The sequence below is a fragment of the Komagataeibacter europaeus genome (genome assembly GCF_002173515.1).
Taxonomy (GTDB): domain Bacteria; phylum Pseudomonadota; class Alphaproteobacteria; order Acetobacterales; family Acetobacteraceae; genus Komagataeibacter; species Komagataeibacter europaeus.
Genome location: NZ_CP021467.1, coordinates 3,390,172 through 3,447,842 on the forward strand (window position 1 = coordinate 3,390,172; position 57,671 = coordinate 3,447,842).

The following is a 57,671-nucleotide window of genomic DNA, read 5'->3' on the forward strand; positions in this document are numbered from 1 at the left end:
AACTGCGCCGTTTTCCCGATGCCGTATCACGGCGGCAACTGTACCGTGCCGCCATGCTGCGTGCGGCCGAGCGGCTGCGACAGATATGCGGTAATCCGTAAGGGAAGGGTCATGCCGCCTGTGACAGTAATTTTTCCACAACGCGTTCGACTTCAGGTTCCCACGGACCGGGTGCACAACCGAACATCTGCCGCAGGCGTGTGCAGTCAAGTCGCGCATCCGGCGGCCGCCTTGCGGGTGTGGGCCAGTCGGCGGTGGCAATGGCTTCCATGACGGGTTGCGGATTGCCCCGCCTGGCTGCGGCATTGACCGCCATGCACGCCAGATCGTACCAGCTTGCCTGACCCTGTCCTGCTGCATGATAGATTCCGGCGTAATCCGGTTTCCATCCGGTATCGCGAATCTGTCCTATGATATGCATGATGACATTCGCCAGCGCATCGGCGCTGGTCGGGTTGCCAATCTGGTCACTGACAACCCGCAGGGTCGGCCGTCGGGCCGCAGCTTCGACCATGGTGCGGACGAAATTGCGGTTATAGGGCGAATAGACCCACGCCGTGCGCAGGATGATGCTGTCAGGTTGCGCCTGCAGCACTGCCTGTTCACCGTCCGCCTTGGTCCGTCCATAGACCGATCGGGGATCAACCGGATCCGTTTCCACGTAGGGACTGCCTTTATCTCCACTGAAAACATAATCGGTGGAAATATGGATCAGCGGAATATCCAGTTCGCGACAGACCGCGGCGATGCGCGCGGGGCCGGCATGATTGGCGCGCCGTGCCCCGTCCACGTCCGTTTCCGCGGCATCCACGGCGGTCCATGCCGCGGCATTTACGACTATGGACGGGTCATGCGTCTTGATGACGGCATCAATCGTATCGGGTCGGTCAAAATCGAAATCCGGTCGCCCGACCCGTATCACACCGTCATGGCTGGATAACGCCGTGGCAAGCTGTCCATGTCCCCCGGTTACCAGGATTGATTGCGTATGCATCACGTGCTGCTTCTTCTTTCATATGAAACGGGACAGGAGATTGTTTGAAAACAAATTATTGATGGGAAAAACAAACGTTTTGGGTGCCAGAATTTTTCAAACAGGCGCATTTCCTAGACCTGTTTGAAGAAAACTTTGCCAAAAACGTCCTTCTGATCCCCTTTTATATATGAAACCAGTCATCAACATTGGAAAAGGGAAGGGCGGCAGCGTCCTTTTCCGACAGGATCACGTCCTTTTCCGAAACGGGCCAGTCGATTGCCAGCAGCGGGTCGTCCCAGCGCACGGACCGTTCGCAGTCACGGTCCCAGAAATCGGTGCATTTGTATTGCACCTCGGCATTTTCGCTCAATGTGCAGAAACCATGCAGAAACCCGGTCGGGATCCATAACTGCGATCCGTTTTCCGCTGACAGGGTCGCGCCCACCCATTGACCGAAGGTGGGTGATCCCGCGCGGATATCCACGCCTACATCCCATATGCTGCCACGGGTGCAGCGGACCAGCTTGCCCTGTGCATGGGGCGCAAGCTGGCAATGCAGCCCGCGCACCACGCCGCGCTGGCATGACAGGCTGTGATTATCCTGCACGAAGGGGCCGGAAATGCCGATTTCCTTCATGCGGGCCGCATTGAATGTTTCTGAAAAATAGCCGCGTTCATCACCAAAACGCGGCGGAGTGAGCAGAATCATGCCCGCGATGTTAAATGTCTGTATGTCCATGGGATTCCCTGTTCTTCTGTCCGGGCGGTGGCGGTCCTGTCCGCGTTATTGCTTGGTGTGGTTTAGGAAAGGCTTAATGGCCGTCATCTGGGGGCGGTCCTGGCCATGGTCGGGTTCAAGCGTAAACATGTAATTGCCCCATAGCGGCCCCGCCGCCCAATAGGTCCATCCATCCCACACATCCGCATTGTCCCGCAGGTGGGACAGGATGGGCCCGAGCAGGGCGACGCATTCCGGTTGGCGGCTGACGCCGAATTCCCCCAGAAAACCGTGTGCCTTGTGGGCATGTAGCCAGTCGGTAAAGGGCTGGAGGCGTGCAAGGGCCTGGTCTTGTGAAATACATGCCGGCTTGGTGCCCGATGCATCGGGATCAAAATATTCATGCACTTCATAAACCAGACGGTTGTCAGGGTCGTGCAACTGTCCCAGCGCGTCACCATTCAGCTTCGGGAAACCCTGCGCACTGTCCCAGCCGATGCCGGGCACAAGGATGGCATTGTGGCTGCCAGCCCTGCGGATGGCGTCAATCGCGGCCTGCACCGAATTTTTCCATGCCTCGGCCGAATGCTGCTGCGGTTCGTTCATCAGGCCGAACAGGACATGTGGATTGTTGCCCAACGCCTGCGCCAGCCGCGACCATAAATCGGCAAAGGCTGAATCCGGCACGCCAGCAGACCCGACTTCCTGCCCGCGATAGCGCCCGTAATCATGGATATCCAGCACGGTTGTGGCACCCTTGCCCTGCGCATAGGCAATGAACTGCTGCACACGCTGCAGTTCCTTTTCATCCAGCGGGCCATTCAGGGTTGGCTGGAGACGTTCCCACAATACCGACAGGCGGAATGTGTTCATGCCCTGCGCCGTAAAATAATCCACTTCCGCAGGTTTGGGATAAAGGTAGTCATACCCGTAACGGCCCGGCAGCTTGGAGGAGGAATAGGCAGCCCCCGCAAGGTTTACGCCGCGATATGTCTGCGCATCAGCGTGCGGGACCGGGGAAAGTGTCAGGGCGGCCGCGATCATGCCGCCACATGGCCAGATACATAAGCGGGAAGATGGGGATAATGTCATGCGATATGCTCCGCTGTGGGCATAAGCCGGTTGAAACGGAATGATTTCAGGCGTTCAGGCGCCTTTTCCCTGGCTTCGGGTTCCGATGGCGCAACGACGCTGTTGGTCGTGCCATACAGGAACCACAGCAACGCCGCCGTCTTGATGGTAAAGACCGATGCGCCGATGCACAGGGATGTTGAAAAATAAAGCGAAATCATCGCTTTCATCGACACGGCGGCTTCGGTTCGCGCCGGATGCAGGGTGAACAGCGCCAGCAGGAACAGTGTCAGCGGCAGGCCAAGGTTGTTGATGATATAGGCATAACCCGTATCGGCCGTGTAAACCTGCGACGGGGCCATGGCGAACCATTGCGACAGGTTCCAGTAATCCAGCAGCCGGCCGGAAAACAGCAGTCGGCCGGAAAAGTTGTCCCCGATGATGGAGGGCAGGATTCCGGGCATTTCATGGTTGGCGCCCTGCAGCATCAGGCCCATCATCACCGTGACCGGCATGGCGAACACCACGAAGCGTGAACGGTAAAGCGGTGTCATGCGTAACAGGATCATGCCCAGCGCGCAGCCCGAGGCAAAGCGCGAATCCGCCAGCACGAAACACAGCGCGGACAGGAAGAACAGGAACGCATGCCGCAGCCGGGAGCCAAGGTTTGTACTGAGGCACCACGCAAACCCGATGGCCGAGAAATTGCCCAGTGAATCCGGCTCCAGGAACAGCGATGACACGCGGTGGGATCCGAATACGGACTGGAAAAACGTACGGGATGCGGCCGCCCCCCGGTTCCCGCTGATAAACAGGTTCGTATTGCTGTAATTGACCGTGCTGCTGCTGATGACGCCCTTGTTCACGTAATAGGTCCAGACATCGAATATCGTGCCGAACAGGTTGGTGAACAGCAGTTCGAAAAAGCCGACGAACATGATCATGGCCATCATGACCCACATGGTGCGCTCACCCGATCGCAGGGTGGACCGGGTGCCCAGTTGGTAAAAGACATAGGCAATGGCCAGGTCATGCAGGATCTTCATGTCCAGCCGGGGATTGATCAGCTTGGCCCCGATCTCGAAACAGATCATCACGCCCGTAATGCGCACCACGGCAGGGGAAATCGTGTTGCGTACCTCGATAAACGCCAGAAAGATGATGACCAGTTCGCACAGCACGATTTCCGAACTGCGGACCGTGATGACATGGCGTGTGTTGATGAAACACAGGACAAGGTTGAAGATTGCCCCGGCCACCACCAGCCACGAAACGCCATCCACCCGTGACAGGGCGGGTGCGCCGGCTACGGACCGGTGGGGCAGGTGGGCGTGCGCTGTAGCAGACATGGCAATTCCCGTATCAGACGCGTGACGCATGTGTATCCGCACCCTGTCGCGGGGAAACCGGACGGGCGGGGGACGACTGGACAAGCAGTGCGTTGCCCAGCCGCCGGCCAAGGTTATGCAGGGGCAGTTCCAGTATGTTATAGGTCATGGCCGCAAGTGCCGTGGTCAGCACGACGGTCATGATCCCCAGCCCCGCCTGGGTGAGTGAGGGATGCGCCAGCAGGGCGGCGGTCCCCACGACATGGCCCGCCACGCTGAACACCATAAGCATGATGGGCAGGTGCAGCAGGTAAATGCCATAGGACAGTTCCCCGATGGCAATGACCGGCCTGCTGAGCAGTACGCGGTACTGCCGTCCCGATGCATACAGGTCACGGATCAGTATGAAGGCCGCGACCGTTTCAATCATGTCAGGGATACGTTCGGGCAGGCCCGACCCGGCAAGGGCATAACGGTCATACAGCAGCACAACCAGCGCCAGCAGCGCATAAAGTCCGTGGCGGGGGGAAAGTGTTGTCGGCAGCAGGGGGATCAGGGCGCCGACGCCAAAGGACAGGGCAAAGACCGTGCCCACCTCATGCGGCAGGGGCAGCAGGGCGATGGCTGCAAGGCCCGTCAGCGTAACTACCCGCAGCCGTGGCGCGCGCACCAGCCAGAACAGGAACGGAAAGGCCACGGAATACATGAGTTCCACCCGCAATGACCACATCGGCCCGTTATAACGGGTGAAAACGCCCGCGACCGACATGACGGTGTTGCGGACGGATACGGGTGTCTGCAGATTACGCGACAGCCAGCCGACAAAGACCCCGTCGCCAACCCATCCGCGCGCGACGACCATGCTGGCGATGGCCAGTCCGATGGAAAACCACAGCAGCGGATAGATCCTGAACACACGCTTGATATAGAAACTGCCAACAATCCGGCCCGTCAGGTGCGTGTATTTGCGCAATGACAGCGACAGGACGCATCCACTGAGTACAAAGAACAGCACCACCGCCGCTTCCGCGTTGAATGCGTAGGTCACGATGTCATGCACTGCTGCCCGTGCCCCCGTGCGTTGCGGGTTCTGGTACCGAAAAACCTGTATGGCATGGCCGAACAGCACCACGAGGCATGCAACACCGCGCAGGGATGTCAACTGGTGCAGATAATTTCGTTCCGTTCCCGAAGTTTCCGTCACAGACGACATCGTCGGTTCCCCCGGTGCATGAATGGCATGGCGTGGTGAAGGCAATACAGTGATTCTGTTATGGCCGGCAGAGCGTATCAGAATATAAATGTAGAAAACATGCAAAATGTGCCCACACAATTCTTTGTGCCGCCGCCTTTATCACGGCACGATCATGTCATGATCCTGCCGCAATCACACTGTGGATTTGGCGCAACGCAAATGGGGTCGCGCGCTGGTCCGGCCATAATTGCAAGATCGACATGAACCCCCGGGGCCGCGCGCCATGCGCATGCGGTCTGCCGCCACTGTGGCGCACGGCAGGAGACTATAGTTCCATGACGCGCTCCCTGTTTATTTCCGTCCATGATTTCAGGAGTCTGCGCAAGGCAAGTGTCCATTTCATCGCAGCGGAGATGGCGCGCCGTGGCCCGACCGCCTTCCTGTCCATCGGGTTGAGCGCGCTGTCGCTGCGACGTGGCGATACGCGCGCCAGCCTTGCGGACCGCGCCAACCGGGTGGAAACGGTGGATGGCGTGGAATGTTACCTGTGGCGTATGAAATGGCACCCGTTCAACATGCGCCGCGCGGCGCTGGCGCCGGTGGAACGCGGACTGTTCTGGCTTTATCGCCAGATGCTGCCCGCCATTGCGCGAAAATGGATACGGCGTGCCGATACTGTTTTTATTGAATCGGGCATGGCGCCGATATTTATCGCCGATGTCAGGAAACTTAATCCGTCCGCCCGCATTATTTACCTGATGTCCGACGATCTGGAAGTCGTAGGCTGTGCGGATACCATCAAGAATGATTTCGTTCGAAATTTCGACATGATCGACACGGTACGCATGCCCTCGCGCTACCTGCTTGACCGTCTGCCCCACGCGCGTTCGGCGGTTTTCGCGCCGCATGGCATTGATCGCGGCATTGCCGAAAAAATCTATCCCAATCCCTATACGCCCGGTCGGACCAGTTGCGTCTCGATCGGGTCGATGCTGTTTGACCGGACCTTTTTCCAGATCGCGGCGTCACTTCGGCCGGACATCGATTTCCATATTATCGGTGCGGGGCGTGCGGCGGACGGCCTGGTGGCGGACAATATCATCATCCATCCCGAAATGGCGTTTGAACGCACGCTGTCCTATCTCCAGCACGCCAGTTTTGGCGTCGCGCCCTATCGTGACGCCAATACGCCGCGTTACCTGCTGGATACGTCACTGAAGCTGCGGCAGTTCGCGCTGTTTGGCATTCCCGCCGTCTGCCCCGATTTTGCACTGAATGACACGGCCGGGCGGTATGGGTACCGGCCGGGGGATGCACAATCCATCGGGCGCGCGATTGATGCGGCACTGCATGCATCGGACGTGATCGAGCTTGACGCCCATAGCTGGCCCGAAATCGTGCAGCGTATCCTGACCCCCGAAGCCTATCCCGACACGCATGTCTGAATGCAGGCCTGTCCCTGCGTAACGTATTAGGAAAGAGCGAACAACATGACTGAGGCAGGTGATAACGGACCGCGCATTTCGGTTGTCATGGCAACCTATAACGGGGCCGCCCATATCCGCGAACAGCTGGACAGTCTGGCGGCACAGACGTGCCTGCCCGCCGAACTGGTCGTGACGGATGACGGTTCGACCGATGCCACGCTGGACATCGTGGCCGATTTTGCCCGCACCGCGCCCTTTCCGGTGCAGATCCACCGCAATGCGAAACGCTTTGGCTACAAGGGCAATTTCATGCATGCGGTCACCCTGAGTTCAGGCGACCTGATTTCCTTCTGCGACCAGGATGATTTCTGGAAAAGCGACAATCTGGAACGTGTGCGTCAGGCGTTCATGAACGACCCGGATGTGCTGATGGTCTTCCATAACGCGCATCTGGTGAATGAACGGCGCGCGCCCATATCACCCTTTTATGCGACCCCGCCCGTTCCCCCCGTTTCGCGTCCGCTGACGTTGCAGCCATGGTGTTTTTCCTATGGTTTCATGCAGACATTCCGCGCGGACCTGAAGCCCGCCGGCGCCCTGTGGGCCCGCATGGGCGACCATTACAACCCGGGCAAGGAAATGGGGCATGACCTGTTCTTCTTCCTTGTCGCATCGGGTGTGGGCACCATTGTCTATCTGGATGACGAACTGACGGAATACCGGCTGCATGGTGGCAATACGGTGGGGTCGGGCAAGCGCACCAGACCGACATTCGTGGATCGCTGGCGTTACCGGCTGGAAGACCGGGCCGATACCTATCGCTACCTTGCCCGCATGACAGCGCAGGACAGCAGGATGTTTGCCGATCTGGCCCAGACGTCATCATGGTCAGAAACCATGCGTAACCGCGCCCGTGTCGCCGCCGAGGCATGGCGCGGGCTGGAACCGCTTTATATCCTGCGCGCCGAAGTCTGTTCGGGCACCCTGCCACGCCGTATCGCGGCCTTTGTCCAGCTGGTGCGGGAAGGGGGATATAGCGAACGTTCGTTCTGGACCTTCGGCAACCGCGCCATGTACAAGGATTTCGTGCTGGGCGTCCTGCTGGCGCCATTGGTGCGCCGGTTCGGCCGGGAATCATCGCGCACCGATCGTGCCTGCCATCGCGGCAGCGCCCATGACGCGCCCATGTCCCAGGCCGCCCCCGTGCAGGCCGTCGCGGCATGAAAATGCTGCCACAGGCAGGGACAGCCGTTCCCGGGGCATCCAGGCCCTGTGTCGCAATCTACCGAACGCAGATCCTGCCATGGTCGGAAACATTCGTGCGTGATCAGGCCCGTGCCCTGACGCGCTGGCGGCCAGTCCTGATCGGGGAGCGTACGGTGGGCCAGTTGCCGCTGGATGGCATGGCCGTCCGGGCATTGCATGATGGGCCGCCCACGTTCTTCCAGCGCCTGATTGGCATGGGGTCGCGTTATCTGGAACGTCCCGTGCCCGGCATGATGAAACTGGCGCGTGCCGTAAACCCCGCACTGGTGCATGCCCATTTCGGTTTTGACGGGGTGGAGGCATGGCCCGTGGCGCGCGCGCTGCATGTGCCGTTGCTGGTTACCCTGCACGGATCGGACATCACCACGCATATGCACTGGTTTGCATCAGGTGGCGGGGGACGGCGATGGCGTGCCTATCCGCGCAGGCTGAAACTGCTGGCCGCCCGGCCGCAGGTCAGTTTTGTCGCCGTATCCCACAGCATACGCGAGGCGGCACTGCGTGCGGGCCTGCCGGAACAGCGTATCCATGTCTGTCCCATCGGGATTGATGTCCATCGCTTCCACCCGACCGGCCAGCCGGTCGCCCGGCGTGCGCCGGTTATCCTGTTTGCGGGCAGGCTGGTTGAAAAAAAGGGTTGCCGCTACCTGATCGAGGCCTTTCGCACCGTGCGCGCGCAACTGCCTGATGCACAACTGGTCATTGCCGGTGATGGCCCTGAACGTGCGATGCTGACCAGCCTTGCCGCGGGGATGGAGGGCGTATCGTTTTACGGCCGGTATTCAGCAGCCGAAATGCAGCCGCTGCTGGCACAGGCCCGTGTTTTCTGCCTGCCCAGTGTCACCGCCGCCAATGGCGATGCGGAAGGCATGGGCCTGGTCCTGCTGGAGGCCCAGGCCTGCGGCGTCCCGGTCGTGACATCGGCGCGGGGCGGGGCGACGGAGGGCATTATCGACGGCAAGACAGGCTTTGCCTTTGCTGAAGGGGATGTCACGACGCTGGCCGCGCGCCTGCTGGATGTGCTGCGCGATGATGATCTGGCTGCGCGCATGTCCGCCGCCGGTCCCGTTTTCGTGGCGCAGAAGCATGACGTTACCCGCTGGGCGACGACACTGGAAAACATTTACGACAGTATGACAGGACGCATCCCATGAACGTTTCCATGTCCGTCAGTCTGGTCATTACCACCTATAATGCACAGGCTTTCATCATGCGCGCCGTCAGTTCCGCGCTGGAACAGACACATGCGCCGCTGGAAATCATCATAGTGGACGACTGTTCAACGGATAGTACGCCAGACCTGCTGCACAGGCTGGCGCGCGCGCATGGCAGTATCCGCGTCATGTCCACGCCGTATAACGGGGGGCCATCGGTTGCCCGCAATGTAGGGCTGGGTGCCGCACGGGGCGACTGGATTGCCTTTCTTGACGCGGATGACGCCTTTGCTCCCGACCGACTGGAAGTGCTGATGGCGCGCGCCGCCGTCGGGGATTGTGACGCGGTGGCGGATGACCTGGCCTATTATGACGCCATGGCGGGGCAGGTGACGGGCCGGGCGATGGGGGCGGGGCAGGTACCGCGCACGCCCATTGGCCTGCGTGATTACATCGCCCATAACCGATCGGGCGGGGAAGGCTTTGACTGGGGGTTGCTCAAGCCTGTTTTCAGGCGGGAATTCATGCTTGCCCATGGCATACGGTATGACCCCGTGGTGCGGCATGGGGAGGATTTCCTGCTTATGATCGCCTTCCTTATGGCAGGCGGCCGGTTTTTCCTGATCGATCACGCCACGTATCTTTATACGCAGCGCCAGGGCAGTGTCAGCGGGCGGGCATCGGGCATGTCGCGCACGACCATTGCGTATCGTGACATGCATGATGGCGCGCTGGCACTGGCGCGCGATCCGCGTATTTGCAACAACCCCGAACTGGTGGCCCTGCTGCGCCAGCGTGCGGCCGGATTGCAGCGGCTGGATGATTCCTATTTTGTGTCCGTGGCGTTGCGTTCGGGGGCGGTGGGGGCGATCTGCCGGCGTATCATGCGGCGTCCGGCATTCCTGCCTGCCATGATCCGGCAGATAGCGGCTGCACTCAGGCGCAGGTTGTGTCATTCCTGATTGCCAGAGAAAATTATATTGATGAATGAAAATTAGGGTGTTCGGGTGCCGCCTTTTGTAAAAAAGATGGCGTTCTTGCGAAGGTTTCTTAAACAGTCCTGAAGAACTGTCGTCATGATCTGTCCGGGCCATGCATGCATGGCCCGGATCTTTTCGTTGTGATTAGTGGGACCGTACCGCGTCCGGCCGCCCGAGTGAGATATATTCGAATCCCGCTTCCTTTATGGTTTTGGGATCCCAGATATTGCGCAGGTCCACAATCTTGCGGCCCTTCATCTCCCGCGCCAGTTTTTCCGGTGCAAGTGAGCGGAATTCATTCCATTCCGTCAGGACGACAAGGATGTCGGCGTCTCTGGCCGCATCCAGCGCATCCGTGCAGTAGGTAACGGATTGCGGCAGCACCGGACGTGCTGTTGTCATGCCGGCGGGATCAAACGCACGGATATGTGCGCCCGCCCTGTCCAGCATGTCGAGGACGGGAATGGAAGCCGCTTCGCGCATGTCATCGGTTTCAGGCTTGAAGGTCAGTCCCAGCACCCCGATCGTCAATCCATGCACATCCCCATTGGCAAAGGCGATGATACGCTCGCCCATGTCCTTCATGCGCTGGTCATTGACCGCGACAGTGGTTTCGATCAGGCGCACGGGTGATCCCGCATTACGCCCGATTGCGGTCAGTGCGCGTGTATCCTTGGGAAAACACGAACCGCCAAAGCCCGGGCTGGGGTGCAGGAATTTCTTGCCAATACGCCCGTCCAGCCCGATGGAGCGCGCCACGTCATTGACGTTGGCGCCAACCTTTTCACACAGGTCCGAGATTTCGTTGATGAAGGTAATTTTCATCGCGAGGAACGAATTGGCGGAATATTTGATCAGTTCCGCTGTTTCCAGCCCCGTAAAGACAATGGGTGTTTCCAGCAGGTAGAGTGGCCGGTACAGCTTGCGCAGGATCGTCTGCGCGCGTTCCGTACCGCCCGGTTTATATTGGTCTGTGCCAATAACGACACGGTCAGGCCGCATGAAATCCTGAATCGCATTGCCTTCGCGCAGGAATTCCGGATTCGACGCGATATCGAACTCCAGGTCCGGGCGCGTCTCGCGCACGATGCGTGCAATCTCGCGCCCCGTGCCAACGGGCACGGTCGATTTGGTGACAATGACGGTATAGGCGTCCGCCGCGCGCGCGATCTGTTCTACTGCGGCGTAAACATAACTTGTATCCGCCTGTCCGTCGCCCCGGCGCGACGGCGTGCCTACGGCCACGAACACGGCGTCCGCCCCTTTGACCGCGGCGGCCATGTCGTCGCCAAAGGTCAGGCGCCCGGCTTCCACGTTTTCTGCAACCAGGCGGTCCAGGCCGGGTTCGTAAATCGGGATACGCCCTTCACGCAGGGCGGTCAGGCGGTCCGGGTTGGTTTCGACAATGGCAACATCGGTGCCAAATTCCGCAAAACATGTACCGGAGACCAACCCAACGTAGCCTCCACCAATCATAGCAATTCGCACCGGGACCTCCCTGTTTCCGTATCGCGGCCTGCTGTCCGGAACAGGCTGCGACCTAGAGCTTTCAAAAGCGGGTTGAATAAAACCAAAAGTAATAAGGGGTGCATGTTCCGTAACCCGGAAGATGTCATGCGGATGCAACACAAGGGCATGATCACGACGAAAATATGTTTGAGCACCACATTCTTGACAAAAAAATTCCCGCTAAGTGCATCCCGCAACATCAATGTCCGACATGACCGGTTCCGTTTCCTTGGGGAAACGGCGGATACGTGCAGCATGAAACACGCAGGACGGAGTCACGATCATGACGTTTATGACAGCAACGGATGTAACCGTATCCGTGCCGGAATCCCGTAACCGGACCATCACGCCTGTTATCCTGTCCGGTGGCACGGGAACACGGCTATGGCCCGTTTCGCGTGCCAGCCACCCCAAGCAGTTCTGGGCGCTGGCATCAAGCCGCACGATGATCGGCGAAACATTGCAGCGCGCCACCGGCACGACATTCGCGCCGCCCATCGTGGTCTGCAATAACGCGCACCGTTTCCTTGTCGCTGAACAACTGCGCGAAAACGGGTGCGAGGACGGGCGGATCATCCTTGAACCCGCCGTGCGCAATACAGCCGCGGCAATTGCGGCGGCCGCGCTGCTGGCGGCGCAGGATGATCCCGAAACCCTTCTGTGGATCATGGCCGCCGATGCCGTTTTCCGTTATCCCGAGCGCCTGCCAGCGGTTCTGGAAAAGGCATCGACCGTGGCGCGGGAGGGGTACATCGTCACATTCGGCATGAAACCCGACGTGCCAGAGACGGGATATGGCTATATACGCCTTGGCGCGCCCCTGCATCCCGGTCACCCGGATGACAGCGTGTACCGTGTCGCCCGCTTTATTGAAAAACCCGACCACCTGCATGCGACCGAAATGCTGAACGAGGGGGGATACCTGTGGAATTCGGGCATGTTCCTTGCCTCCGCGTCCGTCATGCTGGCGGAGCTGAAACGGCATGAACCCGATGTACTGGAAAACGTGCGGCATGCCCTGCTTGGCAGTGAAAACGACCTGACCTTCCGCAGGCTGGAAGCCACGGCCTTCCTGCGTTCACCCAATGTCAGCATCGATTATGCGGTCATGGAGCGTACGGACCGTGCCGTTGTGATCCCTGCCGATCTGGGCTGGTCGGATGTCGGCAACTGGAATGCATTGTGGGAACTGGGCGACAAGGACGCCTGTGGCAATGTGGTCGTGGGCGATGTCGTGCTGGAACAGTCCCATAACTGTTACGTGCGCAGCGAAGGCATGCTGACCGCTGTGGCGGGCCTGACAGATATCGTGCTGGTGGTCACGCCTGATGCGGTCCTGGCGATTCATCGTGATTATGCGCAGGATGTTTCGGCGCTGGTATCACAGTTGAAGAAGGCCAACAGGGCGGAAGCCGAAATTCACAATCGTTGTTACCGGCCCTGGGGTTTTTACGAAGGGCTGATTCAGGGCGAACGGTTTCAGGTCAAGCGGATCGTGGTGTATCCGGGCCAGAAACTGTCACTGCAGAAGCACTTCCACCGTGCCGAACACTGGGTCGTGGTCAGTGGGACCGCGATCGTGACGCGGAACGAAGAAAAACTTATGTTGCAGGAAAACGAAAGTGTCTATCTGCCGTTAGGGTGTATGCACCGGCTGGAAAACCCGGGGCGTATCCCCCTGACCCTGATCGAAGTCCAGTCAGGTCCGTATCTGGGGGAGGACGATATCGTCCGCTTTGAGGATACTTACGGCCGACAGTAGGGAAAATGTCGGCGCATGCGCGTTGCCCGTGCGGGTTTCGCGCATGACCATCGATTTTCATTGTGCTGCCCTGGTATCTGGATATGCGTTCATATCGTTACGTTATAATAACGTACTTGCAGGATATTTTTGGTTCCATGAATAATATGTGATTTTGGAATTATTATCATGTATTGATGTCGTGACATATTTTTGCCCAAAAATACTCGCAATATTTCTGGACTGAGGAGCCGCATTCCGGCGTAGTGTAAAAAACAGCAACAGGTAAGGATCATTTCGCACTCGGTTGTGCAGTGCGGAAAATGGCAGGCGAAGCCTTATCCGGCGTCAGGTGCAGGCCACGCCGACAGGAGATGTTTCAAAATGAGCGAGGCACTCAGGCACTTGAAAAATGATGAAACAGACCTGTCGCCGCTATCTGTCGGGATCGATAGCATCCCGCGGGGTGTCCATACGGCACGTAGCGGGGATGACGGCTTTGCCTACCGTCATCCTGTGCTGACACAGGTCGTGGTCGTGTCGGACGCCATGTCCGTGTGCCTTGCCATCATGGCCTGTATTGCGTGGCAGCGTATTCATGACACACCTGATGAACTGTCTGGCGCCCTTCTGCTGGCCAATATCATGGCCGCGGGGGCGTTTTTTCTGTTCCCCAGGAATGTCCCGCTTCTGGATGTCCCCGACCTGACGCGGATTTCGTACCAGATCCGTTACCTGCTGCCGCCCGTGGTGTTTGGCGGGATCATCTTCTGCACCGTTCTGGTCATGCTGTCATGGCCACCTGGTGTTACGTTGCGCATGGGGGCGGAATGGCTGGTCTTTGTGGTGATCGCGCTGCTGATCGAACGGTGCGTGGGTACATATATCGTGCAGACGCATGCGGTAACCCGTCGCCTGGCACGCAAGGTGGCGATCATCGGCTCGGGCGCGGAAGCAACGCAGATGGCGTCGCGCATCAATGCACGCATGCAGCGCATATTCCGCCTGGTCGGGATCTTTGATGATCAGGGCGGCAATGTTGACGGCACGATAGAAAAACTGGTCCTGCATGCGCGTGAGGATCACATCGATGCGGTCATCATATGCCTTTCCCCCGCCGAAGGCGGGCAGCAGCAGGTCATGGACATATTGTGGCGCCTGCGTGGGGTGCTGGCGGATGTCTATGTCGTGCCGTCGCTCATGACGGAGGACTGCCACGGCTGGCCGGTTGAACGCTTCGGTCCGTTTTCCCTGACCGTATTGCAGCGCCGTCCGTTAAGCGAATGGGACACGTTGGAAAAGCGCGCGTTTGATCTTACTGCCAGCATGCTGCTGCTTGTGGCGCTGGCCCCCGTGCTGGGACTGGTGGCGCTGGCGATCAAGCTGGATTCCCGTGGTCCCGTGCTGTTCTGCCAGCCCCGGCAGGGTTTCAATAACCGTTACTTCAACGTGTTCAAGTTCCGTTCAATGTATACGGACATGGCGGATATGGATGCCGCGCGCCAGACATCGCGCGCCGACCCGCGTGTCACCCGTGTTGGCAAATGGATACGGCGGCTGAGCATTGATGAACTGCCGCAGCTTTTCAATGTGCTGCGTGGCGAGATGTCACTGGTCGGCCCACGCCCCCATGCACCGCAGACGCGCGCGGGCGGGCAATTGCTTCATGAGGCGATGGAGGAATATGTCGCCCGCCATCGTGTGCAGCCCGGCATTACCGGCTGGGCGCAGATCAACGGATCAAGGGGCGAACTGGTCACGCGCGATGATCTGCGCCGCCGCGTCGTACTGGACCTGGAATACATACGCGCATGGTCGATCTGGCTGGATATCAAGATCATTTTCCTGACCATAAAACGTGAGATCTTCAGTCGGAATGCGTTCTGAATTTCTTAATTTCCTGACGATGAACGGTGTATTCAAATGAACGCAAATACGGAAATCGCGGTAGATGATACGATTGTCGATGTCATGGGCCTGCCACTGCACGACATATCGCGCACGGACATTGTCCGCCGCGTGGTGGAGGCAGTGCGGATGGGACAGAAAATGACAGTCGTCAACGCCAATGCCCATATGGCGGTGGTTTCGCAAAAACAGCCGTGGCTGCGCACCCTGTTCCGGCGTGCCGATATTGCGTTCTGTGACGGCGCGGGCGTCCAGCTTGCGGGCATCATGCTGACGGGGCGGCATCTGCCGCGCACCACGCCGCCGGAATGGATCGGGCCGGTCCTGTCGAAACTGGGGCAGGATGCATCGGTATTCTGGATCGGTGGCAAGCCGGATGTGGTGGATAAGGCTGCAGCGGCCTTTTCTGACAGGTATGGCGTGCGCACGGTGGGCACGCAGCATGGTTTCTTTGACCCGACACCCGGATCACGTGAATCCACGCTGCTGCTTGAACGCCTGCGGGCAACGCGCCCTGACATCATCCTGCTGACCATGGGCATGCCCCGGCAGGAACGCTGGCTGTATGACAACATGGATCACCTGCCTACCGGGGTTCTCATTACCGCGGGCGCGCTGGTTGACCATGCGGCCGGACGTGTGCATCGCCCGCCCCGATGGGTCGCGAACATGGGGCTGGAATGGCTTGTGCGCCTGGTGCGTGAACCGCGCAGGCTGTGGCGGCGTTACCTGCTGGGACTGCCTGTATTCGGGTTTCATGTCCTCGTTTATTTGCGGCGCAGGCTTTTCGATCGGCCCTCGCCATCCATTTCGCGGAAACTTGCCGGATAAACAGCATGAATTACGTTTCCATACAGGGACGGGCCACTTCAATGTCATGGACAGCGCAGGATGTGGGCCTTGTCATCCGCCAGACAATGCGGGCGTTCCTGCGGCACAGGATGCTGTTCGCGCTGACTGCATTGGGGGTACTGGTTGCGGGCGGGGCAGTCATGCTGACGCTCAAGCCGCGCTATACCGCGACTACGACCGTCGTGGTGTCGGGGCGTGCGCAGCAGGATCCGCTGGCCCCCAACGGCCAGCAGCAGAACCTGGCCCCGCCGGATGACGAACTGGTTTCAACCGAGGCCGCGATGATCCATTCGCGCGATGTCGCCGCCGCCGTCCTGGCGCAACTGCCACCGCCGCCTGTCCCCCCGCATGTGGGCATGCGCGACCGGCTGTGCCACATGGGGCTGGGGTTCCTGTGCCATGCCAGCACGCCGGTTGACCCGGAAGTACAGCGTGAGCATGAGGAAGACGCCTTCCTCAACAACCTGACCATAACCCCGGAACCGCGCACGCAGATCCTTGATATCAACGTGGTGGATGGCAATCCCCAGCGTGCCGCCGCGCTGGCCAACGCAGTGGTCACGAATTACCAGCGCATTGCGCTGGCGCGGCAGACGGCGGACATCAATCACGTGGCCACATGGCTGGACAACCGCACGGCTGCCCTGCGGCAGCGGTGGCTGGATGCCGTGGAAAAGGCCAATGCCTTCGACAACGCCAATGGCCTGACCAACACCACCGAGGGCAGCACCAGCACGCCGCTGATCGAACGCCAGATTGCCGATACCTCCGCCAATCTGAGCCAGGCCGAAGGGCGGCTGGCGGCGGCGCAGGCCCGCGCCGACGCGCTGCGTGACGCCGCCGCGCGGGGGGATGCGCGCGCGGCGGTCGCCCTGTCGCAGGAACCCATTCTGGTCGCCACCGCCAATGCCCTCATGCAGTTGCAGAGCACGCGTCAGGAAGAAGCCGCGACCTATGGCCCGCAGCACCCGCGCCTGCGCGCGCTGGACCAGCAGATCGCAGCCACCCGTGCCAGCCTGGAAGCCGAGACACAGGCCGCGCTGAGCACCATCCGCGAAGACCAGATTTCCGCCCGCGCGGAAGTGCAGCGCCTGAACGAAAACCTCGAGCTTCTGCGTCAGAAGGCCGGTGGGCAGAGCGCGCCGCAGGCGGAATACCGCACGCTGGACCAGGAAGCGCAGAGCGCGCGCGCCGTGTATGAAACCTTTCTGGAACATGCCAAGGAAGTCGTGGACCGCGCGGCCCTGCTGCAGCCGCCCATCGCCGTCGTCTCCCACGCATCCGCACCTGACATGCCCAGTTTTCCCAACCGCAAGAAGATTGGCCTGGGCCTGATGGCCGTGGCGCTGGCGGCCGGGGCGGGGGCTGTCCTGCTGCGTGATTACTTCGCGGCCGGCTTTACCGAAATCGAGCGCCTGCGCGCGGCGGTCCCGCTGCCCCTGCTGGCGGTCGTGCCCAAGGTGGGCGGACGTTCGGAACAGACCGTGCGGCGGCATGTGATCGACCATCCCTATTCCCGTGCGACCGAAGCGGTGCGCAGTCTTGTCATGCAACTGTCCATGCGGGTGCATGAAGGGGGGCAGCCGCTATGCCTCGCCATTACCTCCGCCGGGCCGGAGGAAGGCAAAAGCACACTGGCGCTGTGGATGGCGACCGTAGCCCGCCGGGGCGGGCAGAAAGTGCTGGTGATCGATGCCGATCATCGCCGGGGCATGCTGGACCAGTACCTGACCGATGGCACGACGGGCCGGCCATCGCTGGGGATGAGCGACCTTGTGACCACAGGCGTGCCGGTGGCGGATGTCATCCGCACGGACCCTGATACCGGGTTTGACTACATTCCCGCCGGGCGCACGATGCAGCATGCCTTCAGCCCGGTCGAGATCCGGCGCCTGCGCGCCATACTGGCGGAACTGAAGCGGTCATATGAACTGGTCATCATCGACTGTCCCCCGCTGCTGGGACTGAGTGACGCGCTGGTACACGCCAACATGGCCGATCAGGTCATCTTTGTCTGCCGCTGGAAAAGCACGGCGCAGCGCGCCGTCATGGCCTGCCTGGAACGGCTGGAGGCCTGTGGCGCGCCGCTGGCCGGCGTGGTGGCCACCATGGTGGAAGACAACGCCATGGACGTGATGGGCTACAGCTACGGTAACCGGGACATCAAGATCCTCAGCCGTTTCGATGACAAATAGAACAGGGGGATGAAATATTGAAAGTTCTGCATATCTGCCGCCAGTTCAGTCCCTCTGTCGGCGGGCTGGAGGATTCACTGCTCAACCTTGCCCGCAGCCAGAGACAGGACATGGGCATTGATGCACAGGTCCTGACACTCGACACTGTATTCGGGCGTCCGGGCCGGCTGCCCCATCGCGACATGGTCGATGGCATACCGGTCATCCGCATCCCATGGCGTGGTTCGACCCGTTATCCACTGGCCCCGCAGGTGCTGCGGCATATCGGGACGTTCGACCTGCTGCATGTCCATGCGATCGATTTCTTTTTCGATTTCCTGGCGTGGACATGGCCGTTCCATCGCAAGACGATGATCGCCTCCACCCATGGTGGTTTCTTCCATACCGGTGCGCTGCGACGGATCAAGGAAATATGGTTCCGTACCATCACGCCGATTTCCGTGCGGGCATACAAGCGCATTGTCGCGTGCAGCTACAGCGATGCCGACCTGTTCCGCACCGTGGCGGCGGGGCGGTTGCAGACAATTGAAAACGGCATCAACCAGACGCGCTTCCGTGACGCCGCATCCCGCACGCCGGGACGCACCATCCTGGCCTTCGGGCGTTTTGCCGTGCACAAGCGGCTCAGGCTGCTGTTCCAGCTTGTCGCATTGCTGCGACGTGAAAACCCGGAATGGAAACTGATCGTTGCGGGCCAGGATTCCAACCTGACGGTGGCCGACCTGCGGCAGCAGGCACAGGCATGCGGCATTACGGATGCCCTGCGCATCGTCTCCGGTCCGTCGGACGCGGCCCTGCGTGACCTCATGGGGGAAGCATCTTTCTTTGGCTGCCTGTCCGCGCATGAAGGCTTCGGTCTTGCGGCGGTGGAGGCCATGTCCGCCGGCCTGATCCCCATCCTGAGCAACATCACGCCTTTTGCCCGGCTTATGCAGCAGGGGGCGGCAGGCGTCATGATCGATCCCGATAACCTTGCCCCCGGCGCGCGGGAGGTGGAGGCAATGGCCGCGTCCCTGCCGGATACGGCGGATGCCTTGCGTGCGCGGAATATGGAAGTGGCCAGTCATTACGACTGGGACAGTGTCGCGCAGGAATATGTGCGCCTCTATCAGCAGGTTCTGGGTCAGGCGGGACCACGGCCCGTCATGGCGACAGTAGGGGCGGAGTAATGGCGCAGAGCAAATTTTCCACCAATTTCCTGTTCAACGTATTCGGTTCCATTTTCCCGATCATCGTCTCGCTGGGCACCGTGCCATTCTACCTGCACCTGATTGGCACGGACAGGTATGGCATCGTGGCGATTTCGTGGATACTGCTGGGGTATCTGGGGTTTCTGGATTTCGGGCTGTCACGTGCGTCGGCCAATGCGCTGGCGCAGCTGGGTCATGCCTCGGCGCGGGAACGTTCGCCTGTGCTGATGACGGCATTTTACAGCAATCTCGGCCTGGGGGCGCTGGGGGGGCTGATCCTGTATCCGATCGGGGATATGGTGCTGCTGCATTTCGTACGGATTCCGCCCGACCTGCTGGCGGAAACGCGGCATGCCTATCCGTGGATGGCGGTCATGCTGCCGCTGGGCATGATCAATGGTGTGGCGACGGGGGCGCTGGAATCGCGCGAACGTTTCCTGCTGTCCAACATGCTCAATTCCAGCACCACCATGGCGGGACAGATCATCCCGCTCATCTGCATCCATTTCTTCGGGCCGCAGCTTACGGTTGTCCTGCCGTCCATCGTGCTGTCGCGGCTGGCCATGATCGGGCTGGCCTATTGCGTGGTCATGGTGCTGGAATGGCCGATCCGGCCAATGGACTTTGACGTGAAATGGCTCAAGCGCCTGCTGGGTTACGGGTCATGGGTCAGTATTTCCAGCCTGATCAACCCGCTGCTCGATACGTCCAACCAGCTTATCATCGGCGCGACGCTGGGGGTTACATCGGTCGGGCAGTACACCGTGCCGATGAACCTTGCCATGCGCTCGCAGGTCGTGGCGACGGCGCTGGCCCGCACGCTGTTCCCGCGCCTGTCCCGCGCCGACAGGGGGGAAGCGGTTGACCTGACCCGGCGGGCCACCGCGTCGCTGACCTACGGGTTCGGCATGATCTGCGCGCCGGGCATCCTGTTTTCGGGGGCGTTCCTGCATATGTGGGTGGGCGGCAGCTTTGCCGATGTCTCACGTCCCGTGGCCGAGATCCTGATGTTCGGGGCATGGACCAACGGCATCGCCTTCCTGCCCTATGGGCTGCTGCAGGGGCAGGGACGGCCCCATATCACGGCCAAGGTCTCGATGGTGGAGATTCTGCCCTTCTTCTGCGTATTGTGGGTACTGATAAAATGGTGGGGCCTGCCGGGGGCCGCGGCGGCCTGGACGTTGCGGGTCACGATTAATTTAGTTGCTCTTTACCTGTTGTCGGATTGCCTGTCACAGCAGACTTGGCGACTTGTGCCGGGGATGTTGATAATGACAGGAGCGCTGATTGTGAGTCTGTTGATTCCCATGAATCTGATAGCTTCCGCATGCGCCGCCGCCATGGCGGGGCTGGCGATGGCTGTCGCCGCATACCGGCTGGACCCGGGACTGCGTGACATGGCCCACCGATTTATCCAGCGTGCGGGGGGTAATCCCCGTCTTACGATTACAGGTTAGGGTAAGGTATGAAGGTAGGGCGGTTGCAGGATGGCGTCAGGGTATGGCGCTGCCTGTCGCGGGGACCGGTCGGGATGGTGGTGCTGGGGATCGGTCTGCATGCGCATCATGCGCATGCACAGCTGATCCAGCAGCTTTTCCCTTCTGATATTCCCGGATATTCGACGGATATGACCGGTTCGGTCGTAACCCGGCAGATGATGGGCCAGCAGACGGATGGCATTGGCCTGGGCAGTTGGCTGCTACGGCCCAGCGCATCGGAAAATGTGGGCTATAACTCCAACACGCTGGGCATCCCGGGATCGGGCAGCCCCGTTGTGCAGACTTCGGCCAATGTCAGCGTCAATTCGCGCTGGCGGCGTCATGCGCTGGGGGCGTCGGTGGGCATGGATGATCACCGTTACCCCACGCAGTCGATCGCCAGTTACACCAACTGGCACGGTAATATCGGCGGGACGCTCAACCTGGGTCACGATACGCTCAGCATGGCCTATTCGCATTATCAGTATCACCTGTCCGCGACCAACCTGGGCGTGTATGGCGTGGTCTACCCCGTGCCGTACCAGGTCAATGACGGGCGACTGACCTATACCAAGATGTTTGGGCGTTTCAGCCTGATCCCGGCATTCGATTATCAGGACTTCTCCTTCGGGACGGCGCCGGGGCCGATTTCCATTGATTACGGCACCATCAGCCACAAGACGGAAACCGGGTCACTGACCTCGCGCTATGAATTCTCGCGCGGGAATGCGGCTGTCGTCGTTTTTCGCGGGTCCGCCGCGCAGTATGATTCGGTGCCCGAGGCATCGGTCAACAATTATGCCGACGGGGCCGGTTTTGGTGGCGTGGATTTCCGCAGCGGGCAGGTGTGGCAGTACCGCCTGCTGGTCGGTGGGGAAACGCGCAGTTTCAGCAGCGGTCGCAGCCCATCTGTCACGACCCCGACATTCGAGGTCAATGTGTCATGGATGCCGCGCCGCATCGATACCGTCAACCTGACGGCGGCGCGCCACCTGAGCGACCCGGAAACCCCGTTTGCCCGAAATCAGGTGGTGACGGACGTGCGCCTGCAGTGGGACCATGAACTGCGGCGTAATGTGTTCCTGCGCGCCTATGCCGAATATGGGGAAAGTGCGTCACAGTCCAGCATGACGGTGCCCACCGGTTCCGCCACGGCCAGCCTGGAGGGCAGCCGCCTGCAGAAACAGATCCATTTCGGCGGGTCGGTTTTCTGGAACATCGACCGTCACGTCAGGGCGTCCCTGACCTATAACTATGTCAATAACGCCACATCGGGCGGGAACGTGAATTATCTGAACATCCCGGGGCGTCTTTCCACGTTTACGAGCAATACGATACTGTTGGGCTTTTCCTTCTCTGGCTGATGCTGGTTGGCCGCATATGCGGCCAGCGAAGGAAAACCACATTGAATGATTTGGGAGTGACCATGTTTGCAATGATACGGAACACGTGTCGGCCCATGACGATGCAGGCAGTCGGCGTCACGGCCCTGCTTGCGCTAAGCTGCTGCGCCTCGGCGCATGAGCCGTCCTTTGACGCGGTTGATACCCGGGCCTACCATCTTGGTCCGGGGGACCAGATCCGTGTCATTACCTATAATGACCCGCAGCTGAGCAACACGTTTACCGTAAGTGACAACGGGAACATCGATTTCCCGTTACTGGGAACGGTGCCCGCGGCGGGTGCCGAGCCACGCGATCTGGCCCAGCGCATTTCCGCCAGTCTGGAACAGAAAGGGATCCTGACGCAGCCCAGCGTATCGGTGGAGGTCGCGCAGTACAGGCCGATCTTCATCCTGGGTGAGGTCAACCATCCCGGGCAGTATCCCTATCAGCCGGGCATGACCATGCTGACCGCTGTCGCGCTGGCGGGGGGCTTCACCTACCGCGCGGTGACCGACCGCGCGACCGATGTGCGGCATGAAGACCTCAATACCCCGGCGCATGAAGGCCGCATATCACGTGCGACCGTCCTGCTGCCCGGTGATGTGGTGACGATTGACGAACGGTTTTTCTGAAACCTGAAAGACACAGGAAGTTAGGGGGATAACATGCCCAAGGCCCGTTCCATCCCCAGCCTGACCGGCGTGCGCGGTGTTGCGGCGCTATGGGTTTTCATGACCCATTTCTATGGTCTGGCTGCCGATATCCTGCACCAGCCATGGATGCTGCATTCACTGTTCCTGTTCAACGGTTTCCGGGGCGTGGACCTGTTTTTCGTGCTGTCGGGCTTTATCCTCATGCATGTGCATGAAGGGCAGTTCGCTGTCCTGCGGTGGCATGTGATCCGGGACTTTTTCATTGTCCGTTTCTTCCGGGTCTATCCGCTCAATACATTCGTGCTGCTGGCCATGGTGCCGCTGGTACTGCTTGCGCCCGGTTACGTGGCCATGCAGCGGTATTATACGGACCCGTCCTTCGCCTATCGCGCGCATAACCTGTCCCTGCCGGGATTTGTGCAGACCCTGCTGCTGGTCCAGAGCTGGACCGTGCTGAAACTGGGGGAATGGAACATCGTGTCATGGACGCTCAGCGCGGAGGTGCTGGGTTATCTCCTGTTCCCGCTGCTGGCCATGGGGGCAATGCGCATTGCATCGCCGCGCCATGCGCTGGCACTATGTGCTGCCAGCCTGGCGGTACTGGTCATGGTGCTGTTTGCCTGCCATCATGCCAATAACAACCCGACGGGTACGTTTGGCGCCATTCGCATGTTCTTCTGTTTTTGCGCGGGAATACTGCTGTACCGCGCCTATCACCTGCTACCCGACAGCATGGAACGGCATGCATCGTCCATTACGTTGGGGGCGGTGGCGTTTATTGCGGCGACACTGTTTTTTCCGGTCGTGCCGGTTCTGGATGTATTCGGGTTTACGGCGCTTATTTTCGGACTGGCCTACCAGCGCGGCGGGGTGGATGCGCTGCTGCGTTCTGGTCCGGTCATATGGCTGGGGCGTATATCGTTTTCGTTTTACCTGACGCATTACCTGATCATCGGCATCATATCATGGGGTATGGGCGAATGGTTGCGCCATCTGGGTTTTGTGCCGGGGCTTGCGGTTACTTTTGCAATATTCGGGTTCTGCCTGCTGGTGGGTGCGGTCTGTTATCATCTGGTTGAACGCCCCTCACAACGTTTGGGCCGCAGGGTCATGCAACGGGTCGAGGCACGTGACGCCATGGTTGCGGTACGCGGTGCAGCCTGACCGGCTGTATTCAGAAAGTCGTGTTATTCTGGGTTAATACTGTTTTTTTTATCTCATCAAGGCGACATTCTCCATATTTATGCCACAGACGGCCCATTACACTGTCATGATCTGATTGCGGTTATACATGACTGTTACAGTATTCCCGTTCGGTTTCAATGCATGGAATGATCGGGTTTTTCCGCTGCGAAAAGCCACGGGGTGCGGTCATGTTATGGGGGAAGGAAATAGGAAATGCGCATACTGATAACGGGAGGCTGCGGGTTTATCGGTTCCGCGGTTGTGCGGCATCTGATGGCCCAGACCGCGCATGATGTCCTGAATGTCGATGCCCTGACATATGCCGCAAGTATAAAGGCAACGGAAGATGCCGCGGCAAGCGGGCGTTACAGGCTGGAAGTGGCGGATATTACCGATGCCGCCGCCATGGCGCGGATATTTGATGATTTCGCCCCCGATGCCGTCATGCACCTGGCGGCGGAAAGCCACGTTGACCGTTCCATTGACGGACCCGGTACATTTGTCAGTACAAATATAGTTGGCACCTATACATTGCTTGAGGCGGCGCGCGCATGGTGGATGCGACAGGACGCCGCACGGCGGAAGGCATTCCGTTTCCACCATATCTCCACCGATGAGGTCTTTGGCGCGTTACGGCCCGGTGACCCGCCTTTTACCGAACAGACCCCTTATGACCCGCGCAGCCCGTATTCAGCCAGCAAGGCGTCATCCGATCATCTGGTCCGCGCGTGGTACCATACCTATGGTCTGCCGACATTTGTGACCAATACCACAAATAATTACGGACCGTGGCATTTTCCTGAAAAACTGATTCCTCTGGTAACGATCAACGCGATCGAGGGGCGTGAACTGCCGGTCTACGGCACGGGACAGAATGTGCGCGACTGGCTGTTTGTCGAGGACCATGCCGAAGCGCTGGTCCGCGCGGTGGAACAGGGACAGCCCGGTGAAACCTATGCCATCGGTGCCCGACAGCCGCGCACCAATATGCAGGTGGTGGAAGCGATCTGCACGATATTGGATGAACTGCGCCCCGATCCGGCAGGCCCGCATGCACGCCTGATCCGGCACGTGACCGACCGACCGGGGCACGACTTCCGTTATGAAATCGACCCGACCCATGCGGAACAGGCGCTGGGCTGGCGGGCCCGCCATGATTTTGAACATGGCATCCGCCGCACGGTGCAGTGGTACCTGGATAACCGGGAATGGTGGGAAAGCATTCGGGCCGCCCGTTATGGCGGGGAACGCCTTGGCCACACGGGTGACAAGATGGGAACAGCAGCATGAGCGAGAACACCGCGACAAAACCGACCAAGGGCATTCTTCTGGCGGGTGGTTCGGGCACGCGCCTGCACCCCATGACGCAGGCGGTCAGCAAGCAGTTGCTGCCGGTTTATGACAAGCCGATGATTTTCTATCCCCTGTCCACGCTCATGCTGGCGGGGATACGTGATATCATGATCATATCAACGCCTGCCGACCTGCCGCTGTTCCGCCGCCTGCTGGGGGACGGGTCGGATCTGGGTGTGACCTTCACGTATCGTGAGCAGCCTTCGCCCGATGGCATCGCGCAGGCCTTTATCATTGCCGATGACTGGCTGGATGATTCACCGTGTGGCCTGATACTGGGCGACAACCTGATTTTTGCCGACCATCTGGGCAAGCAGTTGCGCGCGGCGGCGACGCGGCCAACCGGGGCTACGGTCTTTGCTTATGAAGTACGTGACCCCGAACGCTATGGCGTGGTCAGTTTCGCCCCCGACGGGCATGCGCTGGATATTGTTGAAAAACCCACGCACCCGCTGTCGAACTGGGCTGTAACGGGGCTGTATTTCTATGACGGGCGCGTGCGCGAATATGCCCGCAGCCTGAAGCCCTCGCCACGCGGGGAACTGGAAATTACCGATCTGAACCGGATTTACCTGCAAAACGGTGACCTGCATGTCCAGCGTCTGGGACGGGGCTGCGCATGGCTTGATGCCGGCATGCCCGACAGCCTGATGCAGGCGGGGCAGTTCGTGCAGACCATCCAGTCCCGTCAGGGACTGCTGGTTGGCTCCCCGCATGAAGTGGCGTTCCGTCGTGGCTTTATTGATGCGGCGGCGCTGCAGTCCTATGCACGGCGCATGATAAAGACCGAACTTGGGCGCGCGCTTATGGACATTGCCAATGCCGTTCCCGAAAAGGATGCTGAAGCCGCCTGAGAGACTGTTTGAAAACAAGTGGTTGATAAAAAATAATAAAAGTTTTTGGGTGCCACCTTTTTTCAAAAAGGTGGCGTTCTTCGAAGCTTTTGAAAAAAGCTTCACCGAAAAACTTCTTTATGATTGCCGAATGTTTTCCGGGCCAAATTTTCAAACAGTCTCTGAAGGGCGTTTCAGGACGACTGCTGATAAAATCAGATGTTTCCGGGTGCCGCCTTTTTTCACAAAGGCGGTACCCGGTGAGGCTTTTTGGAAAACGCTTAACCGGAAATGTCCTTATGAATGCAGGTCGGTTCCTGACCTGATTTCAGGATAATGATATCACAAAAACGTGTCACCAAATTATGAATGTGTTGTGTCCCGTCAATGTGCTGAATGAGAATTTTCTTATATTTTAAGGGAAGTTACTGATTCAGGAGCAAAAGACATGGGACGTGTATCGGGAAAGGTGGCGATTGTCACAGGCGCATCGCGCGGGATCGGCAAGGCGACGGCCCTGCTGCTGGCGCGCGAAGGGGCGAAGGTGGTCGTGGCCGACCTGAAGGCGGAAGAGGGGGAAGCCGTCGTCGCGGACATTAAAAAAGCAGGGGGAGAGGCAATCTTCGTCCCGCTTGACGTCACGGCGGAAGATGACTGGAAGCAGGCGATGGGCGCTATTGCCACGCAGTTCGGGCGGCTGGACATTGCGGTCAACAATGCGGGCATTCTTTATTCCGGCTCCGTCGAGACAACCAGCCTTGCGGACTGGCGGCGTGTGCAGTCGGTCAACCTCGATGGGGTGTTCCTGGGCACGCGTTACGCCGTGGAAGCCATGAAGCCACATGGCGGGGGATCGATCATCAACCTGTCCTCTATCGAGGGGCTGATCGGTGACCCCACGCTTGCTGCCTATAATGCCAGCAAGGGGGGTGTCAGGCTGTTCACCAAGTCAGCGGCACTGCACTGTGCGAAACAGGGTTACAAAATCCGGGTCAATTCCATCCATCCCGGTTATATCTGGACCCCGATGGTGCAGGGCTTTACCAAGGAAACCCCGGATCAGGCCGCAGCCCGGCAGAAGTTGGTTGACCTGCACCCGCTGGGCCATCTGGGTGAGCCTGATGACATTGCCTATGGCATTGTGTTCCTGGCATCCGACGAATCAAAGTTCATGACTGGCAGCGAACTGGTCATTGATGGTGGCTATACCGCACAGTAATTCCATTTTCATTACTGTAAGTGGGGCAGGCGCCCGCGCCCCGTGGTCAAGACCGGGGGCGGGCAGCCGTTCAAGGACAGCGGCGCGGGACATAGGATACGACCCGGTCCAGCAGCGTATCCATTTCGGGCCGGGCCATCGGGTCGATGCAGGTCGCCACATATGCGCGGGCGCGCTGCTTGATGGTATTGGCCGAGCGGAGGCTGATGGAAAGCGCGTCACTTTCCTCAATCAGGTCTGCAACCGTCATGTGCCGCTGGAATGCGGTGCGGGCAATGTCAAAGGCCATACGCTCCACGACCGTTTTCATCTCCGCGCGGCCAAAGGCGGACTGACAGTTCATCAACTGGGCATTGGCCTGCGCATATAGCCGGATAACCGGCAGTTTGCCGCTGCGGTGGAAATGCCGGTGGTGCCATGACCTGACCCACATGTGTTCGCGATGGGCGGTTTCATATTCATGTATATCCGCGCTGTCATCCTGGATCAGGGCATGCACGGCACGCGCGGCAAGCCATGCGGATGCAAAATCGGGATAGGCCTTTCCATTCCATAATGGTTCGCCCCCACGCGAACTGGTGGCAAAGCGGAAATTACGTTGCCCGTCCACCCCATACAGTATGGAAACGGATGGAGCCGTTAACGGGTCATGCCCCACGACAAGGATATGCCCGCCATCGCCCGCATGCATGTGGCGCTGCAGGGTAAACAGGTCGAACAGGGCATCATCTTCAGCCGATCGTTCCGCATGCGCCTTTACATAGGTCAGGAAAAGTGGATTGCGCACGCCGGTCACGCCACGGGGACAGAAATCAAACCGCCACCATCGCGACATCCTGACCATGTGGAACGCCAGCGCATTGCGCAGCCGGGTCAGGGCGGGGGAAGCGGCGCCATCATTGCAAAGGGCCTGTATGTCACGGAACCGGTTTGTCAGTATATTGATCTGCCGCGCGAAAGGACGCCGGGGATCAAGATAGTGCAGTATCTGGCCCGGGGAAGAATGTTCAAGGTGCCAGTCGGCCGTACATCCGGTGGTTTCACTCATGATTGACATGGTCCCTGTATGAAAAAAGGGAATGCGGCATGGCATACGTACGATGCCGCGGGCGTTTCACGGCGTTGTGCTGGGAAATCGACGGTTGGGAAAACTGCCTGACCGTGCCGTGGATACCCTGTTTATATTGAAAACGAATATCATTCGCAATACGAAAAATGCAGGCTGCTGACGGAATTCCTCCATGTCCTACTTTCCTGCGCCGACCAGGCAGGGATGGATTGGCGTTATTGGCATGATGCAGGATCTCTCCATTACCACGTCGTTTGGTCTGGACATGAAGATGCAACTGCCTGCGTGGCGGCACCGGACGATGAACAGAAAGCTGTATGTCCGGCCAGGGACTTTCTTCATGCTATCGGCATGGAAGTATGTGGCCGAATATTATGGATATATAGTGGAAGACGACCTCGCCCGGCATCGCGCAGGACCGGGTGCCGCCAACCTTGCGCGGGTCAATGGCAGTCACGGTCCGGCTGGCCACGGTAAAAGAAAGTGGCAGGGTGGAATACGACCTGACTTGCGTGGCGCATGGGGCGTGGTGGCTGGATATCCGAATTATTTGCAAAAGTGTCTGGATCGTTTTCTTCTGTCGGAAAACGCGTTCTGATCAGACTTCATGATTCTGGTCGGGCTGTCCGGTCCATGATATGTGGTGCAGGAACAAGACAGGACGGTCCATTTCATTATGACCGATTTCATCACCGATTTTGCAGATCAGGCCGATATTCTGCCGGTGGTGCTGACGGTTGCCTGCATCATGGGCCTGCGGGGATGGTGGCAGGGCATGTATGTATGGAGCGTCGTGATTGTCCTGACGCTGGGGGTCATGCTGCTGCTCAAGATCGCGGGCCTGTATTATGCGTGGTTGACCCAGACCGTGGTCATAAGCCCCAGCGGACATGTCGCGTCGGCGTGTGTGGCGTATGGCGGGCTGCTGGTCCTGTTATGGCGACGCCAGCTGGTGCGTTATCCCGTCGCCATGCTGGTGCCCCTGCTGGGAGTGGCGGTGGTCATTGGGTATACGCGGCTGCAGTTGCAGGCCCATACCATGGGCGAGGTGATCGTCGGCGCCCTGGTCGGGTGTATCGGGGGAATGGTGCTGGGTATGAAATGCGGGCCGGTGCCCCCGTCGCTATGGGGCTATCTGCTGCCGTGCGTGGTCTGCATCGCCATGGTATTCCATGGTTTCCACATGGGGGCAGAAACGACGATACGGCATGTCTTTTCTCCCGAGGAGCTGTTTCCCACACATCTGTAATGCACATGGGGCCGAATTCTTTACTGACTGTCGGCTTGGGCCTGCTGCTGGCAGGTTGTATGCGGCATATCCCCATCCATCCGCGATTGGCCGTGAAATCCGTGCCACAGGCCGATGAACCACCGGTGCATCCGCAGGACGCATGGATATCCCGCCGCTGCCCGGTCCGGAGACTGGACGTCGGGTGACGTGGAAATCACAGGCCGTTACACCGCCGCCGTGCAGTCTTCTCCGGATTCAGGGTGGCGGCACGCGTGGGGAGATAGGCAGGAGGGGCGGGTTGGTGTTATTCATGCCCCATGAAGTGTAGGGACAGGAGAGGCACGGGTAAGAAAATGGGACGATCGTGCAGGTATGCGCGGCCCCGGCCCGCAAGGGCGTTCCGCCAGCAATGGGGCGGCAGGGCAGGCGGATGATGCCATTCGATCCTGATACGGCTTCCCCATTGGCGGCGGCCCCGCCTGCGGGCAGTCCGGAACTGGGGCAGTTCGCGTTGCAGATACCGGGCATGCACCTGAACAAGCTGTTGCAGGTGCTGGAATCGCGCGGGGTGTCCGTTGCCCATATCCTGGCCCGTTTCGGGCTTGACCGCTCCGGCCTGCGGCTGGGCGGATCGCATATCCTGTATGGGGATTACGTGCGCCTGCTGGACTGTATCCTGACGGAGGTCACGGTGCCGGGGCTGGGTTTCCTGGCCGGGCGGCATATCAACGCGGCCGATTTCGGGGTGGTGGGCTATGCCTGCATCAGTGCCCCGACCTGGCGGGAAGCCATAAGCCGCTTCATCCGTTATCAGGCCCTGCTGGGCTATGGCATCCGCATTCGGCAGGACCTGGTGGAAAATGCCAGCCATGCCGTGATCGGTGCGCGTGTCCTGCCTGAACTGCCCGCGCGCACCCTGCTGTATCTGGTCGAGGAATGGCTGGGCAACTGGAGCGCCTGGCTGGAAACCAGCGGGCTGGAACTGGCGGAAATCCGCCTGGTGGTGCCGCGACCGGATCATGCAGCATTGTATATGCGGTATTTTTCCTGTCCGGTGCATTTTTCCTGCGCGGAAAATGAAATCCGCGTCTGCCGCAGCCATCTGGGCAGCATGCCCGAAATGGCAAATGATATCGCTGCCAACATGATGGCGGATTACTGTGAAAACATGCTGGCGCGCATCAACCAGAGCCTGAGCATTGTCGAACGTGTCCGGCAAAGCATCAGCGCGCAGTTCCGTGCCCCGCCGCACGCCACACGCCCCACGCTGGAGGTCGTCGCCGCCGATCTGGGCATGGGCGCGCGGACACTGCGGCGCATGCTGGCGCTGGAGGGCGTGCGTTTTCAGGATCTGGTCAACGAACACATGGCCCGGCTGGCGCAGGCCATGCTGCGTGACAGCGACCGTTCCATCAAGGAAATCGGTTTTTCGCTTGGTTATACCGAAGTATCCGGCTTTCATCGCGCCTTCCGGTCATGGACCGGCATGACCCCCGGTGCCTATCGTGAGGGCAGGGACGGATAGGCATGGTTTGCACGGATATAAAGTAAACTACGCATTATTGATATCTTGCAGGGGAATGTTCATCCATTATCGTAACATTCCTGCTATCATGTGCGGGTATGCCAATATCATGAATTGAAAAACGTATTTCTGGCGGCGGGGTGAGTTTCAGATTGCTGAATTATTGAATTTTTATTCAGAATTATAATAATTCCCGAATACATGACATGCCAGTCGTGCAGGGGGCTGGCAGTTTTTCTGTTCCGGCCTGCGGGATGGAAATGGACGCGTCAGGAATAGGGCGCGTATGCGTAAATTAGGGGTCACGGCGCCATGCCTGCCGCAGTCAGGGGGTGGATCATGGCGTAGGGACGGCTCATCAAGGGAGATGGAGTGGATGGCACGGCTTATTATCAGCGCGGATGGGCCCGATAGCGTGGTGGGATGGCGTGCGGCCTTCCATCATGTCGCCCCGGATCTGAAAACCTGTTCATGGTATGACCCCGATCTGGAACTGCGGGCGGATGATTACGCGTTGGTCTGGACACCGTCCTCCGCTGATCTGGCCCGGATGAAGGGATTGCGGGCCATTATCTGCACCGGTGCAGGGGTCAACCATCTGCTTGATGATCCCGCTTTTCCCGCCCATGTCCCGCTGGTCCGCATGGGCGGGGACCAGACGGCGGCCCTGATGGCCGATTATGTGCTGTGGGCGGCGCTGGGACTGCTGCGGGACGCCCGGACATGGGCGTTGCAGCAGGCGGCGGAGGTCTGGCGTAACAACCGCGTGTCGCGCACCTGCGCCGAAACGCGGGTGGGGATCATGGGCATGGGGCATCTGGGCGCGTATGTGGCGCGTCACCTGCACCATGTCGGGTTTGTGGTGTCGGGCTGGCGGCGTTCGGCGCGGGACGTGCCGGGAATTCGCGTATTCGCCGGTGATGCGGCATTGCCTGATTTCCTGCGCGATGTGGATGTCCTGGTCAACCTGCTGCCCAGCACGACCCGGACGCGCGGCATGATCAACTATGACCTGCTGGCGCAACTGCCGCGTGGGGCGGGGCTGATCAATGTGGGCCGGGGCAACCATGTGGTGCAGGCCGATCTTGTCCGCGCGCTGGACGAAGGCTTGCTGGGCGGGGCCGTGCTGGACGTGACCGTACCCGAACCCCTGCCGGCGGGGGATCCGTTATGGCGCCATGAACGGATTACGGTCACGCCGCATGTGGCGTCCGAAGCCTCGCGGGAGGCGCAGGTGCGTTATGTCGTGGATGTCATTGGCCAGATGGAACGCAACGAACGTCCCGCGCTGCTGTGTGACCCCGGGCGTGGGTACTGATCTTTCAGGGATTTCTTCAAAACGGCGCATTGATAAAAAGCTTATGGGGGCCGCCTTTTCTCCAAAAGGCAGCGTTTCCCTGATGCATCACCAAAAATAGCCCTGACAAGCCTGTGAAACTGTCCCGGACCCGTTCGCGAAGCGGTCCGGGGGCCATTCTGTGCCCGGTCGGTCAGGGGGCCGCATGACCGCAAACCGGGCAGGGAAAACGCAGGAGGTCACGCCATCATGCTTGACCGTGATTGCGATCCGGGCTTTTAAGGACGGACGGCAATGGACTCTGCCAGACCATGATGGTCGAACCGTCTCCTTCATAGGGGACTAATGATTCCTACCCAATGCCATTGCGGCAACAGGGGAGGAATCCGTGTAGGGTCATCAACATCATGTCCGCATGCAGGCCAGAGCCGCCTGTCGTTCCATGAAAAAAAGCCGGATCTGGCGAATATCAATGAATATTGACGTAATCATGCGCGATGGCTGCCGTGTGGCGGCCGTATTGCTTAAATGGGCGTGTCTTCTGGTCGGGCTGTCAGCGTGTGTTGGCAGTGCGTGCGCCGTGTTCCTGTGGCTGCTGGATCAGGCGGCGGCCATGCGGCTGTCCCATCCGTGGCTGCTATATGGCCTGCCGGTGGCGGGCATGGCGATTGGCCTTCTTTATCACTGGTTCGGTCGCACGGCGGAGGGCGGAAACAACCTGATCGTGGACCAGATTCATCAACCCGGCGGTGGCGTGCCCCTGCGCATGGCGCCACTGGTGCTGGTGGGAACGGTTGTCAGTCACCTGTTCGGTGCATCGGTCGGGCGGGAAGGCACGGCGGTGCAGATGGGCGGCAGCATCGCCAGTGCGATCGGGCGGCTGTGCAGCCTGCGTGACCCGCATGAAATCCGTATCCTGCTGATATCCGGCATTGCCGCGGGCTTTTCCGCCGTATTTGGCACGCCGGTGGCGGGGGCGGTATTCGGCATGGAGGTGCTGCGGGTGGGGCGCATTGAATATGGCGCGCTGGTTCCCGTCATCCTTGCCGCCACGATGGCGGACTGGGTCTGCCATGCATGGGGGATCGAGCACGTACCCTATATCCTTGGCTTTCATGGTTATGCCGGGCTGGACGGGCGGTTTTTCCATGCCGACGTCATCCTGCTGGCCAAGGTGATGGTGGCGGGCGTGGCGTTTGGCCTGGCCAGCCTGCTGTTTGCTGAATCCGTGCGCCGGGGTGCGGCCCTGTTGCGGCGCGCCTGCCCCACACCGTGGCTACGCCCCGGCATTGGCGGGGTCGTGACCATTGCGCTGGTCTGGATATGCGGGTCACGGGACTATCTGGGGCTGGGCATTTTCGCCCCGGAGGATGGGGGGGCATCCATCCTCGATTTCTTCGGGCCCGCGCATTATCCGCTGGCCTGGGCGTGGAAGCTGGTGTTTACCGTTGTGGTGCTGGCGGCAGGCTTCAAGGGCGGGGAGGTCACGCCCCTGTTCTTTATCGGGGCCGGTCTGGGCAATGCGCTGTCTGCGTGGCTGCATGCGCCGGTGGACCTGATGGCGGCGGTGGGGTTCGTGGCCGTGTTTGCCGGTGCGGCCAATACGCCGCTGGCCTGTACGCTTATGGGGGTTGAACTGTTCGGCGCGGCGGATATCGTCTATTTTGCCACGGGCTGCTTCGTGGCCTATGTCTGTTCCGGGCATTCGGGGATCTATCTGGCGCAACGTATCGCGGTGCCCAAGCGGTACGCGGCCCGTACGCTTGCTGGCGCGACACTACGGCAGGCGTGTGCGGGATATCGGCCAGATATGCCCGCCACGCCCACCCTATCGGGCGAAAAGGCATCATCATGATCATGTCCCGCGCATCAATGACATCGCGCCGCATGGGCCGTGCTGTGGCCATGGGCGGCCTGTGCCTGGGGGTTGTCTTCATGGGGCGGGTTTCTGGCGCATGGGCGACGGAAAATGTGCCCCCTTCGCCTGCGGAACAGCGGATCATCACGCAGCGCGTCACCGCGCTTCCCGCCCGGGAGCGTCCGGGTGTCATGGGGCAGGACATGGCATGGCAGATGACCACCTTCCTGTGTCAGGACGCCGCGCGTTCCGTACTGGTCCACAGGGGCGCACAGCCACACCGCTTTTTCCTGCAGGATGACCGCCCCGACAGTCAGGTCGTGGTCAGCCCGGCCCTGATAGAAGGGCGCGGCCAGTATATGCCGGCCACAGGCCCCATGCGCTGGGTGGCGTTTACATGGTCCTGCCATCTTGATCCCGCGACCGGCCATGTCGTGCGTTTTGACGTAAACCCCGCGACACGACAGGGCAGGGAACCATGATGCGGTGGCTGGCGGCGGGTGTCGCCCTTGGTTTGTCCTGCCTTCCGGTCTGCGCCCATGCCCATGGGGTGCGTGATTGCACGCCCCGTCATACGGTCATGGTGCTGGATGATGGACAGGGTGCGTTTGATGGCATGATGCACAGTGGAATGTGGCTTGTGGTGCGCAATACCGGCATGCGGGCCTGTACGCTGGCATCGGTCGGTCCGATATCGTTTGAGGACGGACACCATCACGCCATCCCGGTCCGGTGGCAGCAGGCCGTGGCCATGCCGGATGGCGTGCTGCTACCGGGCGGGCAGGCCAGGACAGCCCTGCGCTGGGTGTCGGGCAATGCGTTTGACCCGGGTTACTGCATTACCCCGGCAACACTGGTGCTGTCGTTGCACAAGGGCGCGCTGCGACAGTCCTTCGGCCGTAGCCTGTGCGCGCTGTCCGGCACGCCGCCCGCACTGGAACAGCAGCCGTGGCAGGCAGGGCCAGCACGGCAATAACCTGAAAATCATGAAGAAGCTTTTGGTGAAGCTTGTTTCAAAAGCTTCAAGGAACGCCGCCTTTTTGCAAAAAGGCGGCACCCGGAAACGTCTATCTGTCTTGCGATACGCTTTTAGCGGGTCAGGGATTTGAAATTGCGGGTCTGTTCGGTCAGGGCAACCTCAACCGGCAGGCGCTCCATGCTGGATGCGCCATAGAAGCCGTGGCAGTCCGGGCAGCCGGACAGGACCTTCTGTGCATCAGCCGGCATGGCAATCGGGCCGCCATGGCACAGGGCGATAATGTCGGGGCGCACGCTGCGCGCGGCTTCGGTAATCGCGTTGATCCGTTCAATGCAGTCATCCAGCGTAAACGCGGTTTCCGCCCCGATCGCCCCGCCCGTCGTCAGCCCCATATGGGCCACCAGCACGTCAGCGCCCGCTTTTGCCATGTCCACCGCGTTGGCCGGGTCAAAGACATAGGGCGTGGTCAGCAGGTCCTTGTGGTTGGCGCGGGCGACCACGTCCACCTCCATGCTGTAGCTCATGCCGGTTTCCTCAAGGTTCTTGCGGAAATTGCCGTCAATCAGCCCCACGGTAGGGAAGTTCTGGATGCCTGAAAAACCGACGCGTTTGACATCATCAAGAAACACATCGAAATCCACGAACGGGTCGGTGCCATTCACCCCCGCCAGTACCGGCGTGCCGGGCACGACGGGCAGGACCTCGCGCGCCATTTCCATGACGATCTGGTTGGCGTTGCCATAGGCCAGCAGCCCCGCCAGCGACCCGCGGCCCGCCATGCGGTACCGGCCGGAGTTATAGATCACGATCAGGTCGATCCCGCCCGCCGCCTCGCACTTGGCGGACAGGCCGGTGCCCGCGCCGCCGCCCACGATGGGCTTGCGTGCTGCGATCATGGTGCGGAATCGGGCAAGGATCTCACTGCGGGGAATGCTGGGCATTGTCTGTGTCCTTCATGAAGATAAGGGAAAATTCATGCGCAAGCGCATCGGCAAAGGCCGGGTCGTTGATCGCATGGGGCAGGCGGATCAGCCGGCGGCGCGGGGTCTGGTCCAGTGTTTCGGACAGTGCGGTGTAGAAGGCCTCATCCGCCACCGGGTCGTGAAACGGTGCGTCCGGCTGGTCCAGCATGGAAAAACCGCCCTCGGGGTAAAGGAAGCGGACCTCCCCTTCGCACCGGTTCAACTGGTGGCCGATCATGTGGCCCATGGCGCGGCATTCCGCCACGCTGGTGCGCATGAGGGTGATATGCGGGTTATGTTCGACAAACACGCGGTCGCGATACCGTTCGGGCACCGTGGCGCGTGCGCCGAAATTGACCATGTCCAGCCCGCCGCAACTGCCCACATACGGGCGCTGCGTGCGAATGACGGCGCCCAGGCGGTCGGTATCGCACGGGAAAATGCCGCCGGCCACCAGATCGCAGAACTCGGTCAGTGTCGTATCAATGAAGCCGCGTATGACCCCGTCATCCGCCAGCCGTTCCATCGCGCGCCCACCGGTGCCGGTGGCATGGAACACCAGGCAGTCAAACCGTCCCGACAGGTCATGGACAATGTGATCGACGCACGGCGTGGTCACGCCAAACATGGTCAGGCCAATGGCGGGGCGGGGGTCCGGGGGAATATGGCACGGCGTGCGCACCATGCCCGCCATGGCGTTGGCGGCGTTGCACAGTATGACACGCGACAGGCGGTTCAGCCCCTCCATGTCGGTTACCGAATACAGCATGGCGATATCCGATCCCCCGACATAGGGCGCGGTATTGCCCGACGCCACGGTGGAGACCACAAGCTTGGGCAGTCCCAGCGGCAGCGCCTGCAACGCAGGGGCCACCAGCGCCGTGCCGCCGGACCCGCCAATGGCGATCACGCCCGCCATGTCGGTGCGCGCCAGCAGGTAATGGCGCAGGGCAACCGCCATGGCGCCAATCGACTGCCCGCGTTCACCACGGAATACGGCGCCTGCCCCATCGGGGTGGCACGCGGCCACCGTACGCGCGCTGACATCCGCATCGGCATCCGTGCCGCGTGTGCTGACATCCACAATCAGCCCCTTTACCCCACGCGCATGCAGGCATTGGCGGATATAGACCAGTTCTGCGTGCTTGGTGTCGCAGGTGCCGGGGATATAGACGGTATCCGTCATGTGGGTTTCCTCCCATCGCGGGCGTTGAGCAGGGCCAGGATGATGATGGCCGCCCCCGTGGCGCACAGGCCGCCGACCAGAAACACGATTCCATACCCGTAACGGTCCGCCAGAAGCCCGGCCAGCGGCCCGGTCGCGCCATAGGCCAGATCCTGAAAGGCGGCGAAACCGCCCAGCGCCGTGCCGCGCATGTGCGGGGCGACCAGGCGCACGACCTCAACCCCAAGCGAGGGATAGACCATGGAACATCCCGCCCCGGTCAGCACCGCGCCCCCCAGCGCCAGCAGCGGCGTGGAAGCGCCCCACAGCAGGTATTGTCCCGCCGCCTCGATCAAAAGGGAGAACAGCGCCACCTTCAGCCCGCCGATCCGGTCGGGCAGGTGCCCGCATGCAACGCGGCCAGCCACGAATGCGACCCCGAAACAGGTCAGCCCCAGCCCCGCGTAAGGCCAGTGCGCATGCAGGAAACGCAACGGCAGGAAAGCCCCAAGTGCGGCAAACCCCACCCCCTGCAACGCCACCGCAATGCCCTGCCAGCGGATGGTGCCCAGAATACGCCAGAACGGTGGCCTGCCCCCCGCATGCGGCTGCGAAGGCGGTACATCCCGCACCAGTCCCAGCCCCAGCAGCGGCAGCAGCGCGGATACCAGCATGAGGGCGCCCAGCCCCCAGTGTTCGTATATCGCAAGCCCGATCGGGCCCCCCACGGCAAAGGCGCCATACATGGCCGCCCCCGTCCACGCCAGCACCCGTCCCGCGCGCTGCTGGCCCATAAGGCCGATACCCCAGCCCAGCATGCCCACGATGGTCAGGCTTTCCCCGATCCCCAGCAGCAGGCGTCCCGCGATCAGGATGGCGTAACGTGCGCCATTGGGCAGGCTGGCCATGCCCGCCAGCACGCAGATCAGGCTGGCCGCCACATACAGCGCCAGTCCCGCGCGCATGCATGGTCGCCCGCCCCTGGTATCGGCAAACGCGCCCGCATGGTTACGGCTGAGGATTGTGGAAAAGAACGCGATGCCTACCGCCAGTCCCGCAAGCCCGTTGCCGTAACCCGGCCAGTGCAGGATGGCGACCGGTATGGCCGCCAGCGGGAGTGCGACCGCCATGTAGGACAGGAACAGCGCAATGGCGAGGCGCCCCAGCAGCCCCAGCGGTCCGGTATCAGATTTCACGTGTGATGCGCACATGCAGCGGTTCGGCCAGCGCGGTCCGGAACACATCCGCCATCGCCCGGAAATGTGGCGTGGTTTCATGTTCGCTCAGGGCTTCGGGGCTGGCCCAGCGTTCCACGAATACGAAAACCGCAGGGTCCGACACGTCACGGTGGCATTGGTAGGAGAGGTTGGTTTTTTCCAGCCGGGATGCCTTCACGCAGTCATGGATGGCCGCGATCGCCGCTTTTTCATGGTCGGGGCGGACGCGTATGGTGGCGATGACCGTAATGGGCTGCTCTGTCATGGACTGTCCTCGGCTTGTGTCTGTCGCGGGGATGATAGGATGCTGTGACACTTTCCTTCCACGAAGAAAGTGTCACGTGACACTATTGTCCATCCCATCCAGCACATGACGCAGGCGGCGCAGGGCTTCCGTCAGGTCAGGCAGGGCGACCGGGCCAAGGCACAGCCGTATGCCGCCCTGCGTGCAGGCGCCGGGTGCCGCCATGAAGGGCCGCAGCGGCGTGACCGTCACGTCTTCGCGCGCGGCGGCAGGCACGAAATCAGCCGCCTGCTCCATCGACATGGGCATCCATGCATGAAAGGCATCATAGGCGGGCGGCGTCAGGTCGGGGCCAAGAATACGCAGGGCCAGTTCACGCCGTCGTCCTGCCTCGCCCCGCAGCGCGCGCCGGACGGCGGTCGCGGTGCCATCAAGCATCCACTGCGCCATCATGGCATAGGACAGGGGCGCGATCATGAGCGATGAATTCAGCAGCGCATCGGCCGCCGCCGCCATGAAGCGGGCAGGGGGCGCAAGTGTGCCGATACGCAAGCCGGGGCTGAGGGTCTTGGACAGGCTGTTGACATAAAACGTCCGGTCTGGCGCCAGTATCACCAACGGGGGCAGCCGGTCGTCCCGCGCGCAGTCATAGACGTCGTCCTCGATGATCAGGGCGTCATGCGCCCGGCATATCCGCACGATGTCGTGCCTGCGGGCGTGGTCCATGGTGGCGGTGGTGGGATTGTGCATGGTGGGGGTGACATACAGCACGCACTGGCCGGTCCCATGGGCATGCAGCATGCGCTCCAGAGGTCCGGGCAGCAGGCCATGCCGGTCCATGGGCAGGCCATGCGGGGACAGCCCCGCCTGCCGCAGCAGCGACAGCATGCCGGGATAGGCCAGTTCTTCCGTTATGGCGACGGTGCGGACCCTGCTGCATACGCCTGCGGCCACACCCAGCGCCTGCTGCGCCCCGCTGGTCAGCAGCAGGCGGTCAGGCGGCATGTCCACCCCCAGTTCCGCCAGCCAGTGGCCCATGATCCGGCGGTGTTCGATATGGCCAGCGATGGGCGGGTAGACGTTGAACAGCGCCGGATCGACCGTATGGGCCAGGCGGCCCAGCGTGCGGGCCAGCGCGCGATTGCCGAACATGGGCGGCGGCATGTTGGCCGACAGGTCGATCGCCTGCCCCGATCCACCGGGGCGGGAGGCCACGAACATGCCGCGCCCGCGCACGCTGCGCACCAGTCCGCGCCGTTCCAGCATGGCATAGGCGCGGGTTACGCTGCCCACCCCTATGCCCAGTCGCCATGCAAGGTCACGATGCGCAGGCAGGCGGTCCCCTGCATCCAGCTTTTCCCTCAGAATGTCACCCGCCAGCGCATCCGCCAGGCGTTCGGCGGGTGGCGTGTCACCGGGGGGCAGGTGGGGATGCCATGGGGAATGCAGGCGCATGAGGGACCAAGCCTGTCCTGTTGCGGGTCACGCCCGGCATAGCAGGTCGTGCCCCGACACGAAATATGCGCGCTGGCGGCGGTCATTTCCATGTATCATGTTGCGTATCCAGTACAATCCGGGCGCGGACGGGGTGCGTCCCGACAGAAGGGGGAAATACTTGGCCCATCATCGTTTGGCGGGAACGGACGGCGTCCTTGGCATGCGGCCACTGGCCATCATGGCCGGGCTGTTTTTCATCATCGGCTTTGTCACATGGCTGAACGGTCCCCTGATCACCTTCGTGCAGGTCGCCTTTGGTCTGGGGCCGGTGGGCGCGTTTCTGGTGCCGATGTGTTTCTACCTGTCCTATCTGGCCTGCGCCTTTCCCGCGATGGGCCTGGCGCGGCGCATGGGGCTGCGCGACGGGATCGTGGTGGCCCTTGTCATCATGGCCGCGGGCACGGCCGTATTCGGGGAATGCGTGGGCAGGCGCTGGTATCCCGGCGCGCTGTCAGGACTGTCCGTGCTGGGGGCGGGACTGACGCTGCTGCAGGTTACGGTCAACCCGTATGTCACCATGCTGGGACCGCCACAGGGGGCGGCACGACGTATTGCGGCCATGGGGATCGCCAACAAGGCATCTGGCATTATCGCACCAATAGTATTTTCTGTTCTGGTCATGCGCGATATCGGGGGTGTCATGACCCATCTGGCCAATGCGGTGGACATGGGACGGCGTGCCGCTGTGCTGGCCGCGTTCGCGCATGCCGTGGTGGTGCCCTATCGCTGCATGGCGGTTGTGCTGCTGTGCGTCGCCTTCGGGCTGCGCCATGCGGGCCTGCCTGATATCCGGCTGGTTGTTGATGCCGATACCGCCACGCCGCATTCCGGGCGCATGCCTGCGCGGGCATGGGTGGGGATTGCCGTGGTGTTCATCTATGTGGGCGTGGAGGTCATGGCGGGGGACGCCATTGGTGTTTATGGGCGTGGGGTGGGAATTTCGCTGGGGCAGGCGCGGTTCCTGACCTCGCTCACGCTGGGGGCCATGCTGGCGGGTTATGTGGTCGGGACGGTCATGGTGCCCGACCGGTGCACGGTGGTGCGCTATCTGCTGGCATCCGCCATCCTGGGGATGGCGCTGTGTCTTGTCGCGGCCATGACGCCGGGGGTTGGTTCGGTCCTGTGCGTGGCGCTGCTGGGGCTGGCCAACGCCATGATGATGCCGATCCTGTTTCCCCTTGTGTTGCAGGCGGCTGGTAACGGGCAGTATCGCGCCACGGCATTGCTGGTCATGGCGTTTTCGGGCGGGGCGTTCATGCCGCAGCTTTTTGCCGGGCTGATCCCCGTTATCGGGATGAAACCCGCCTTTGCGGGGATCATGCTGCCTGCTTACGGCCTGATCGGGGGATACGCGCTGTGGATGGGGCACAGGGGCAGACAGAATCCGGGCTTGGGGGACAGGGCAGCATGACGGGCCGCCCATGAAACGCCCTGCAGGCCACAGGGCTGTTTCTGCCGTAGCTTCATTTAAAAACCTCGGAAAACGTCATCGTGCCAGGGAAGGGTGGTGCCCGGAAACGTTTGCTTTTCATCAACAGGTTATTTCACAACACGCCCTTACGGAAAGACTGTCGCCATGCCCGATATCCCCTGCTTCCGGTCTGTGCTGCCGCTTGTGTTCATGATGGGCATATGCGCGCATATGCCTGTTGCGGTGGCGGAACCGGCGCTGATGCCGCAACCCCGAACCTATCATCTTCAGTCCGGCGCGGCGCCATTGACCGGAGGTGTCGCGGTGGAATGGCAGGGGATGCGATCCGCCCTGCTGGACCAAGCGGTGGCGCGTTTCACGCAGCGCCTTGCCGCCCTGTCCGGGCGTGACGTCGCACCGGGGGGACGGCCGGGGCTGACCTTGCGTATCCATTGCCTGGCGCCGGATGCGGACATGCTGTCCATCCACATGCATGAACACTACCGCCTGCGGACCGATACGCAGGGGGCGACGCTGGAAGCGGATGGCCCGGCGGGCGTGCTACGTGGCCTGGCGACGCTGCTGCAACTGGTGGAACGGCGGGAGACGGGGCCGGTGCTCGACGCGGCTGAAATTGACGACAGCCCGCGTTTTGCATGGCGGGGCCTGCTGGTGGATGTCAGCCGGCATTTCATGTCCCCTGCCGCGCTTGAGCGTCAGTTGGACATGATGGAACTGACGAAACTGAATGTGCTGCACCTGCATCTGTCGGACGGGCAGGGGTTCCGGGTGGAAAGCAGGCTGTATCCCCGCCTGCAGCAGGTGGCGTCCCACGGGCAGTATTATACGCAACAGCAGGTGCGTGGACTGGTGGCATACGCGGCACGGCGGGGTATCCGCATCGTGCCGGAATTCGATACGCCGGGGCATAGCTATGCATTGCTGCTGGCCTATCCGCAATACGCGGCCCAGCCCGTGGCGGCACCCATGGACCCGAAACGGGTGGTCCGGGCCGCGATTGATCCGACCAGCCCGCAGGCACGCGACTTTATCGCCGGACTGTACCATGAAATGGCCGGTCTGTTTCCCGATGCCTATTTCCATGTGGGCGGGGATGAGGTCCGGCCCGATGAATGGACGGGAAACCCGCGCATAAACGCCTGGATGCAGCAGCATGGCTATACCACCGCCACCCTGCAGGCCATGTATACGCAACGCGTGCATGACATGCTGGCACGCGATGGCAGGATCATGATGGGCTGGGACGAACTGCTGGACGCCCCGATACCCGCCAGCATCGTGATCGAGTCATGGCGTGGGTCACGTTATACGGCAGCGGCCACGCAGGCGGGGCATCCGGTCGTGGTGTCGTCGGGGTATTACCTCGACCTGCTGTTGCCTGCGGCCGAACATTACCGGGTCGATCCGCTGGACCCGCAGGGTAATGGCCTGCCGCCCGATCAGGTGGCGCAGGCTCATGCGCCTTTTCTTGAACCCTTCGCACTGGATCCCGCTGCGCGCATGACGCCCGCGCAGGATGCCCGCGTCATGGGGGCGGAGGCCGCGCTGTGGACGGAAATCGTGACGGAGGAAATGCTCGATAATCGGCTGTGGCCCCGGGCGGCGGCACTGGCGGAACGGTTCTGGTCGCCAGCCAGCGTGCGCGATGCGGCCAGCCTTGCCACGCGCCTGCCGGTGGTTCAGGCGGAACTGGAACTGCTGGGCAATCGCGCAACAGCCAACCGGGCGCGCATGATGGCGCGACTGGCCCCCGATGACGTGACGCCGCTGGCAACCCTGCTGTCCGTCACCAGCCCGGTGCGTAATTACGCCCATAACCACGTATTTGGCCCCAGCCGTGTCGTTCCCACCGCCGATCCGCGCCCGCTTGATCGCGCCGCCGATATCGCGGCAACGGACAATACGCAGGCCGCGGTTTTTTACCGTGACGTGCTGTCCTGTCTTGCGGGGCGCAAGGATCTGGCGGCCAGCCTGCGCGCCCGGCTGGAAAACTGGCGCGACAATGACGCCCGCCTGCGGCTGCTGGCGCAACGTGATCCTTCTGTAGCGGAGGTGCTGCCCGCATCCGCCCTGCTGGCGCGACTGGCGCAGGCGGGGCTGGATGCCATGAACACACCAGCGACCGCCTGGCGTGAGCAGGCCGAAGCCGCACTTGCCACGGCACGGGGCCAGTTTGCAGCATCCGCCTCCATGCTGGCGGTCAGGACCAGTCCCCAGCCCGCAGGCGACCTGCTGCCTGACATCGCGCCTGGTATCATGGCACTGGTGCAGGCTGCGCGATCATCAGACGGCGCGGTGCGGCAGGGTGCCGGGATCCGATAGGGGAGCTGGCCCACCGTCCGGCGTTCCACATCATCTGGTGGGAAGGGGGAAGGAAGTCGCATCTGTTCCAGGCCCCATCCCATGACCGGGCAAATTCTGTCGATAATCAGGAAGATCGTGCCGCCACAAGGAATCCCTGTCGGGATAAACCCGTCGTTCAGTCCATTACGGCTTCAAGGCATGAAAACCGGGCGGGTGCATAGACTGCAATGCCGTTACGGCGCAGCAATGCCGCCGTCACACCCTGTCCAGCATGCCGCCTGCCCGTGAACTGGCCATCATAAATGAAGCTGCTGCCGCAGGAGGGGCTGCCATCCATCAATAGAGCAAACCGGCAGCCATGACGTCGTGCCAGATCCAGCGCCCGGTACGCGCCGACCAGAAAGAGACCAGACACATCATGGCCGCCTGCTTCCCATACGCGGCCTGATCCGTCCAGAACGGCTGCGCCATCCCGGCCCTGTATGATTTCGGCGGGTGGTCGGGGTGTCGGCAGGCCGGCGGCGGTTTCGGGGCAGAAGGCGATGACCCGTCCCTCCGCCTGCCAGCGCGCCAGACTGTCCTGCATCAGTGTCCGCGCGGTGCCATCATAACGGACGGGTTGGCCAGACAGGCAGCCACTGATCAGCAGGGTCGGTTTCATGGCCTGAACATGACATGACCCGTCACGGGAAGGAACCGGGCAATGATGGCGCAGGAACATGTCGGGCAGGGCGCGCCCGATGGCGATGTCGGATCGATACCCCCACCCTTTGGCCGATACCCCCACGGATACCCCCATCATGCGGGACATGACGCGTATGCCCGTGCCACTGAATGGCGGGATCACGGTGGATTTCATGGGATTATGGCCGAGAGCCTGCCTTGTGCGGGCGGCGTGGAGGTCTGGGCGGGAATCGAACCCACGTACGCGGATTTGCAGTCCGCTGCATCACCATTCTGCCACCAGACCTCAGCGGCTCTGGCGCTATATCTGCCGAAATGTGCCTCAGGTCAAGCCGTTGTGTGCAGGTGGGGCGTTGTTTCGGTGTAAAAGCGGCGCATAAATAGAAAAAAAAGCCGGGAAAATGTTGCCCGTCCGGCCGGGCGGCCGAACTCTTTCCCGTCAGGGCATCGTGTTTCAAGGAAACGTTATGGACAAGACAGACCCCGATTATGTGCCTCTCGATTTTGGTGCGGCCCGCCAGCGCATGGTCGATGCCCAGATCCGTCCCGCGCAGGTCAGCAATCCCCATGTGATTGCGGCCATGCGCGCGCTGCCGCGCGAACTGGCGGTGCCCGAGGCCCTGCGTGCCTTTGCCTATGCCGACCAGAACCTGCCGTTGGGGGAAGGGCGCTACCTGACCGAACCCCGTGTGACGGGACGCATGCTGCAGGTTGCCGAACCCGTGCGGGGGGAACGCGTGCTGGTGGTGGGGGCGGGGACCGGATACCTCGCGGCCCTGCTGGCCACCATGGGGGAGGCGCTGGAGGTTACGGCCCTCGAATCGGAACGGCGGCTGGCGGATATCGGCCGGGCGCTGTGTTTTACGTGGGCGCCCGGCGTGCACTGGCGCGATGGCGCGCTGGTTCATGGCGCGCCGGATGACGGACCGTACGACCTGATCATGATTGACGGGGCGGTGCGTGCCGTGCCCCCGGCGGTGCTGGGGCAACTGACGCAGGACGGGCGTGTGATCGCGCCGGTCTGCGCTGATTCGGGGGTGACATCCGTCAGTCGCATCATGCGCACGGCACAGGGCAGCGCGGTGCAGCCCCTGTTTGATGTCGCGGTGCCGCTGCTGCCGGAACTGGAACCGGCCCCGGCCTTCGTGTTCTGATGGCGCGGCGGTCCGTCCCCGGTTAACGCCTGCGCAACATCCTGCCCGTAAACAGGCCCTGCGGGCACATGTTCCCGCAGGGCATATCAGGGCGGGGACGGTCATGCAGGGAAACTGGGCAATCGGGGCGGGCAGTGCGGCAATCCTGTGCTGTGGCACGGCGCTGGCGCGCGTGCCGATGCCCCAGGTGGGGGAACAGGATACGCCCCATACCCTGAAGGCCGCGCTGGCCATGGCGTACCTGACCAATCCCGTGCTGCGGCAGGAGCGGGCCTCCCTGCGGGCGACGGATGAACAGGTTCCGCAGGCATTGGGCGGGTGGCGTCCCACCATTACCGGCAGCGCCAGCATGTCCTATTATTCGGGGCTGATGCGCATGGCCCCGGTCGCGGGGGAATCCGGCGGGTACATGCGCCGGTATGACAGTCCCGGCTATTCCGGCGGGGTCAGCATTTCGCAGCCGATCTATAGCGGTGGCAGGACGACGGCGAACACGCACAAGGCGCGGCATGCCGTCATGGCGGAGCGCGCGCGCCTGATCGCGGCGGAACAGCAGGTCTTTTCCGATGTGGTCAGCGCCTATGTCAACGTGGTGGAAGATGAACAGATCCTGAGCATCGACATCAATAACGAACAGGTCTATGCCGCTCAGCTGCATGCCACCGCATTGCGCGCGCATGGCGGCGAAATTACCCATACCGACGTGGCGCAGGCGCAGGGTGCGCTGGCCAATGCGCGCGCGGTCCGGCAACTGGCCGAAGGCACGTTGCAGGCGGACCGCGCGACCTACCGGCAGGTGGTCGGCTGTGACGCGCCTGATGACCTGATCCCGCCCCAGCCGCTGGTGCTGCCGCTGCATACGGAACAGGACGCCATGACGCAGGCGGTGCAGAACAATCCCGACGTCATCGGCGCGCTGTTTGACGAGGCCGCGAAAAAGGACGCGGTCGGCGTGTCCTTTGCCGCGCTGATGCCTACAGTCAATGCCGAAGCAGCCTATTCGCACGCCATCAACCAGGATGATGGCCGTTCGCTGAGCAATAACAAATACGCGCTCGTCAACGCCTCCATGCCGCTGTATCAGGGCGGGGGCGAATATGCCGCCGTGCGCATGGCCCGGCAGCAGGCAGCCGAGGCAGCCCGCACGGTGGACGTGCGCCGCCGTGCCGCGATTCAGCTGGCGGCGGCAAGCTGGCAGCGCATGCAGGCCAACCGGGAAGCGATCGACAGCAACCGCGAAGCCGTCGCCGCCGATGCCATGGCCCTGCATGGCATGCAACGGCAGGTGATCGTGGGCACCACCACCACCCTTGCGGTGCTGCAGCAGCAGGAAACCCTGCTTCAGGCCCAGATCGCGCTGGTGCGCAGCGCGGGCAACCTCGTGCAGTCCTCCTATCAGGCCACGGCGGCCATCGGGCGGCTGACCGCGCGTGATCTTAGCCTTGATGTGCCGCTTTATGATGAACAGGCCTATTACCGCGCCGTGCATGACCGGCTGTGGGGTATCAGTGATTACGCCACCAGCCAGCCTGGGCGCTGACGCGATACGTATGCATGACCGACCATATCCGGCACAAAACGGCATGGCTTGCGTATGATTGCAGGGGTGTCCGGTCCGGCCGGCCGGGCGCGGGGCGGATAAAGATTGCATGCGCGCCGTTCCCTTCGCGCCGGTTTGGGGTATATCTGCCCTTGGCCGGGCGCGTTGTCCTGCCCTGCGTCTGATTATGGTGGATCTGGTTTTTCGTGATGCTTGACAAGTCGTTCTCCCCCGACGGGACAGAAACTTCCCTCTATGCCCTGTGGGAGGCCAGTGGCGCGTTCAGCGCACGGCCGGGCAGCCCGGCCAAGCCCTATACCATCATGATCCCGCCACCCAACGTCACGGGCACACTGCACATTGGTCATGCCCTGACCATGACCCTGCAGGATACGCTGATCCGCTGGCGGCGCATGCAGGGGCGCGATACGCTGTGGCAGCCGGGCACCGACCATGCAGGCATCGCGACCCAGCTGGTGGTCGAGCGGATGCTGCAGAAGGAAGGCACGTCCCGGCAGGAAATGGGCCGTGACGCCTTTATCGAACGCGTGTGGGAATGGAAGGCCGAATCCGGCGGCGGCATTACAAAGCAGCTGCGCCGCCTTGGCGGGTCGCTGGACTGGCCGCGTGAACGCTTCACCATGGATGATGGCCTGTCCGATGCGGTGAAGGAGGTGTTCGTCACCCTCTACCGCGAAGGGCTGATCTACCGTGACCGCCGCCTGGTCAACTGGGATCCCGCCTTCCGTTCCGCCATTTCGGATCTGGAAGTCGATAACCGGGAAACGCGGGGCAACCTGTGGTATATCCGCTATCCAGTCGAAGGGCAGCCGGGCCGCACCATCACGGTCGCGACCACCCGCCCCGAAACCATGCTGGGTGACATGGCCGTGGCCGTCCATCCGGATGATGAACGCTTTGCCGATCTGGTGGGCAGGAATGTCATCCTGCCGCTGACTGGCCGCCGTATCCCCATCGTGGCCGATGAACATTCCGACCCGACCAAGGGCAGCGGCGCGGTCAAGATCACACCCGCCCATGACTTCAACGATTTCGAGGTCGGCCGCCGCCACGGGCTGGACATGCCCAGCGTGCTGGATGAAGAAGCCCGCATCACCCTGACCGAGATCGGGGATGAACTGCGCGCTGAGGACGGTCTGGCCGATCCCGCTTTTGTCCGCACGCTCGAAGGCATGCCGCGTGATGAAGCGCGCAAGGCGATGGTGGCCGAGCTTGAACGCCTTGAATGGCTGGAAAAGATCGAGCCGCATACCAATCAGGTGCCCCATGCCGAACGCAGTGGCGCCGTGGTCGAACCCCGCCTGACCACGCAGTGGTACTGTGATGCCAAGACCCTTGCCGGTCCCGCGATCGACGCGGTGGAAAGCGGCAGGATCGAATTCGTGCCCCGGCAGTGGGAAAACACCTTCTATGCCTGGATGCGTGACATCCAGCCGTGGTGCATCAGCCGTCAGTTGTGGTGGGGCCATCGCATCCCGGCATGGTATGGCCCGGACGGGCATGTATTCGTTGCCCATGACGAAGCCGACGCCGCCACGCAGGCCCGCGCCCATTATGGGCAGGATACGGCGCTGACGCGGGACGCGGATGTGTTGGATACGTGGTTCTCCTCCGCGCTGTGGCCGTTCTCCACGCTGGGCTGGCCACAGCAGACGCCGGAACTGGCCCGCTATTATCCCACCGATGTGCTGGTCACCGGCTTTGACATCATCTTCTTCTGGGTTGCCCGGATGATGATGATGGGCCTGCATTTCATGAAGGACGTGCCCTTCCGCACGGTGTTCATCCACGGCCTGGTGCGCGACGAACGCGGGCAGAAGATGTCCAAGTCCAAGGGCAACGGCATCGACCCGCTGGAAATGATCGACAGCTATGGCGCGGACGCCATGCGCTTTTGCATCTGTTCGCTGACCGGTCTGGGACGTGATGTAAAGCTGGGCCGCAGGAAGGTGGAGGAATACCGTTCCTTCATCACCAAGATATGGAATGCCGCGCGTTTTTGCGAAATGAACGGCGTGGCCCCGGTCGCGGGGTTCAGCCCGGCCAGCGTGCAGTCGCCGCTGGGGCGCTGGATCCTGGCGGAACTGGCGCAGGCGGTGGAAGACGCGACAAAGGCGCTGGAAGCCTTCCGCTTCGATGAATACGCCGCCGTTTGCTACCGTTTTGTCTGGAACTGTTTCTGTGACTGGTTCCTTGAACTGGCCAAGCCGGTCTTTGCTGCCGGTGACACGGCGGAAGCGGTCGAGACGCGTGCGGTCGCAGCCCACGTGCTGGGCACCATCATGCGCCTGCTGCAGCCCGTCACGCCGTTCGTGACTGACAGCCTGTGGCGGCATTTCGGCTTTGGGCCGGAAGGGTCGCTGATTACTGCACCGTGGCCGCAGCCCGAACATCTGGAAGGGGCCAGCGAAGCCCGCGCGGAAATGGAGTGGCTGATTCGTTTCATTAGCGCGATCCGCACCGTGCGTTCGGAAATGAACGTGCCGCCGTCCCGTCTGGCCCCGGTCCTGCTGCGTGATGCATCGCCCGTGACCGTGGCGCGCGCCGCCAAATGGTCGGAAGCGATCGGGCGCATGGCGCGCGTATCCGAAGTGCAGCCGCTGGAAGGTGAAATGCCGCAGGGGGCGGCGCAGTTGGTGGTGGATGAAGCGACGCTGGTCATTCCCCTTGCCGGGATCATTGACCTTGCCGTTGAACGCCAGCGGCTGGAAAAGGAATGCGCCAAGGTCGATGGCGAGATTGCCAAGGTTGAGCGCAAGCTGGGCAATGCCGATTTCGTGGCCCGCGCCAAGCCTGAAGTCGTGGCGGAGAACCGCGAACGCCTCGAGACGTTCCAGGCAGAGCGCGTGCGGCTGAAAGCAGCCCTGGCGCGGATTGCGTAAAGGATTGTCGGGAAAGAATAAAAGTTTTTGGGGGCAGCTTTTTTTTCAAAAAGGCTGCATTCTCTGAAGCTTTTTGAAAAAAGCTTCACCAAAAACTGCCGGAATATTTTTTATGGTAACCTGAGGGAAGGAAGCCACCATGACCGAAAACGCATTGGAGACACTGGTGCTGGGTGGGGGCTGCTTCTGGTGTCTCGAAGCGCCGCTGAAGGAACTGCGCGGCGTGGAGGGACTGGAACCCGGTTATGCCGGGGGGCATACCGCCAATCCCACCTACGAACAGGTCTGTTCCGGCCGCACCGGCCATGCGGAGGTCGTGCGTGTGACGTTCGACCCCGCCGAACTGTCATGCGCCGACCTGCTGCGGATCTTTTTTGTCATGCATGATCCCACCACGCTCAACCGGCAGGGCAATGACGTGGGGACGCAGTATCGTTCCGCCATATTCTGGCAGGGACCGGAACAGGAAATGACGGCCTATGCCATCCGCAACGAAATTGCGGAAGCAAAGGTATGGCCGGACCCGCTGGTGACCGAAATCGCGCCGCTGACACATTTCTGGCCCGCCGAGGACTATCACCGGGACTATTTTGCCCGCAATCCCGGCAATCCCTATTGCAGCGCGGTGATCCCGCCCAAGATCGCCAAAATGCGCCGCCTGTTCCGTGACCGGCTGGTGGATACGGCGGGCTAGGGCCCCGGTTATTCGGTTTCGTCGTCCAGGAAAAGCTGGTCGGCTTCTTCATCAAAATCAAACAGTTCGGCATAGCGTGCCCAGCCGATCAGCGTCTGCAGTGTCTGGCGGGCATAATCGGGGGACATGCTGTCTTCCAGTTCATCGCGAAAGCGTTCGGCGCTGGCGCGGTGATTGGGACGTTCATCCAGAACGGCGCGGATGGTGCGCACCATGGGAATGTTGTGCAGCATGCTGTGCCACAGGATGTTCTTGCGGGTGTCGTGCTCGCTCTGGACAAAGCGCATGCCTTCGGGGGTGAGCATGATGTCGCCATCCTCCAGTTCGGCAAAGCCCAGCAGTTGCAGCGACTCGCCTAACGGGAACAGGTCATCCAGTTCAAGCTGCAGTCGGCTGGCCAGCAGCGGCAGGTCGGCGCGGCCATGCAGCGGGTCGGCGGCCAGCGTTTCCATCATGCCCACGATGGTATTGATTGGCAGCGCGGGCAGGGCCACGGCATCGGCCGTGATCTGCACATGCTTCATGTCCGGGTCGGTCATGTCCGCTTCCGACACCACGGGCGCACGACGGGTCATGAGCGCGTAAATCCGGTCCACGAACTGACGGAAGGCCGCGTCTTCGCGGTTGCGGGGATGTTCAAAGGGCACCTGCAGTTCATAGGCGACCCGGCCGGGATTGGAGGAAAAGATCAGGATGCGGTCGCACATCAGCACCGCTTCCTCGATATTATGCGTGACCAGCAGGATGGACTGGATGGGCAGTTTTTTCTCCGCCCACAGTTCCACAAGGTCGGTGCGCAGGTTTTCCGCCGTGAGTACATCCAGTGCCGAAAACGGTTCATCCATTAACAGCAGGTCAGGGTGCACCACCAGCGCCCGCGCCAGTCCCACGCGCTGGCGCATGCCGCCCGACAGTTCCTTGGGATAGGCGTTTTCATATCCACCCAGCCCGATCAGCCCGATCGCATCTTCGGCCAGCCTGTGGCGCTCGGCCACGGGCACGCCCTGTGCTTCCAGCCCCAGTTCGACATTTTTCTGCACCGTCAGCCAGGGGAACAGCGCGAATGACTGGAACACCATGGAAATACCGGCGGCAGGGCCTTCCAGTCTCTTGCCCTTCCAGATCACCTCGCCCGCCGTCGGCGGCAGCAGGCCCGCGATAATGCGCAGCAGCGTGGACTTGCCCGACCCCGACCGGCCCAGCAGGCCCACGATTTCCCCGCTGCGGATGGACAGGTTCACCCCATCCAGCACAACCAGGTCGGTGGCGCTTTCCTTGTGATAGGCCTGTCGGCAGTTGATGATCCGGACAAGTTCCGTCCCGGGCTTGGACTGGGCTGGGGCGGGTTCGGGCTGCTGCATCATGAACTCTCAGTCAAAGGTGTAATGCCGCGCGGCATAATTGGATAACGGACGCCACAGGGCGCGATTGAGCAGCAGCACGAACACCGCCATGACCACCATGCCCAGACCCACCTGATCGGTCGCACCCGCCACGGTGGCGTGGGCGATATAGGCGCCCAGTCCGTTCGCACTCAGCGTCGTGTCGCCCCAGCTTGCGACCTCGGTTGCGATGGCGGCGTTCCATGCGCCCCCCGATGCGGTCAGCGCGCCAGTAATGAAATACGGCGTAATGCCGGGCAGCATCACGCGCCGCCACCATAGCCAGCCCCGGACATGGAAGTTATCGGCCGCTTCCAGCAGGTCGCCGGGATAGGAAGATGCCCCCGCCACGATGTTGAACAGGATATACCATTGCGTGCCCAGCAGCATGAGCGGCGTCAGCCAGATATTGCTGTTCAGGTGCCATCGTACGATTCCCACCACCACCAGCGGGAAGAACAGGTTGGCGGGGAAGGCGGCCATGAACTGTGCAGCCATCTGCGCGTGCCGCGCCCGGCGGGGCGACAGGCCCAGCCATATGCCCAGTGGCACCCATATCAGTGACGCCACAATGACCGTTACCATGACGCGCACCAGCGTGATGCCACCCAGCATGGTGACATGCAGTACCTGCCCCGTCGTGTAATGGGTGCCGGCATATGTCCATGTCTTCCACCCGATGGTAATGGCGCAGACGGCCAGGGCCGCGATCCATGCGCCGTCCAGCAGGCGGGAGGGAACAAGCAGGCGCCGCGGCGCGGATGGGCGCGGCCCCAGCGGCAGCCAGCCGATGCGGGTCATCATGTCGCCCAGTTTCAGGCAGCCCTGCCGCAGCAGGTGCGTGCGCCGCAGCAGGGTCAGCACCCATGGGTCGGGTGCTGCAAGCGTCGTGCCCTCATCGGTCTGGAAACGTGCCGACCAGGCGACCAGCGGTCGGAAAAGCAGTTGGTCATAGGCCAGGATGACCGCCAGCATGGCGGCAATTGCGTAGAAAATCGCCCATATGTTGCGCTGTTCGATCGCAACGCCCACATACGACCCGATTCCCGGCAGGGCGATATCGGTATTCCCGACCGTGATCGTTTCGGAATAGACGACCATGAACCACCCGCCGGACATGGAAATCATGGTGTTCCAGACCAGCGACGGGATGGCGAACGGCACTTCCAGCCGCCAGAAACGCTGCCATGGCGTCAGGCCGAAGCACAGGGCGGCCTCTTCCAGATCAGGCGGCACGGTGCGCAGCGCCTGGTACATGGCAAAGGCCATGTTCCATGCCTGACTGGTGAAGATGGTGAATATGGCGGCCAGTTCCGCCCCCATCATCCGGCCGGGGAACAGGCCAAGGAAAAACACCACCGTAAATGTCAGGAAGCCAAGGATCGGCACAGACTGCAGGATATCCAGCAGCGGGATCAGCACCTGTCCCGCGCGCCTGCTCTTGGCGGCCCAGACGGCATAGGTGAAGGTAAAGGCCAGGGAGGCGGCAAGGGCCGCGAACATGCGCAGTGTGGTCCGCACGGCATAGGCGGGCAGCCATGCGGGGTTGAGGTGGATGGTCCCCGCCTCACTGGCGGGAATGGGCACCAGCATGTGGCGCCCGGCGGTGGCGACAATGACGGCCCCCGCCATGATCGCCAGCAGGCCAAGCAGGTCCGCGATGTTGGGGCGGACCCGCAGGTTCCCCGGCAGGCTGCTGTCTGTCACCCTGCGGTGCCCGTACTGCCAAAGCCGCCCGCGCCGCGATCCGTTTCCTCCAGTTCCGAATATTCAACCCATGTGCCGCGCACCACCGGGGCCAGCACCGCCTGTGCAATGCGCATGCCGCGTTCGACCACAAAGGGCCCGCTGCCCGTGTTCATGACGATGATGCCGATTTCCCCCCGGTAATCCTCATCAATGGTGCCGGGCGCGTTGGGCAGGGTGATGCCATGCTTCAGGGCAAGGCCCGAACGCGGGCGGATCTGCATTTCATATCCGCGCGGCAGCGCCACGCACAGCCCCGTGGGCACCAGCGCGCGGCCACCGGCCGCAATGACCATCGGTTCGGTCACGGCGGCCAGCAGGTCCATTCCGGCCGCGCCATCGGTGGCATAGGCCGGCAGCGGCAGCCCATGGGCATGGGCCAGGCGGCGGACTTGGATGGGCAGGGGGGAGGAAGTCATGGTTCGGTCCGTCGGGTTATTCAGGGTTGGGATGTGGCGTTTGCAGGAAAGTGACAATCCGCGCAACCAGCCGATGCGCGACCTGCGCCTTGTCCAGACGGGGCCAGTGTTCGCGGCCTGCGGCCGTGATCAGGGTGACCTCGTTTTCCGTGCCACCCATGACCCCGGTGCCGGGGCTGACATCATTGGCCACGATCCAGTCACAGCCCTTGCGTTCGCGCTTGGCGGTGGCATGCGCCAGCACATGTTCGGTTTCCGCCGCGAAACCGATCACCAGTTCGGGTCGTGTCGGGCCGGGCTGGCTCAGCATCGCAAGGATATCGGGGTTGGGCACCAGTTGCAGCGCGGGTGGGGCCGCATCCGCTGTTTTCTTGATCTTCTGGGCTGCCGGGGCGACATGCCAGTCGGCCACGGCGGCGGTGCATACGGCAATATCGCAGGGCAGCGCATGACGGCAGGCATCCAGCATTTCGCGCGCCGTTTCCACCCTTGCGGTGTGAACGCCTGCCGGGTCGGGCAGGGTAGTGGGGCCGCTGACCAGTGTTACATCCGCCCCCGCCGCCGCAAGGGCTTCGGCAATGGCATATCCCTGCGTGCCGGAGGAGCGGTTGGCGATATAGCGCACGGGGTCGATCGGTTCGTGCGTGGGGCCCGCGGTCACCAGTGCGCTGCGGCCCGCCAGCGGCCTGTCGGGGGATAGTCCGTGCAGTATGGCGGAAAGGATCGCGTCCGTTTCCGCCAGGCGGCCCGGCCCGGATTCGTTACATGCCATGAGACCGGATTCCGGCCCCACGAAAGCCACCCCACGTGCGCGCAGGGTCGCGACATTGGCCTGTGTCGCGGCATGGGTCCACATGCGCACGTTCATGGCGGGGGCCACCAGCACTGGCGTATCGGTGGCCAGCAGTACGGTGGTGGCCAGGTCATCGGCCAGTCCGGCGGCCATGCGGGCCAGCAGGTCGGCGGTGGCGGGGCAGACCACGATCAGGTCACTGCCGCGCGACAGGGCGATATGCCCCATTTCGCTTTCATCGGTCAGGGAAAACAGGTCGCTGAAGACGCGTTCGCCGCTCAGCGCCTGAAGGGACATGGGGGTGACGAATCGTGTCCCCGCATCCGTCAGCACCGTGCGCACGCGCACGCCATGTTCGCGCAGCCTGCGAATCAGCTCCAGCGCCTTGTAGGCGGCAATGCCGCCGCCCACGACCAGCAAAACAGAACGGGTCGCCCCATCCCCCATCAGATTTTCCAGCCGGAATGGATTGCCGCAATCCCGCCGGACAGGTTCTGGTAGGTCACGCGCTCCAGCCCTGCTTCGCGCATCATGTCCGCCAGCGTTTCCTGATCGGGGAACATGCGGATGCTTTCGGCCAGGTACTGGTAGCTTTCCCGATCACCCGCGATCGCGGCTCCCATGCGGGGCAGCACGTGGAAGGACCAGGCATCATAGACCGGGGCGAAGGCCGCGACCTGCACGCGGGAGAATTCAAGGCACAGGAACCGCCCGCCCGGCCGCAGGATGCGACGGGCCTCGCGCAGCACCTGCAGCTTGTCCGTGCAGTTGCGCAGGCCGAATGCGATGGAGACACGATCAACCGAATTGTCGGCCAGCGGGATGGCCTCCGCATCGACGGCTACGAAGTTGAGGCCGGAGACAAGCCCGCGTTCCAGTGCGCGGTTGCGGCCCACCGTCAGCATGCTGACATTGATGTCGGACAGGATGGCAGGCCCGCCCCCGCCACGCAGCCACCCGAAGGAGATGTCCCCCGTGCCGCCCGCAAGGTCGAGCAGCGACAGGTCGGGGTGGGGGCCGAGTTCGTTGACGAAGATCTTCTTCCACGCGCGGTGGATGCCCAGCGACATCACGTCATTCATGATGTCGTATTTGGAGGCCACGCTGTCAAAGACATCACGGACCAGGGATTTCTTCTCGCGCAACGGCACGTCGCGGAAGCCGAAATCGGTGGTATCCGCGTGGCGGTCATCGGGACGGCCGGCGGAAGGGGAGGGATGGTATGGCTGGCTAATGTCGGTCATGATGCACAGGTATAACCCCAGATGAGGCCATGCCGGAACTACCTGAAGTCGAAACTGTGATGCGCGGGATGCGAGTGCATCTTGAAGGTCACACTATTTCACGTGCCAGCACGCACCATACCGGCCTGCGTTGGCCGTTTCCGCCTGGCCTTGCGGCGGCACTGCAGGGGCGGCGGGTCGATGGATTCGCCCGCCGGGGGAAATATATCCTCATCACGCTTTCGGGCGGGATGGTCGTGGTGCTGCATCTGGGCATGTCCGGCCGCGTGCTGCTGTCGCGCCCCACGGCGGCGGAACGCGACCAGCCGCCTGCGCTGCACGAACACCTGGTGATCGAGACGGCGCAGGGCGCGCGTTGCGGGCTGGTGGATCCCCGGCGTTTCGGCATGGTCGACCTGGTGCCTGTGGCGGAGGTGGAAAACCACCGCCTGCTGGCGGGCATGGGGCCGGAGCCGCTGGGCAACCGGTTCGACGGCCCGTGGCTGGCGGCGCGTGGCAGGGGGCGGCGCACCAGCATCAAGGCCCTGCTGCTGGACCAGCGCGTGGTGGCGGGGCTGGGCAACATATATGTGTCCGAAGCCCTGTTTCGCGCGCGCATCCACCCAGCCCGGGCGGCAGGGGACATAGGTGCGGCGCGGTATGATGTTCTGGCCACCGAAATCCGCGCGGTGCTGGAGGAGGCAATTGCCGCCGGTGGCTCAAGCCTGCGTGATTAC

50 protein-coding genes and 1 tRNA gene (2 of these 51 only partly in view) are annotated in these 57,671 nt (G+C 61.8%); 32 read left to right on the forward strand and 19 right to left on the reverse strand.

Annotated elements, in window-relative coordinates; genetic code table 11:
* Positions 1-101, forward strand: the final stretch of a protein-coding gene (locus tag S101446_RS15595; RefSeq protein WP_087608905.1) for a hypothetical protein. It extends 625 nt beyond the left edge of the window; 101 of the gene's 726 nt are visible here — the last part of the coding sequence; the start codon falls outside the window, past its left edge; it ends in the stop codon at positions 99-101.
* Between the two features lie 8 nt (positions 102-109).
* On the opposite strand, the gene rfbD is transcribed toward S101446_RS15595, so the two are convergent.
* From rfbD to S101446_RS15620, 5 genes are all read right to left on the reverse strand, one after another.
* Entirely contained in the window at positions 110-994 is an 885-nt protein-coding gene (gene rfbD, locus S101446_RS15600; protein WP_087608753.1) for a dTDP-4-dehydrorhamnose reductase, read from the reverse strand.
* Positions 995-1,157: 163 nt separating this feature from the next.
* Positions 1,158-1,715, reverse strand: coding sequence for a dTDP-4-dehydrorhamnose 3,5-epimerase (rfbC, locus tag S101446_RS15605; protein ID WP_019086735.1), 558 nt, complete (start codon positions 1,713-1,715; stop codon positions 1,158-1,160).
* A gap of 45 nt (positions 1,716-1,760) precedes the next feature.
* The gene (locus S101446_RS15610; RefSeq protein WP_087608754.1) at positions 1,761-2,738 is read right to left on the reverse strand and encodes a glycoside hydrolase family 5 protein; all 978 of its coding nucleotides are present in this window, start codon (positions 2,736-2,738) and stop codon (positions 1,761-1,763) included.
* A gap of 44 nt (positions 2,739-2,782) precedes the next feature.
* Positions 2,783-4,114: a polysaccharide polymerase gene (locus S101446_RS15615; RefSeq protein WP_087608906.1), complete on the reverse strand. Its 1,332-nt coding sequence runs from the start codon at positions 4,112-4,114 to the stop codon at positions 2,783-2,785.
* 13 nt (positions 4,115-4,127) lie between these two features.
* Entirely contained in the window at positions 4,128-5,306 is a 1,179-nt protein-coding gene (locus S101446_RS15620) for an acyltransferase family protein (protein ID WP_019086738.1), read from the reverse strand.
* Between the two features lie 317 nt (positions 5,307-5,623).
* Here S101446_RS15620 and S101446_RS15625 point away from each other — a divergent pair, with 317 nt between their 5' ends.
* The 4 genes from S101446_RS15625 to S101446_RS15640 are packed head-to-tail and all read left to right on the forward strand — an operon-like array spanning position 5,624 to position 10,097.
* Positions 5,624-6,733: a GumK N-terminal domain-containing glycosyltransferase gene (locus tag S101446_RS15625; RefSeq protein ID WP_087608755.1), complete on the forward strand. Its 1,110-nt coding sequence runs from the start codon at positions 5,624-5,626 to the stop codon at positions 6,731-6,733.
* A gap of 45 nt (positions 6,734-6,778) precedes the next feature.
* Positions 6,779-7,939, forward strand: a complete 1,161-nt coding sequence (locus tag S101446_RS15630) for a glycosyltransferase (RefSeq protein WP_019086740.1) — start codon at positions 6,779-6,781, stop codon at positions 7,937-7,939.
* Complete coding sequence (locus tag S101446_RS15635) at positions 7,936-9,135, forward strand: glycosyltransferase (RefSeq protein ID WP_087608756.1); 1,200 nt, start codon at positions 7,936-7,938, stop codon at positions 9,133-9,135. Before S101446_RS15630 ends, S101446_RS15635 begins: the two co-directional genes overlap by 4 nt.
* Entirely contained in the window at positions 9,132-10,097 is a 966-nt protein-coding gene (locus tag S101446_RS15640) for a glycosyltransferase family 2 protein (protein ID WP_087608757.1), read from the forward strand. The genes S101446_RS15635 and S101446_RS15640 overlap by 4 nt, the downstream gene beginning before the upstream one ends.
* A gap of 162 nt (positions 10,098-10,259) precedes the next feature.
* Here the strand turns inward: S101446_RS15640 and S101446_RS15645 are convergent, their stop codons facing one another.
* Positions 10,260-11,591 (reverse strand): UDP-glucose dehydrogenase family protein, encoded by a 1,332-nt coding sequence (locus S101446_RS15645; RefSeq protein ID WP_048850048.1) that lies wholly within the window; start codon positions 11,589-11,591, stop codon positions 10,260-10,262.
* A gap of 316 nt (positions 11,592-11,907) precedes the next feature.
* On the opposite strand from S101446_RS15645, the gene S101446_RS15650 reads away from it, so the two are divergent.
* The 13 genes from S101446_RS15650 to S101446_RS15705 all read left to right on the forward strand — a co-directional run bounded on the left by S101446_RS15650 (position 11,908) and on the right by S101446_RS15705 (position 27,616).
* Complete coding sequence (locus S101446_RS15650; RefSeq protein WP_087608758.1) at positions 11,908-13,386, forward strand: mannose-1-phosphate guanylyltransferase/mannose-6-phosphate isomerase; 1,479 nt, start codon at positions 11,908-11,910, stop codon at positions 13,384-13,386.
* 363 nt (positions 13,387-13,749) lie between these two features.
* Positions 13,750-15,252, forward strand: coding sequence for an exopolysaccharide biosynthesis polyprenyl glycosylphosphotransferase (locus S101446_RS15655; RefSeq protein ID WP_244184309.1), 1,503 nt, complete (start codon positions 13,750-13,752; stop codon positions 15,250-15,252).
* Between the two features lie 36 nt (positions 15,253-15,288).
* A complete protein-coding gene (locus S101446_RS15660; protein ID WP_087608760.1) occupies positions 15,289-16,104 on the forward strand; it encodes a WecB/TagA/CpsF family glycosyltransferase in 816 nt (271 codons plus the stop codon).
* A 5-nt stretch (positions 16,105-16,109) separates the two neighbouring features.
* Positions 16,110-18,320 (forward strand): GumC family protein, encoded by a 2,211-nt coding sequence (locus tag S101446_RS15665; RefSeq protein WP_232272530.1) that lies wholly within the window; start codon positions 16,110-16,112, stop codon positions 18,318-18,320.
* A gap of 17 nt (positions 18,321-18,337) precedes the next feature.
* Positions 18,338-19,489 carry a glycosyltransferase family 4 protein gene (locus S101446_RS15670; RefSeq protein WP_087608761.1) on the forward strand — a complete coding sequence of 384 codons (1,152 nt, stop codon included), beginning with the start codon at positions 18,338-18,340 and terminating at the stop codon, positions 19,487-19,489.
* On the forward strand, positions 19,489-20,967 hold the full coding sequence (locus S101446_RS15675; RefSeq protein WP_048850056.1) for a flippase: 1,479 nt from the start codon (positions 19,489-19,491) through the stop codon (positions 20,965-20,967). The genes S101446_RS15670 and S101446_RS15675 overlap by 1 nt, the downstream gene beginning before the upstream one ends.
* Before the next feature lie 8 nt (positions 20,968-20,975).
* Positions 20,976-22,352, forward strand: coding sequence for an outer membrane beta-barrel protein (locus S101446_RS15680; RefSeq protein WP_052957763.1), 1,377 nt, complete (start codon positions 20,976-20,978; stop codon positions 22,350-22,352).
* Positions 22,353-22,447: 95 nt separating this feature from the next.
* The gene (locus S101446_RS15685) at positions 22,448-23,005 is read left to right on the forward strand and encodes a polysaccharide biosynthesis/export family protein (protein WP_087608762.1); all 558 of its coding nucleotides are present in this window, start codon (positions 22,448-22,450) and stop codon (positions 23,003-23,005) included.
* A gap of 33 nt (positions 23,006-23,038) precedes the next feature.
* Positions 23,039-24,190, forward strand: a complete 1,152-nt coding sequence (locus S101446_RS15690) for an acyltransferase family protein (protein WP_019086458.1) — start codon at positions 23,039-23,041, stop codon at positions 24,188-24,190.
* Positions 24,191-24,424: 234 nt separating this feature from the next.
* A complete protein-coding gene (rfbB, locus tag S101446_RS15695; protein ID WP_087608763.1) occupies positions 24,425-25,501 on the forward strand; it encodes a dTDP-glucose 4,6-dehydratase in 1,077 nt (358 codons plus the stop codon).
* Positions 25,498-26,418 (forward strand): glucose-1-phosphate thymidylyltransferase RfbA, encoded by a 921-nt coding sequence (gene rfbA, locus S101446_RS15700; protein WP_087608764.1) that lies wholly within the window; start codon positions 25,498-25,500, stop codon positions 26,416-26,418. The genes rfbB and rfbA overlap by 4 nt, the downstream gene beginning before the upstream one ends.
* Complete coding sequence (locus S101446_RS17800) at positions 26,384-26,734, forward strand: hypothetical protein (RefSeq protein WP_157684858.1); 351 nt, start codon at positions 26,384-26,386, stop codon at positions 26,732-26,734. The genes rfbA and S101446_RS17800 overlap by 35 nt, the downstream gene beginning before the upstream one ends.
* Positions 26,735-26,845: 111 nt before the next feature.
* Entirely contained in the window at positions 26,846-27,616 is a 771-nt protein-coding gene (locus S101446_RS15705) for an SDR family oxidoreductase (protein ID WP_087608765.1), read from the forward strand.
* Between the two features lie 70 nt (positions 27,617-27,686).
* Here S101446_RS15705 and S101446_RS15710 read toward each other — a convergent pair whose 3' ends face one another.
* Entirely contained in the window at positions 27,687-28,664 is a 978-nt protein-coding gene (locus S101446_RS15710; protein WP_048851055.1) for a hypothetical protein, read from the reverse strand.
* A gap of 193 nt (positions 28,665-28,857) precedes the next feature.
* Between S101446_RS15710 and S101446_RS15715 the strand changes: the two genes are divergently transcribed.
* The 7 genes from S101446_RS15715 (at position 28,858) to S101446_RS15745 (ending at position 35,572) form a co-directional block, all read left to right on the forward strand.
* Positions 28,858-29,283 carry a hypothetical protein gene (locus S101446_RS15715; protein WP_087608766.1) on the forward strand — a complete coding sequence of 142 codons (426 nt, stop codon included), beginning with the start codon at positions 28,858-28,860 and terminating at the stop codon, positions 29,281-29,283.
* 78 nt (positions 29,284-29,361) lie between these two features.
* Positions 29,362-29,934 carry a phosphatase PAP2 family protein gene (locus S101446_RS15720; RefSeq protein WP_010509836.1) on the forward strand — a complete coding sequence of 191 codons (573 nt, stop codon included), beginning with the start codon at positions 29,362-29,364 and terminating at the stop codon, positions 29,932-29,934.
* Positions 29,935-30,280: 346 nt separating this feature from the next.
* Positions 30,281-31,441: an AraC family transcriptional regulator gene (locus tag S101446_RS15725; protein ID WP_010509832.1), complete on the forward strand. Its 1,161-nt coding sequence runs from the start codon at positions 30,281-30,283 to the stop codon at positions 31,439-31,441.
* A 376-nt stretch (positions 31,442-31,817) separates the two neighbouring features.
* Positions 31,818-32,759, forward strand: a complete 942-nt coding sequence (locus S101446_RS15730; RefSeq protein ID WP_087608907.1) for a 2-hydroxyacid dehydrogenase — start codon at positions 31,818-31,820, stop codon at positions 32,757-32,759.
* A gap of 451 nt (positions 32,760-33,210) precedes the next feature.
* The gene (locus S101446_RS15735; protein ID WP_087608767.1) at positions 33,211-34,593 is read left to right on the forward strand and encodes a voltage-gated chloride channel family protein; all 1,383 of its coding nucleotides are present in this window, start codon (positions 33,211-33,213) and stop codon (positions 34,591-34,593) included.
* A 2-nt stretch (positions 34,594-34,595) separates the two neighbouring features.
* Positions 34,596-35,078 carry a hypothetical protein gene (locus S101446_RS15740; RefSeq protein ID WP_231289959.1) on the forward strand — a complete coding sequence of 161 codons (483 nt, stop codon included), beginning with the start codon at positions 34,596-34,598 and terminating at the stop codon, positions 35,076-35,078.
* Entirely contained in the window at positions 35,075-35,572 is a 498-nt protein-coding gene (locus S101446_RS15745) for a DUF4232 domain-containing protein (RefSeq protein WP_087608768.1), read from the forward strand. The genes S101446_RS15740 and S101446_RS15745 overlap by 4 nt, the downstream gene beginning before the upstream one ends.
* A 113-nt stretch (positions 35,573-35,685) precedes the next feature.
* On the opposite strand, the gene S101446_RS15750 is transcribed toward S101446_RS15745, so the two are convergent.
* The 5 genes from S101446_RS15750 to S101446_RS15770 all read right to left on the reverse strand — a co-directional run bounded on the left by S101446_RS15750 (position 35,686) and on the right by S101446_RS15770 (position 40,618).
* The gene (locus S101446_RS15750; RefSeq protein WP_087608769.1) at positions 35,686-36,516 is read right to left on the reverse strand and encodes a phosphoenolpyruvate hydrolase family protein; all 831 of its coding nucleotides are present in this window, start codon (positions 36,514-36,516) and stop codon (positions 35,686-35,688) included.
* Positions 36,494-37,723 carry a Tm-1-like ATP-binding domain-containing protein gene (locus S101446_RS15755; protein ID WP_087608770.1) on the reverse strand — a complete coding sequence of 410 codons (1,230 nt, stop codon included), beginning with the start codon at positions 37,721-37,723 and terminating at the stop codon, positions 36,494-36,496. The genes S101446_RS15750 and S101446_RS15755 overlap by 23 nt, the downstream gene beginning before the upstream one ends.
* Positions 37,720-38,913 carry an arabinose transporter gene (locus S101446_RS15760; protein WP_087608771.1) on the reverse strand — a complete coding sequence of 398 codons (1,194 nt, stop codon included), beginning with the start codon at positions 38,911-38,913 and terminating at the stop codon, positions 37,720-37,722. The genes S101446_RS15755 and S101446_RS15760 overlap by 4 nt, the downstream gene beginning before the upstream one ends.
* Positions 38,888-39,184 carry a putative quinol monooxygenase gene (locus S101446_RS15765; RefSeq protein ID WP_010509814.1) on the reverse strand — a complete coding sequence of 99 codons (297 nt, stop codon included), beginning with the start codon at positions 39,182-39,184 and terminating at the stop codon, positions 38,888-38,890. The genes S101446_RS15760 and S101446_RS15765 overlap by 26 nt, the downstream gene beginning before the upstream one ends.
* Before the next feature lie 72 nt (positions 39,185-39,256).
* A complete protein-coding gene (locus tag S101446_RS15770; protein WP_087608772.1) occupies positions 39,257-40,618 on the reverse strand; it encodes an aminotransferase-like domain-containing protein in 1,362 nt (453 codons plus the stop codon).
* Between the two features lie 160 nt (positions 40,619-40,778).
* Between S101446_RS15770 and gluP the strand changes: the two genes are divergently transcribed.
* Positions 40,779-42,071 (forward strand): glucose/galactose MFS transporter, encoded by a 1,293-nt coding sequence (gene gluP, locus S101446_RS15775; protein ID WP_244184313.1) that lies wholly within the window; start codon positions 40,779-40,781, stop codon positions 42,069-42,071.
* A 165-nt stretch (positions 42,072-42,236) separates the two neighbouring features.
* The gene (locus S101446_RS15780; RefSeq protein ID WP_087608774.1) at positions 42,237-44,414 is read left to right on the forward strand and encodes a beta-N-acetylhexosaminidase; all 2,178 of its coding nucleotides are present in this window, start codon (positions 42,237-42,239) and stop codon (positions 44,412-44,414) included.
* 157 nt (positions 44,415-44,571) lie between these two features.
* On the opposite strand, the gene S101446_RS15785 is transcribed toward S101446_RS15780, so the two are convergent.
* Together S101446_RS15785 and S101446_RS15790 are read right to left on the reverse strand one after the other, a co-directional pair.
* Positions 44,572-45,243: a DUF523 domain-containing protein gene (locus tag S101446_RS15785; RefSeq protein ID WP_456303533.1), complete on the reverse strand. Its 672-nt coding sequence runs from the start codon at positions 45,241-45,243 to the stop codon at positions 44,572-44,574.
* Positions 45,244-45,292: 49 nt separating this feature from the next.
* Positions 45,293-45,366, reverse strand: a tRNA-Cys gene (locus S101446_RS15790).
* A gap of 181 nt (positions 45,367-45,547) precedes the next feature.
* On the opposite strand from S101446_RS15790, the gene S101446_RS15795 reads away from it, so the two are divergent.
* From S101446_RS15795 to msrA, 4 genes are all read left to right on the forward strand, one after another.
* Positions 45,548-46,234, forward strand: coding sequence for a protein-L-isoaspartate O-methyltransferase family protein (locus S101446_RS15795; RefSeq protein WP_087608775.1), 687 nt, complete (start codon positions 45,548-45,550; stop codon positions 46,232-46,234).
* Positions 46,235-46,337: 103 nt separating this feature from the next.
* Positions 46,338-47,774: a TolC family outer membrane protein gene (locus S101446_RS15800; protein WP_087608776.1), complete on the forward strand. Its 1,437-nt coding sequence runs from the start codon at positions 46,338-46,340 to the stop codon at positions 47,772-47,774.
* A 209-nt stretch (positions 47,775-47,983) separates the two neighbouring features.
* Positions 47,984-50,677, forward strand: coding sequence for a valine--tRNA ligase (locus S101446_RS15805; RefSeq protein WP_087608777.1), 2,694 nt, complete (start codon positions 47,984-47,986; stop codon positions 50,675-50,677).
* A 139-nt stretch (positions 50,678-50,816) separates the two neighbouring features.
* Positions 50,817-51,371, forward strand: a complete 555-nt coding sequence (gene msrA, locus S101446_RS15810) for a peptide-methionine (S)-S-oxide reductase MsrA (protein WP_019085727.1) — start codon at positions 50,817-50,819, stop codon at positions 51,369-51,371.
* 8 nt (positions 51,372-51,379) lie between these two features.
* Here the strand turns inward: msrA and S101446_RS15815 are convergent, their stop codons facing one another.
* Genes S101446_RS15815 through S101446_RS15835 form a run of 5 tightly spaced genes read right to left on the reverse strand, consistent with a single transcriptional unit; the run spans position 51,380 to position 56,955 of the window.
* On the reverse strand, positions 51,380-52,735 hold the full coding sequence (locus S101446_RS15815; protein ID WP_019085728.1) for an ABC transporter ATP-binding protein: 1,356 nt from the start codon (positions 52,733-52,735) through the stop codon (positions 51,380-51,382).
* Positions 52,736-52,741: 6 nt separating this feature from the next.
* Positions 52,742-54,460, reverse strand: a complete 1,719-nt coding sequence (locus S101446_RS15820; protein WP_010509796.1) for an ABC transporter permease — start codon at positions 54,458-54,460, stop codon at positions 52,742-52,744.
* Complete coding sequence (dut, locus tag S101446_RS15825) at positions 54,457-54,918, reverse strand: dUTP diphosphatase (protein ID WP_010509795.1); 462 nt, start codon at positions 54,916-54,918, stop codon at positions 54,457-54,459. Before dut ends, S101446_RS15820 begins: the two co-directional genes overlap by 4 nt.
* 16 nt (positions 54,919-54,934) lie before the next feature.
* Positions 54,935-56,158, reverse strand: coding sequence for a bifunctional phosphopantothenoylcysteine decarboxylase/phosphopantothenate--cysteine ligase CoaBC (gene coaBC, locus S101446_RS15830; protein WP_087608778.1), 1,224 nt, complete (start codon positions 56,156-56,158; stop codon positions 54,935-54,937).
* Positions 56,158-56,955 (reverse strand): class I SAM-dependent methyltransferase, encoded by a 798-nt coding sequence (locus S101446_RS15835; protein ID WP_019085731.1) that lies wholly within the window; start codon positions 56,953-56,955, stop codon positions 56,158-56,160. The genes coaBC and S101446_RS15835 overlap by 1 nt, the downstream gene beginning before the upstream one ends.
* Positions 56,956-56,984: 29 nt before the next feature.
* Here S101446_RS15835 and mutM point away from each other — a divergent pair, with 29 nt between their 5' ends.
* Positions 56,985-57,671: the 5' portion of a bifunctional DNA-formamidopyrimidine glycosylase/DNA-(apurinic or apyrimidinic site) lyase gene (gene mutM, locus S101446_RS15840; RefSeq protein WP_087608779.1), read on the forward strand. 195 nt of this gene lie beyond the right edge of the window; 687 of the gene's 882 nt are visible here — the first part of the coding sequence; its start codon is at positions 56,985-56,987; its stop codon lies off the right edge, out of view.

Bases quoted from the DNA above. Each gene is read 5' to 3' on its own strand.
- rfbD (WP_087608753.1), bottom strand. From the start codon at position 994: ATGCATACGCAATCAATCCTGGTAACCGGGGGACATGGACAGCTTGCC.
- rfbC (WP_019086735.1), bottom strand. From the start codon at position 1,715: ATGGACATACAGACATTTAACATCGCGGGCATGATTCTGCTCACTCCG.
- S101446_RS15610 (WP_087608754.1), bottom strand. From the start codon at position 2,738: ATGATCGCGGCCGCCCTGACACTTTCCCCGGTCCCGCACGCTGATGCG.
- S101446_RS15615 (WP_087608906.1), bottom strand. From the start codon at position 4,114: ATGTCTGCTACAGCGCACGCCCACCTGCCCCACCGGTCCGTAGCCGGC.
- S101446_RS15620 (WP_019086738.1), bottom strand. From the start codon at position 5,306: ATGTCGTCTGTGACGGAAACTTCGGGAACGGAACGAAATTATCTGCAC.
- S101446_RS15625 (WP_087608755.1), top strand. From the start codon at position 5,624: ATGACGCGCTCCCTGTTTATTTCCGTCCATGATTTCAGGAGTCTGCGC.
- S101446_RS15630 (WP_019086740.1), top strand. From the start codon at position 6,779: ATGACTGAGGCAGGTGATAACGGACCGCGCATTTCGGTTGTCATGGCA.
- S101446_RS15635 (WP_087608756.1), top strand. From the start codon at position 7,936: ATGAAAATGCTGCCACAGGCAGGGACAGCCGTTCCCGGGGCATCCAGG.
- S101446_RS15640 (WP_087608757.1), top strand. From the start codon at position 9,132: ATGAACGTTTCCATGTCCGTCAGTCTGGTCATTACCACCTATAATGCA.
- S101446_RS15645 (WP_048850048.1), bottom strand. From the start codon at position 11,591: ATGATTGGTGGAGGCTACGTTGGGTTGGTCTCCGGTACATGTTTTGCG.
- S101446_RS15650 (WP_087608758.1), top strand. From the start codon at position 11,908: ATGACGTTTATGACAGCAACGGATGTAACCGTATCCGTGCCGGAATCC.
- S101446_RS15655 (WP_244184309.1), top strand. From the start codon at position 13,750: ATGAGCGAGGCACTCAGGCACTTGAAAAATGATGAAACAGACCTGTCG.
- S101446_RS15660 (WP_087608760.1), top strand. From the start codon at position 15,289: ATGAACGCAAATACGGAAATCGCGGTAGATGATACGATTGTCGATGTC.
- S101446_RS15665 (WP_232272530.1), top strand. From the start codon at position 16,110: ATGAATTACGTTTCCATACAGGGACGGGCCACTTCAATGTCATGGACA.
- S101446_RS15675 (WP_048850056.1), top strand. From the start codon at position 19,489: ATGGCGCAGAGCAAATTTTCCACCAATTTCCTGTTCAACGTATTCGGT.
- S101446_RS15680 (WP_052957763.1), top strand. From the start codon at position 20,976: ATGAAGGTAGGGCGGTTGCAGGATGGCGTCAGGGTATGGCGCTGCCTG.
- S101446_RS15685 (WP_087608762.1), top strand. From the start codon at position 22,448: ATGACGATGCAGGCAGTCGGCGTCACGGCCCTGCTTGCGCTAAGCTGC.
- S101446_RS15690 (WP_019086458.1), top strand. From the start codon at position 23,039: ATGCCCAAGGCCCGTTCCATCCCCAGCCTGACCGGCGTGCGCGGTGTT.
- rfbB (WP_087608763.1), top strand. From the start codon at position 24,425: ATGCGCATACTGATAACGGGAGGCTGCGGGTTTATCGGTTCCGCGGTT.
- rfbA (WP_087608764.1), top strand. From the start codon at position 25,498: ATGAGCGAGAACACCGCGACAAAACCGACCAAGGGCATTCTTCTGGCG.
- S101446_RS17800 (WP_157684858.1), top strand. From the start codon at position 26,384: ATGCCGTTCCCGAAAAGGATGCTGAAGCCGCCTGAGAGACTGTTTGAA.
- S101446_RS15705 (WP_087608765.1), top strand. From the start codon at position 26,846: ATGGGACGTGTATCGGGAAAGGTGGCGATTGTCACAGGCGCATCGCGC.
- S101446_RS15710 (WP_048851055.1), bottom strand. From the start codon at position 28,664: ATGAGTGAAACCACCGGATGTACGGCCGACTGGCACCTTGAACATTCT.
- S101446_RS15715 (WP_087608766.1), top strand. From the start codon at position 28,858: ATGTCCTACTTTCCTGCGCCGACCAGGCAGGGATGGATTGGCGTTATT.
- S101446_RS15720 (WP_010509836.1), top strand. From the start codon at position 29,362: ATGACCGATTTCATCACCGATTTTGCAGATCAGGCCGATATTCTGCCG.
- S101446_RS15730 (WP_087608907.1), top strand. From the start codon at position 31,818: ATGGCACGGCTTATTATCAGCGCGGATGGGCCCGATAGCGTGGTGGGA.
- S101446_RS15735 (WP_087608767.1), top strand. From the start codon at position 33,211: ATGAATATTGACGTAATCATGCGCGATGGCTGCCGTGTGGCGGCCGTA.
- S101446_RS15740 (WP_231289959.1), top strand. From the start codon at position 34,596: ATGTCCCGCGCATCAATGACATCGCGCCGCATGGGCCGTGCTGTGGCC.
- S101446_RS15745 (WP_087608768.1), top strand. From the start codon at position 35,075: ATGATGCGGTGGCTGGCGGCGGGTGTCGCCCTTGGTTTGTCCTGCCTT.
- S101446_RS15750 (WP_087608769.1), bottom strand. From the start codon at position 36,516: ATGCCCAGCATTCCCCGCAGTGAGATCCTTGCCCGATTCCGCACCATG.
- S101446_RS15755 (WP_087608770.1), bottom strand. From the start codon at position 37,723: ATGACGGATACCGTCTATATCCCCGGCACCTGCGACACCAAGCACGCA.
- S101446_RS15760 (WP_087608771.1), bottom strand. From the start codon at position 38,913: ATGTGCGCATCACACGTGAAATCTGATACCGGACCGCTGGGGCTGCTG.
- S101446_RS15765 (WP_010509814.1), bottom strand. From the start codon at position 39,184: ATGACAGAGCAGCCCATTACGGTCATCGCCACCATACGCGTCCGCCCC.
- S101446_RS15770 (WP_087608772.1), bottom strand. From the start codon at position 40,618: ATGCGCCTGCATTCCCCATGGCATCCCCACCTGCCCCCCGGTGACACG.
- S101446_RS15780 (WP_087608774.1), top strand. From the start codon at position 42,237: ATGCCCGATATCCCCTGCTTCCGGTCTGTGCTGCCGCTTGTGTTCATG.
- S101446_RS15795 (WP_087608775.1), top strand. From the start codon at position 45,548: ATGGACAAGACAGACCCCGATTATGTGCCTCTCGATTTTGGTGCGGCC.
- S101446_RS15800 (WP_087608776.1), top strand. From the start codon at position 46,338: ATGCAGGGAAACTGGGCAATCGGGGCGGGCAGTGCGGCAATCCTGTGC.
- S101446_RS15805 (WP_087608777.1), top strand. From the start codon at position 47,984: ATGCTTGACAAGTCGTTCTCCCCCGACGGGACAGAAACTTCCCTCTAT.
- msrA (WP_019085727.1), top strand. From the start codon at position 50,817: ATGACCGAAAACGCATTGGAGACACTGGTGCTGGGTGGGGGCTGCTTC.
- S101446_RS15815 (WP_019085728.1), bottom strand. From the start codon at position 52,735: ATGATGCAGCAGCCCGAACCCGCCCCAGCCCAGTCCAAGCCCGGGACG.
- dut (WP_010509795.1), bottom strand. From the start codon at position 54,918: ATGACTTCCTCCCCCCTGCCCATCCAAGTCCGCCGCCTGGCCCATGCC.
- coaBC (WP_087608778.1), bottom strand. From the start codon at position 56,158: ATGGGGGATGGGGCGACCCGTTCTGTTTTGCTGGTCGTGGGCGGCGGC.
- S101446_RS15835 (WP_019085731.1), bottom strand. From the start codon at position 56,955: ATGACCGACATTAGCCAGCCATACCATCCCTCCCCTTCCGCCGGCCGT.